51 protein-coding genes are annotated in these 56672 nt (G+C 66.3%); 19 read left to right on the plus strand and 32 right to left on the minus strand.

Features of this window, described 5'->3' with window-relative positions; all coding sequences use genetic code 11:
* The 3 genes from HOP59_RS10475 to HOP59_RS10485 form a co-directional block, all read right to left on the minus strand.
* A partial coding sequence (locus HOP59_RS10475) for a hypothetical protein (RefSeq protein WP_234253932.1) occupies nucleotides 1-181 on the minus strand: 181 nt, incomplete at its 3' end.
* Nucleotides 182-340: 159 nt separating this feature from the next.
* The gene (gene arsJ, locus HOP59_RS10480; RefSeq protein WP_234253933.1) at nucleotides 341-1558 is read right to left on the minus strand and encodes an organoarsenical effux MFS transporter ArsJ; all 1218 of its coding nucleotides are present in this window, start codon (nucleotides 1556-1558) and stop codon (nucleotides 341-343) included.
* Nucleotides 1555-2601: an ArsJ-associated glyceraldehyde-3-phosphate dehydrogenase gene (locus HOP59_RS10485; RefSeq protein ID WP_234253934.1), complete on the minus strand. Its 1047-nt coding sequence runs from the start codon at nucleotides 2599-2601 to the stop codon at nucleotides 1555-1557. Before HOP59_RS10485 ends, arsJ begins: the two co-directional genes overlap by 4 nt.
* A gap of 70 nt (nucleotides 2602-2671) precedes the next feature.
* Here HOP59_RS10485 and hrpB point away from each other — a divergent pair, with 70 nt between their 5' ends.
* Nucleotides 2672-5215 (plus strand): ATP-dependent helicase HrpB, encoded by a 2544-nt coding sequence (gene hrpB / locus HOP59_RS10490; protein ID WP_234253935.1) that lies wholly within the window; start codon nucleotides 2672-2674, stop codon nucleotides 5213-5215.
* Nucleotides 5216-5232: 17 nt separating this feature from the next.
* Here hrpB and HOP59_RS10495 read toward each other — a convergent pair whose 3' ends face one another.
* From HOP59_RS10495 to HOP59_RS10525, 7 genes are read right to left on the minus strand one after another with little or no spacing between them, the layout of a single operon-like run.
* A complete protein-coding gene (locus HOP59_RS10495; RefSeq protein WP_234253936.1) occupies nucleotides 5233-8139 on the minus strand; it encodes a proton-conducting transporter transmembrane domain-containing protein in 2907 nt (968 codons plus the stop codon).
* Nucleotides 8136-8414 (minus strand): NADH-quinone oxidoreductase subunit K, encoded by a 279-nt coding sequence (locus HOP59_RS10500; RefSeq protein ID WP_234253937.1) that lies wholly within the window; start codon nucleotides 8412-8414, stop codon nucleotides 8136-8138. Before HOP59_RS10500 ends, HOP59_RS10495 begins: the two co-directional genes overlap by 4 nt.
* The gene (locus tag HOP59_RS10505; RefSeq protein WP_234253938.1) at nucleotides 8411-9337 is read right to left on the minus strand and encodes a hydrogenase subunit MbhD domain-containing protein; all 927 of its coding nucleotides are present in this window, start codon (nucleotides 9335-9337) and stop codon (nucleotides 8411-8413) included. Before HOP59_RS10505 ends, HOP59_RS10500 begins: the two co-directional genes overlap by 4 nt.
* Complete coding sequence (gene mnhG, locus HOP59_RS10510; RefSeq protein ID WP_234253939.1) at nucleotides 9334-9678, minus strand: monovalent cation/H(+) antiporter subunit G; 345 nt, start codon at nucleotides 9676-9678, stop codon at nucleotides 9334-9336. Before mnhG ends, HOP59_RS10505 begins: the two co-directional genes overlap by 4 nt.
* Nucleotides 9671-9967, minus strand: coding sequence for an MrpF/PhaF family protein (locus HOP59_RS10515; RefSeq protein WP_234253940.1), 297 nt, complete (start codon nucleotides 9965-9967; stop codon nucleotides 9671-9673). Before HOP59_RS10515 ends, mnhG begins: the two co-directional genes overlap by 8 nt.
* On the minus strand, nucleotides 9964-10482 hold the full coding sequence (locus tag HOP59_RS10520; protein WP_234253941.1) for a Na+/H+ antiporter subunit E: 519 nt from the start codon (nucleotides 10480-10482) through the stop codon (nucleotides 9964-9966). The genes HOP59_RS10515 and HOP59_RS10520 overlap by 4 nt, the downstream gene beginning before the upstream one ends.
* On the minus strand, nucleotides 10454-13228 hold the full coding sequence (locus HOP59_RS10525) for a cation-translocating P-type ATPase (RefSeq protein ID WP_234253942.1): 2775 nt from the start codon (nucleotides 13226-13228) through the stop codon (nucleotides 10454-10456). The genes HOP59_RS10520 and HOP59_RS10525 overlap by 29 nt, the downstream gene beginning before the upstream one ends.
* Nucleotides 13229-13526: 298 nt before the next feature.
* Here HOP59_RS10525 and HOP59_RS10530 point away from each other — a divergent pair, with 298 nt between their 5' ends.
* A complete protein-coding gene (locus HOP59_RS10530) occupies nucleotides 13527-13985 on the plus strand; it encodes a YchJ family protein (RefSeq protein ID WP_234253943.1) in 459 nt (152 codons plus the stop codon).
* 40 nt (nucleotides 13986-14025) lie between these two features.
* Here the strand turns inward: HOP59_RS10530 and HOP59_RS10535 are convergent, their stop codons facing one another.
* From HOP59_RS10535 to hutI, 5 genes are all read right to left on the minus strand, one after another.
* Nucleotides 14026-15372 carry a Na+/H+ antiporter family protein gene (locus HOP59_RS10535; RefSeq protein ID WP_234253944.1) on the minus strand — a complete coding sequence of 449 codons (1347 nt, stop codon included), beginning with the start codon at nucleotides 15370-15372 and terminating at the stop codon, nucleotides 14026-14028.
* Nucleotides 15373-15479: 107 nt separating this feature from the next.
* Nucleotides 15480-17012, minus strand: coding sequence for a histidine ammonia-lyase (gene hutH, locus HOP59_RS10540; protein WP_234253945.1), 1533 nt, complete (start codon nucleotides 17010-17012; stop codon nucleotides 15480-15482).
* A 201-nt stretch (nucleotides 17013-17213) separates the two neighbouring features.
* Nucleotides 17214-18905, minus strand: coding sequence for a urocanate hydratase (gene hutU, locus HOP59_RS10545; protein ID WP_234253946.1), 1692 nt, complete (start codon nucleotides 18903-18905; stop codon nucleotides 17214-17216).
* Nucleotides 18906-18946: 41 nt separating this feature from the next.
* Nucleotides 18947-19924, minus strand: coding sequence for a formimidoylglutamase (gene hutG, locus HOP59_RS10550; protein WP_234253947.1), 978 nt, complete (start codon nucleotides 19922-19924; stop codon nucleotides 18947-18949).
* Nucleotides 19905-21137, minus strand: coding sequence for an imidazolonepropionase (gene hutI, locus HOP59_RS10555; RefSeq protein ID WP_234253948.1), 1233 nt, complete (start codon nucleotides 21135-21137; stop codon nucleotides 19905-19907). Before hutI ends, hutG begins: the two co-directional genes overlap by 20 nt.
* Nucleotides 21138-21437: 300 nt before the next feature.
* Between hutI and HOP59_RS10560 the strand changes: the two genes are divergently transcribed.
* On the plus strand, nucleotides 21438-22769 hold the full coding sequence (locus HOP59_RS10560; RefSeq protein ID WP_234253949.1) for a YjiH family protein: 1332 nt from the start codon (nucleotides 21438-21440) through the stop codon (nucleotides 22767-22769).
* Nucleotides 22770-22859: 90 nt separating this feature from the next.
* On the opposite strand, the gene hutC is transcribed toward HOP59_RS10560, so the two are convergent.
* A complete protein-coding gene (gene hutC / locus HOP59_RS10565) occupies nucleotides 22860-23576 on the minus strand; it encodes a histidine utilization repressor (protein WP_010628431.1) in 717 nt (238 codons plus the stop codon).
* A gap of 341 nt (nucleotides 23577-23917) precedes the next feature.
* On the opposite strand from hutC, the gene HOP59_RS10570 reads away from it, so the two are divergent.
* The 10 genes from HOP59_RS10570 (at nucleotide 23918) to HOP59_RS23605 (ending at nucleotide 34160) form a co-directional block, all read left to right on the plus strand.
* Nucleotides 23918-24454 (plus strand): hypothetical protein, encoded by a 537-nt coding sequence (locus HOP59_RS10570; RefSeq protein WP_010628432.1) that lies wholly within the window; start codon nucleotides 23918-23920, stop codon nucleotides 24452-24454.
* A 72-nt stretch (nucleotides 24455-24526) separates the two neighbouring features.
* A complete protein-coding gene (locus tag HOP59_RS10575; RefSeq protein WP_234253950.1) occupies nucleotides 24527-25930 on the plus strand; it encodes a c-type cytochrome in 1404 nt (467 codons plus the stop codon).
* Nucleotides 25931-25933: 3 nt separating this feature from the next.
* Nucleotides 25934-27739 (plus strand): cytochrome c oxidase subunit I, encoded by a 1806-nt coding sequence (locus HOP59_RS10580; protein WP_234253951.1) that lies wholly within the window; start codon nucleotides 25934-25936, stop codon nucleotides 27737-27739.
* Nucleotides 27736-28401, plus strand: coding sequence for a cytochrome c oxidase subunit 3 (locus HOP59_RS10585; RefSeq protein ID WP_234253952.1), 666 nt, complete (start codon nucleotides 27736-27738; stop codon nucleotides 28399-28401). Before HOP59_RS10580 ends, HOP59_RS10585 begins: the two co-directional genes overlap by 4 nt.
* Nucleotides 28402-28411: 10 nt before the next feature.
* Nucleotides 28412-29146 carry a cytochrome c oxidase subunit 3 gene (locus HOP59_RS10590; RefSeq protein WP_234253953.1) on the plus strand — a complete coding sequence of 245 codons (735 nt, stop codon included), beginning with the start codon at nucleotides 28412-28414 and terminating at the stop codon, nucleotides 29144-29146.
* A 10-nt stretch (nucleotides 29147-29156) separates the two neighbouring features.
* The gene (locus tag HOP59_RS10595) at nucleotides 29157-29474 is read left to right on the plus strand and encodes a cytochrome C oxidase subunit IV family protein (protein WP_010628437.1); all 318 of its coding nucleotides are present in this window, start codon (nucleotides 29157-29159) and stop codon (nucleotides 29472-29474) included.
* Between the two features lie 127 nt (nucleotides 29475-29601).
* Entirely contained in the window at nucleotides 29602-30255 is a 654-nt protein-coding gene (locus HOP59_RS10600) for a glutathione S-transferase family protein (RefSeq protein ID WP_234253954.1), read from the plus strand.
* An 89-nt stretch (nucleotides 30256-30344) separates the two neighbouring features.
* Nucleotides 30345-31376: a 23S rRNA pseudouridine(2604) synthase RluF gene (gene rluF, locus HOP59_RS10605; protein WP_234253955.1), complete on the plus strand. Its 1032-nt coding sequence runs from the start codon at nucleotides 30345-30347 to the stop codon at nucleotides 31374-31376.
* An 81-nt stretch (nucleotides 31377-31457) separates the two neighbouring features.
* Nucleotides 31458-32825, plus strand: a complete 1368-nt coding sequence (locus HOP59_RS10610) for an HTH domain-containing protein (RefSeq protein ID WP_234253956.1) — start codon at nucleotides 31458-31460, stop codon at nucleotides 32823-32825.
* 102 nt (nucleotides 32826-32927) lie between these two features.
* Nucleotides 32928-34160, plus strand: coding sequence for a DUF418 domain-containing protein (locus HOP59_RS23605; RefSeq protein ID WP_234253957.1), 1233 nt, complete (start codon nucleotides 32928-32930; stop codon nucleotides 34158-34160).
* Nucleotides 34161-34164: 4 nt separating this feature from the next.
* Here HOP59_RS23605 and HOP59_RS10620 read toward each other — a convergent pair whose 3' ends face one another.
* Nucleotides 34165-34416: a hypothetical protein gene (locus tag HOP59_RS10620; RefSeq protein ID WP_176342829.1), complete on the minus strand. Its 252-nt coding sequence runs from the start codon at nucleotides 34414-34416 to the stop codon at nucleotides 34165-34167.
* Nucleotides 34417-34578: 162 nt separating this feature from the next.
* Between HOP59_RS10620 and HOP59_RS10625 the strand changes: the two genes are divergently transcribed.
* Together HOP59_RS10625 and HOP59_RS10630 are read left to right on the plus strand one after the other, a co-directional pair.
* Complete coding sequence (locus HOP59_RS10625) at nucleotides 34579-34728, plus strand: hypothetical protein (RefSeq protein ID WP_234253958.1); 150 nt, start codon at nucleotides 34579-34581, stop codon at nucleotides 34726-34728.
* An 89-nt stretch (nucleotides 34729-34817) separates the two neighbouring features.
* Entirely contained in the window at nucleotides 34818-35405 is a 588-nt protein-coding gene (locus HOP59_RS10630) for a DUF938 domain-containing protein (protein WP_234253959.1), read from the plus strand.
* 10 nt (nucleotides 35406-35415) lie between these two features.
* On the opposite strand, the gene HOP59_RS10635 is transcribed toward HOP59_RS10630, so the two are convergent.
* From HOP59_RS10635 to speB, 9 genes are all read right to left on the minus strand, one after another.
* Nucleotides 35416-35622, minus strand: coding sequence for a hypothetical protein (locus HOP59_RS10635; RefSeq protein ID WP_010628444.1), 207 nt, complete (start codon nucleotides 35620-35622; stop codon nucleotides 35416-35418).
* Nucleotides 35623-35703: 81 nt separating this feature from the next.
* Complete coding sequence (locus HOP59_RS10640) at nucleotides 35704-36963, minus strand: TRAP transporter large permease (RefSeq protein ID WP_010628445.1); 1260 nt, start codon at nucleotides 36961-36963, stop codon at nucleotides 35704-35706.
* Nucleotides 36960-37502 (minus strand): TRAP transporter small permease, encoded by a 543-nt coding sequence (locus tag HOP59_RS10645; protein WP_010628446.1) that lies wholly within the window; start codon nucleotides 37500-37502, stop codon nucleotides 36960-36962. Before HOP59_RS10645 ends, HOP59_RS10640 begins: the two co-directional genes overlap by 4 nt.
* Nucleotides 37503-38498: a TRAP transporter substrate-binding protein gene (locus tag HOP59_RS10650; RefSeq protein ID WP_010628447.1), complete on the minus strand. Its 996-nt coding sequence runs from the start codon at nucleotides 38496-38498 to the stop codon at nucleotides 37503-37505.
* Between the two features lie 151 nt (nucleotides 38499-38649).
* The gene (locus tag HOP59_RS10655; RefSeq protein WP_010628448.1) at nucleotides 38650-39138 is read right to left on the minus strand and encodes a GNAT family N-acetyltransferase; all 489 of its coding nucleotides are present in this window, start codon (nucleotides 39136-39138) and stop codon (nucleotides 38650-38652) included.
* Between the two features lie 72 nt (nucleotides 39139-39210).
* Nucleotides 39211-40656, minus strand: a complete 1446-nt coding sequence (locus HOP59_RS10660; protein WP_234253960.1) for an aldehyde dehydrogenase family protein — start codon at nucleotides 40654-40656, stop codon at nucleotides 39211-39213.
* Nucleotides 40657-40683: 27 nt separating this feature from the next.
* A complete protein-coding gene (locus tag HOP59_RS10665) occupies nucleotides 40684-42318 on the minus strand; it encodes a 5-guanidino-2-oxopentanoate decarboxylase (RefSeq protein ID WP_422676317.1) in 1635 nt (544 codons plus the stop codon).
* A gap of 8 nt (nucleotides 42319-42326) precedes the next feature.
* The gene (locus HOP59_RS10670; RefSeq protein ID WP_010628451.1) at nucleotides 42327-43709 is read right to left on the minus strand and encodes a YjiH family protein; all 1383 of its coding nucleotides are present in this window, start codon (nucleotides 43707-43709) and stop codon (nucleotides 42327-42329) included.
* Nucleotides 43710-43790: 81 nt separating this feature from the next.
* Entirely contained in the window at nucleotides 43791-44741 is a 951-nt protein-coding gene (gene speB, locus HOP59_RS10675; RefSeq protein WP_010628452.1) for an agmatinase, read from the minus strand.
* Nucleotides 44742-44925: 184 nt separating this feature from the next.
* Between speB and HOP59_RS10680 the strand changes: the two genes are divergently transcribed.
* The 4 genes from HOP59_RS10680 to HOP59_RS10695 all read left to right on the plus strand — a co-directional run bounded on the left by HOP59_RS10680 (nucleotide 44926) and on the right by HOP59_RS10695 (nucleotide 49610).
* The gene (locus HOP59_RS10680) at nucleotides 44926-46347 is read left to right on the plus strand and encodes a sigma-54 interaction domain-containing protein (RefSeq protein WP_422676407.1); all 1422 of its coding nucleotides are present in this window, start codon (nucleotides 44926-44928) and stop codon (nucleotides 46345-46347) included.
* A gap of 91 nt (nucleotides 46348-46438) precedes the next feature.
* Nucleotides 46439-47530: a Bug family tripartite tricarboxylate transporter substrate binding protein gene (locus HOP59_RS10685; RefSeq protein ID WP_010628454.1), complete on the plus strand. Its 1092-nt coding sequence runs from the start codon at nucleotides 46439-46441 to the stop codon at nucleotides 47528-47530.
* Between the two features lie 74 nt (nucleotides 47531-47604).
* Nucleotides 47605-49131 (plus strand): tripartite tricarboxylate transporter permease, encoded by a 1527-nt coding sequence (locus HOP59_RS10690; protein WP_234253962.1) that lies wholly within the window; start codon nucleotides 47605-47607, stop codon nucleotides 49129-49131.
* Entirely contained in the window at nucleotides 49128-49610 is a 483-nt protein-coding gene (locus HOP59_RS10695) for a tripartite tricarboxylate transporter TctB family protein (RefSeq protein ID WP_234253963.1), read from the plus strand. The genes HOP59_RS10690 and HOP59_RS10695 overlap by 4 nt, the downstream gene beginning before the upstream one ends.
* Nucleotides 49611-49667: 57 nt before the next feature.
* Here the strand turns inward: HOP59_RS10695 and HOP59_RS10700 are convergent, their stop codons facing one another.
* From HOP59_RS10700 to HOP59_RS10725, 6 genes are read right to left on the minus strand one after another with little or no spacing between them, the layout of a single operon-like run.
* The gene (locus tag HOP59_RS10700; RefSeq protein ID WP_234253964.1) at nucleotides 49668-50777 is read right to left on the minus strand and encodes a pyridoxal phosphate-dependent aminotransferase; all 1110 of its coding nucleotides are present in this window, start codon (nucleotides 50775-50777) and stop codon (nucleotides 49668-49670) included.
* A gap of 54 nt (nucleotides 50778-50831) precedes the next feature.
* A complete protein-coding gene (locus HOP59_RS10705; protein WP_234253965.1) occupies nucleotides 50832-51758 on the minus strand; it encodes a DMT family transporter in 927 nt (308 codons plus the stop codon).
* Between the two features lie 7 nt (nucleotides 51759-51765).
* A complete protein-coding gene (locus HOP59_RS10710; protein ID WP_234254110.1) occupies nucleotides 51766-53157 on the minus strand; it encodes an FAD-binding oxidoreductase in 1392 nt (463 codons plus the stop codon).
* A 31-nt stretch (nucleotides 53158-53188) separates the two neighbouring features.
* Nucleotides 53189-54811, minus strand: a complete 1623-nt coding sequence (locus HOP59_RS10715; RefSeq protein WP_234253966.1) for an ABC transporter ATP-binding protein — start codon at nucleotides 54809-54811, stop codon at nucleotides 53189-53191.
* 9 nt (nucleotides 54812-54820) lie between these two features.
* Complete coding sequence (locus HOP59_RS10720) at nucleotides 54821-55657, minus strand: ABC transporter permease (RefSeq protein ID WP_010628461.1); 837 nt, start codon at nucleotides 55655-55657, stop codon at nucleotides 54821-54823.
* A complete protein-coding gene (locus HOP59_RS10725; protein WP_010628462.1) occupies nucleotides 55654-56631 on the minus strand; it encodes an ABC transporter permease in 978 nt (325 codons plus the stop codon). The genes HOP59_RS10720 and HOP59_RS10725 overlap by 4 nt, the downstream gene beginning before the upstream one ends.
* Nucleotides 56632-56672: the final 41 nt, after the last annotated feature.

Raw genomic sequence — 56672 nt, forward strand, 5'->3', positions numbered from 1 at the left:
GGCTCACCGGGCGGTCGAGCAGCTCGGTGGCGGAGAGGCTGCCGTCGCGGCTGGCGAAACGCACCTCGAGGTGGAAGGGCTGCGAGAGTGCCTCTTCCAGGGTGAAGTCGATCACCGCCAGCTCGGCGCTGTCGACCCCGGCGAGATCGAGGGTGAATTGCAATCCAGTTGCATCGGCCATACGCGCGTTCCTTTCACCAACCTGATGAAAAAGCAGGACAAGAAACGCAAGGTTACGCATGCGACACGAAGACACAAGGCGGTAGGTGCATGAAGCGACGATGGCTGACGTAAATTGTCGGCAATTTCTTACAAGTCCCGCCCGACGAATCGGCGGCGGTCAAGCCTCCCTCGGCAACGCCAGGCTGATCGCCACCGTTGCCATGAGCATGGCGCTCGACACCCACAGCGTGGCGCTGAGGCCGCCGGTCATGTAGAGCCAGCCGGAGAGCAGGGTGCCGATCAGCCGGCCCATGGCGTTGGCCATGTAGTAGAAGCCCACGTCCAGCGAGACCCCGTCCGAGCGCGCCATGCGCACGATCAGGAAGCTGTGCAGGCTGGAGTTCACCGCGAACACCGCGCCGAACAGCAACAGCCCGCCCAGCAGCACCACGTGCGGCAGCCACTCCAGACCTTGTACTTGAAGGCCAAGCGCGATCAGCGCCGGCAGGGCGGCCAGCGCCGCGGCCCAGGCGATGGCGGCGCTGCGTCCCGCCGTGCGCCCGGTGATGCGTGGTGCCACCGCCTGCACCGCCCCGTAGCCGATCACCCACAGCGCCAGGAAGCCGCCGACCCGCCAATGGTCCCAGCCGAACTGGGTGGCGAGGAACACCGGCAGCGCCACCACGAACCACACGTCGCGGGCGCCGAACAGGAACATGCGCGCCGCCGAGAGAATGTTGATCGCCCGGCTCTTGGAGAGAATCTCGCGGAACTTCGGCTTGGCCTTGGCGCGGCCCAGGTCGGCGTCGAGGCGCAGCAGCGAGAGGCCGAGCACGCCGACGAGCATCAGCGCCATGGCCAGTATCGCCCCCTGGAAGCCGATCAGCGTGAGCAGCAGCCCGCCGAGAAAGAACCCCACCCCCTTGAGCGCATTCTTCGAGCCGGTGAGCAGCGCCACCCAGCGGTAGAGCGAGGTGTGCCCCTCGTCGCCCGCCGGCACCAGGCTCTTGATCGCGCTCTTGGCGCTCATCTTGTTGAGGTCCTTGGCGATGCCCGAGAGTGCCTGAGCCGCCATCACCCAGGGCACCGCGAGCCAGGCCGTGGGCACCAGAAGCATGGCCAGGGCGACGATCTGCAAGCCCAGCCCCAGGTTCATGGTGCGGTTGAGCCCCAGCCGTGCGCCCAGCCAGCCACCCACCAGGTTGGTGACCACGCCGAAGAACTCGTAGAACAGGAACAGCAGCGCCACTTCCAGCGCCGAATAGCCGAGCTGGTGGAAGTAGAGCACCACCAGCATGCGCAGGGCGCCGTCGGTGAGCGTGAAGCCCCAGTAGTTGCCGGTCACCAGCAGATACTGGCGAACCTCGCGGGGCAGGGCGGCGACGCGCGCGATCATTCCTTGTTGCTCTCCACCCCGGCGGCGTTCCCCACCTTGGCGGCCAGCTCCGCGGTGCGACAGGCGTAGCCGTACTCGTTGTCGTACCAGGCGTACAGCTTCACCTGGGTGCCGGCCACCACCATGGTGGAGAGGGCGTCGACGATGGAGCTGCGCGGGTCGCTGCGATAGTCGATGGAGACCAGCGGGCGCTCCTCGTAGCCCAGGATGCCGGCCAGTTCGCCCTCGGCGGCCTGCTTCAACAGCGCGTTGACCTCCTCGACCGTGGTCTCGCGCGCTACCTCGAACACCATGTCGGTGAGCGAGGCGTTGGCCAGCGGCACGCGCACGGCGTGGCCGTTGAGCTTGCCGGTCAGCTCCGGGAAGATCGCGGTGATCGCCTTGGCCGAGCCGGTGGTGGTGGGGATCAGGCTCATGCCGCAGGCCCGTGAGCGGCGCAGGTCAGGCTTTTGTGGAGAGCTGGGGGCGTCGAGGATCACCTGGGTGTTGGTGATGTCGTGAATGGTGGTCATCGAGCCGTGGCGGATGCCGAGCCGCTCGTGGATCACCTTGACCACCGGCGCCAGGCAGTTGGTGGTGCAGCTCGCCGCGGTGACGATGCGGTGGCTGGCGGGATCGAAGAGGTGGTCGTTGACCCCCATCACCACGTTGAGCACGCCTTCTTCCTTCACCGGCGCGCTGACCACCACGCGCTTCACGCCCTGGTCCAGGTAGCCCTGGAGCTTGGCGCTCGTCTTCATCTTGCCCGAGCACTCGATCACCACGTCGCAGTCGGACCAGTCGGTATCGGCGATCTCGCGATTGGTGCTGAAGGCGATGCGCTTGCCGGCCACCTCGATGGCGTCCTCGGTCGACGTGATATCATCGCCGCCGCCGCTCCACTGGCCGTGTACCGAGTCGAACTGCAGCAGGTGGGCGAAGGTGGCGGCGTCGCCGCCCGGGTCGTTGATGCGCACGAACTCGAGGTCCGGGTTGGTCCAGCCGGCGCGCAGCGCCAGGCGACCGATGCGACCGAAACCGTTGATGCCGATGCGTAGGGTCATGTCGGGGCTCTCGTGTTTGTAGAGAAAGTCGTGAGTGAACGTCGGTGGCGAAACATATGGCAAATCGTATATGAAGCGAGATGACAATTCGATGACGCCCGGCGGCGAACTGCCCATCGATGCCCAACTGCCGGCGATCCGCCAGGCGCTGGCCGCGCATTCCCGCGTGCTGCTGGTCGCCGAGCCCGGGGCGGGCAAGACCACACGGGTGCCGCTGGCGCTGCTGAACGAGGCCTGGTGCCTGGGCGAGCGCGGCGCAGGCCGCCTGCTGCTGCTGGAGCCGCGGCGGGTGGCCGCCCGCCTGGCCGCCGGCTTCATGGCGGAAAGCCTGGGCGAAAGAGTCGGCAAGACCGTGGGCTACCGCATGCGCGGCGAGAGCCGGGTGGGGCCCAACACGCGGCTCGAGGTGGTCACCCAGGGGGTGCTGACGCGAATGCTGCAGGACGACCCGCTGCTCGAAGGGGTGAGCGGCATCGTCTTCGACGAGTTTCACGAGCGCAGCCTGGAGGCCGACCTGGGACTGGCCCTGGCGCTGGATGCCCAGTCGGTGCGTGACGACCTGCGCCTGTTGGTGATGTCGGCCACCCTCGACGTCGAGGCCCTGCTCGGCGTGCTCGGCGAAGCCACGCCGCTGCTCGAGAGCCAGGGGCGCAGCTTCCCGGTGGAGACCCGTTATCGTCCGCTCAGCTTTCGCTCCAACTCCAACTCCAGCTCTCGCGACGACGCCGCAAGCCAGCAGGCTATAGCGGTAGAGGAAGCCCTTGCCCTGAGCGAAGGCGATGCCCTGGTGTTCCTGCCCGGGGTGGCCGAGATCCGCCGCCTGGCGCGGGAGCTGGCCAGCCGTAGGCCCGAACTGGCGGTGCGCGAGCTGCACGGGCGGCTGCCGCTGGAGGAGCAGCGCCGCGCCTTGAAGCCCGAGCCCGACAGTCGGCGGCGCGTGGTGCTCTCCACCGCCATCGCCGAATCCAGCGTCACCGTGGATGGCGTACGCATCGTCATCGATGCCGGTCAGGAGCGGGTGCCGGTGTTCCAGCCGCGCAGCGGGCTCAGCCGGCTGGAGACCCGTCGCGTCAATCGCGCCAGCGCCGACCAGCGTCGCGGCCGGGCCGGGCGTCAGGGGCCGGGGCTTTGCCTGCGGCTGTGGGCCGAGGAGCAGCCGCTGCCGGCCCACGGCGAGCCCGAGATGCTGCAGGCCGATCTCGCTCCGCTGGCCTTTGAGCTGGCCCGCTGGGGGATCGTCGACCCGGCCGGGCTGGCCTGGATCACGCCGCCTCCCGCCGGGGCGCTGGCGGCCGGGCGCCGCCTGCTGCAGCGGCTCGGTTTGATGGACGAGGGCTTCCTGCTCACCGAGCTGGGCCGTGCCTGCGTACGCTGGCCCACCCATCCGCGCCTGGCGACGATGCTGGCGCGTGCCGGCGAGCTCGACGCCGTGCCGCTGGCCTGTGCCCTGGTGGCGACGCTGGAGGGGCGCGATCTCGACGGCGAACAGGACCTGGAGCGCACGCTGCAGGCCCGCCTGGCGCAGCCCGCCGCTCACCGTCAATGGCAGCGCGAGGCCCAGCGCCTGGCGCGGATTGGCGGCGTGGGCCTGGAGGTCACGAGCCTGGCGCCGCTGGGGGAGCTGCTGGCGCTGGCCTATCCGGACCGGGTGGCGCAGCGTATCCAGCACGACGCCGGGCCGGGTCGCTTCCGCCTGGCGTCGGGCGGGCTGGCGACCCTGCCCGAGCGGCATGCGCTGGCCCATGCCGAGCTGCTGGTGGCCGCCGAGCTGGACGGCCAGGCCAGCGGCGCACGAATCTTCCGCGGCGTGGCCATCGAGCGAGCGCGGCTCGAGGCGCTGTTTCCCGAAACGCGAGAGTGGCGGGCGAGCCTGGAGTGGTCGGAGGAGCAGGGGCGCCTGATCGGTGAGCAGGTGCGCGGCCTGGGGGCGGTGGTGCTCGAGCGCAAGGCGCTTTCGTCGCTGCCGCCGGAGGCGGTGCGTCAGGCGCTGCTCGACGCCCTGCGCCGGCGCGGCGAGCTGCCCTTCGACGACAGCGCCGAGCAGCTGCGCGGCAGGGTAGCGCTGCTGCGCCAGGCGTTGGGCTCTCGGGGGGATCAAGACTGTGAGGATGAGCAGGATTGGCCCGATTGGTCGCTGCCGGCGCTGCTCGATGATCTCGAAGCCTGGCTGGGGCCGCACCTCGACGGCGTCAGAAGCCTCGACGCGGTGGCGCGGCTGCCGCTGGGCCGCTTTCTACTCGACAGTCTCGACTGGTCGCTGCGTAGCCGGCTCGATGCGCTGGCGCCGGAGCGTCTCGAAGTGCCCAGCGGCTCGCAGATACGCCTCGACTACACGCCGTGCCTGGAGGGCCGGGCGCCGGTGCTGGCGGTGAAGCTGCAGGAAACCTTTGGCTGGCAGGCGTCGCCGCGAGTCGCCGAGGGGCGGGTGGCGGTGCTGTTGCACCTGCTCTCGCCGGCGCGGCGCCCGCTACAGGTCACCGCGGATCTCGCCAGCTTCTGGGCCAACGGCTACCCCGAAGTGCGTCGAGAGATGCGCGGCCGCTACCCCAAGCACCCCTGGCCCGAAGACCCCACCACCGCCGAGGCCACCGCCCGCACCAAGCGGCGCTCATGAGCCGGCGCCGATCGACTTCAACCGGGTAGCAGCGCTGCGACGCCCATGCCCAGCGACACGAACCCCAGCGCGATGCCGAAGGCGGGCCAGGGTTGAAGCCTGTTTTCGCTCCGCTTGAGCATCCAGGCCAGCCGTCGAAAGCCACGCTCTCCTCGCTGTTCCAGCGCCTGGCGCCATGCGAGGCGTGCCCGCCCCAGCTGCGGCAATCGAGGCTTGAGCAGAACCGCCATGGCCGCCAGCCCAAGGGCGAGGGATGGCTCCAGCAAGCCGGAGCGCAGGGTGGCGAACGGTGCTGCGACAAGCGGTGCGTACCACTGCCAGCCCCAGGCCACCAGCACCGGCAGGGCTGCCAGCGTGGCCCAGCCCAGCCACAGCCCGCCGGGTAGGTGCAGCGTCTGCCGGCTGGGTGGCGAGCGCCATAGCAGCCACAGCAGGCGCAGCATCAACAGGCCGGTGGCGATGCCCGAGAGGGAGAGCAGCCAGCCGGCCCCGTCGGCTTCCGTCAGCGCGCTCTCCATGGTGGACTTGACCAGCACGCCGCCCGTGGGCGGCACGCCCGCCAGCGCCAGGGCCGGCAGCAGCATGCCGAGCAGTACCCAGCGGTGCTCCCTGCCGTGCACCCGGTTGGCCATTCCCGCCCCCAGAAACAGGCTGGCCTTGGCCAGGGAGTGCGTTGTCGCCAGCAGCAGCAGGGCCGTCATGGCGGTGGCCGGTGAGCTGCTGTAGAGCACCAGGCCCAGCAGAGCGGTGAGCAGCCCCATCTGGCTCACGCTCGACCACGCCAGCACGACCTTGGCGTGATCGTGAACGATGCCGCGCAGTGCCGCATAGACGGCGGCGACCAACCCCACCATCACCATGACGGGGCCCCAGGCCACGGTGACATCGCTGAGCGGAAGCAGGCGCAGGGCACCCAGCAGGCCGAGCTTGATCATCAGCCCTGAGAGGACGGCGCTGGCCATGGGCGGTGCGACCGGATGTGCCAGCGGCAGCCAGGCATGCACGCCGATGACACCGGCCTTGATGGCCAGGCCAAACGCCATGCAGCCCAGGGCCAGGGGTGGCAGCTCGTGGTGAGTCAGGCTGGCGAAGCGCAGGTCGCCGCTGGCGTTGGCAATGAGCGCGAGGCCCGCCAGCATCGCCACTTCGGCCAGCAGCAGCATGACCAGGTAGCCCAAGCCGGCCAGGCGCGATGACTGATGCCCGTCGTGCTGAACCATGGCCCATCCCAGCAGGCTTAGCAGCGCGGCGCCGGTGTAGAAGGTCAGCAGGTCCGCGGCGAGCAGGGCGATCAGATGGATCGCCGCTGCCGACGCCAGCATGGCGAGCAGGCGGTTGGCGGCAGGGAAGGTGTCCCGCCAGCTGTAGGTAGCCCACAGCACCAGCGGCCAGATGCACAGCGCCGGCAGCAGGAAGGCCAGGCCGGTGGCATCCAGGGCGAGGCTGATAGTGAATTCCATGGGAAGCGGCGTAGACAGCGCCATGAAGGGACCCAGGCCCCAGGCCAGCGCGGCAAGCCCCAGTGCCAGCCAAGAGAGGCGTCGGGTGATGTCGCCGTGAGTGGGGCGAGATGCGATAACGGCTGCCCGGCGCGGCTCGGGGCGCAGGCCCAGGTCGAACAGACGCCACAGGCAGGCAGCGGTGAAGAAGGTGCCGAGCAGCACGACCGTAGCAATGAGGTAATGGTCTTGCGCCAGTGCCCCTTGCAGCAGCCACCACTTGCCGAAGAACCCGCCGGTCGGGGGAATGCCCAGCAGGCTGAGGCCGGCCAGCGCCATGGCCAGCCAGGCCAGCGGCAGGCGACCGGCGTCGCCGGCCAGCCGGCTGAGGCGGTCGTGGTCGTGGGCGACGACGATGGCACCGGCGGCAAGGAACAGCGCCCCCTTGGCCAACCCGTGGGCGAGCAGCAGCTGTAGGCCGCCCGGAAAAGCAGGGGCATGCGGTTCATCCGGGGTGAACCAGTTCATGTCGACATCGAGCCCGAGCAGCAGCAGCGCGTAGCCGCTGTGGCAGAGCGTGGACCAGGCGATCAGGAGCTTGAGTCGGGTCTGCAGCGCGGCCTGAACACCGCCCCAGCCCAGTGCCACCATTCCGATCACAACCAGCCAATCGAGCTGGGCGCTGTTGAGATTGGCCAGCGGGGCCAGCCACAGACGCCACAGCACGAACAGGGTCACCCCTACGACCACGGCCGAGAGCATGGCGCTGACCGGCGCCTGGGCCTTGGAGTGGGCGGCCGGCAGCCAGGTGTGCAGCGGCACCACGGCGGCCTTGATCAGCAGCCCCAGGGTAAGCAGGGCGGCCGCCAGGCGCATGGTGGCGCCATCCTCCAGGGAGTCGACCAGCAGGCCGAGGTCGAGCCGGCCGGTCTGGCCGTAGATCAGCGCCGTTCCCAGCAGGTAAAGCAGCGAAGCCAGCAGCGAGGCCATCAGATAGCGCAGGGCGGCCTCGCCGAAGCGATCGTGGGGCGAGCGGGCCACCAGGCCGACGCCGGCCAGGGTGACGAGCTCCAGCGTGACGTAGAGATTGAACAGATCCTGGGACAGCAGCAGAGCGTTGAGGCCGGCCCACATCATCCACCACAGCGGCCACAGATGCCGGTCGGCGGATGTCGACGGGTCCAGCAGCAGGGCCAGGCTGGCAGCGCCTGCCACGACGGCCGTCATGATCAGCATCGTGAGAGCGGGGAAATCGAGATGCCAGGCGATGCCCAGCGGTGGCGGCCAGTTGCCCAGGGCGATGCCGATCGACTCCCCGCCCAGCGTCGCCGGCAAGGAGAGTGCGAGGCTCATCAGCATGACGGGCAGCCCCAGCGCCACCTGACGCCCGGGGGAGAGGGCGCCGAGAAATGCCGCTATCGAGAGACCGAGCGGCAGGAAGATCATCGCTGGGAGCGTCCAGGCGGCCAGCCCCGATGCCGTCATTGCGACTCCTCATGACGACGTTCGTGGGCGCGGATCGTCAAGCCCAGTGCGGCGGCCGTCGTGCTTACCGCCACCACGATGCCCGTCAGCACCATCACATGGGGGACCGGATCGATCCCCGCCTCGGTGCGGGCGAGGGTGACCAGCAGCAGAAAGGTGGCGCTGGCCAGCACATTGAGCGCCACGATACGGCGCACCAGGTCGTCAGTGCGAAACAGGCCGATGAGGGCCATGCCGCAGAGCAGGGCAGACACGACAGCGTAGAAGAGACTCATCGGCCGGGCTCCCCGTACAGGTAGAGTGCCATCAGCATCAGCGCAATCGAGAGCGCCGTGGCGACTTCCACCGCCAGGATCGCCGGCTTGGCCAGCGCCTGGGGAATCGCCAGAAAGGTCCCGGTCAACAGCAGGCCGCCCAGGCCGACGGCGAGGAAGAGCGCCAGCCCGGCGACCAGCAGCAAGCGCAGCAGAGGCTTGAAGCGGGGCTGCTGCATCCAGCCGATACGCTCTACCAGCAGCAGTAGAATGCCGCCGGCCCCCAGCACCGCGCCGGCGGGAAAGGCGCCACCCGGCGCATGGGCGCCGCGCCACAGCAGATAGGTGGGAACGAGCAGGAACAGCGGATGCAGCAGGCGCGACAGGGCGGGCAGACCGGGCAGGGCGGTCGCCGGGGCGAAGGGGCGCAGCGCCGGACCCAGTGACCACACCAGCATCACGGCACCCAGCATCACCGCCACTTCGAGCAGTGTGTCCAACGCGCGGATGTTGAGCAGTACGGCGGTCACGGCATGGCTGACGCCGGTGGCGTCCAGCTCGGCCGTCACCTCGGCGGCCAGGCCGGGGCGCGGCAGGCGTTGAACGCCCCAGGCCAGCCAGCCCGCGCCGATGCACGCGGCGAAGACGGCCGGATAGCGCCAGTAGCGGTGCCAGCGCTGCGGATGGGAGCCGACAGCGGCCGTGCTGGGCAGGCGGCCTAGCGCCGTGAGCAGCAGTGCGCCGGTCACACCGGCGCCGATGGCGGCCTCCGCCAGGGCGATGTCCGGCGCCTCGAGGCGTACCCAGACCAGCGCCATGAGCAGGTTGAAGGCCATCAAGTGGACCACGGCGGCGAAGCGGCGGGTCAGAAACAGTGCCTGCCAGCCGAGCCAGATCAGGCCGGCGGCGAGCAGCAGATCGAAGCCCAGGGTCAGCGCCGTCATTCCTGCGGCTCCTGTTGCGCCTCCCGGCTTGCGCCTGTGCGGTTCTGCCAGGGACGAATGCCGCAGGCAGCTGCCGTCGATGCCACCAGCGTGGCGCCGATGCCCGAAGCCAGCAGCACCAGTAGCCATATCAGCATGATCTTGGCCGCCTCGGCCAGGCCGTCGGCCTGCAGCGCCAGGCCGGAACAGAGCAGCCCGAGCCCCAGGTTATCGGCCTTGGTCAGGGCGTGCAGTCGGGTGAAGACATCAGGAAAGCGGATGAAGCCCAGGCTGCCCGTGACGAAGAACAGCGTGCCGGCGACCACCAGCAAATGGCTGACCACTTCGAGCCACTCAGTCATGCCTGGCCTCCTCGCGTGCCTGACCGTCCTCTCTCAGCAGCGTCCAGGTGCGGGTGACGAAATTGGCCATGGCCACCGCGGCAAGCAGGGCGAACAGCAGCGCAACGTCGACGAGGGCCGGCTGCTCGACCAGCGCGCTCAGTATCAGCAGCACTGCCACGGTGGTAGTCGTCATCAGCTCTGCGGCCACCATGCGGTCGGCGCTGGTCGGCCCTTGCCAGATGCGCCAGGCAGCGACACCGGCATTGGCCAGCAGCAGGACGGCGGCGAACAGATAGATCGGCGTCATGGGGAGCCCTCGTTGCGAAGATGGCGGCCACCGAAAAGCGCATCGATTTGCCCCTCCAGGCGTTGCAGCCTCTCGGCGATACCGTCCCGATAGTGCAGCACGTGCACCTGGAGATGGTCGCTGTCGATACGAACGGTGAGGGTGCCGGGCAGCAGATTGATCAAGGTCGCCATGAACAAGCGGCCGGAGGCGTCGTCCAGCCGCTGCCAACGATGCTCGATGACTCGTGTGTCGAGCTGCATGCGCGGACGACAGGCGAGCCAGGCCACCTCGATACCGCCGCGCAGGCCGAGCCACAGGGCCAGCGGCAGCAGGCGCAACCAGGCCACTGGCCGCAGCGGCAGATCGGGAATCGGCATCACCAGGGCGGTGATGATGATGGCCGGCACTCCCCAGCGCCAGCTCTCCGCTTCGCCGCCGCCGAGCATCCACCACAGCAAGGCGAGCAGGGCCAGACGACCGGCCCAGCCGCGCCAGTCGCCGAACCTAGTTGGCAGAAGTCGTCGCCTCGTCATGTCGGCCCGAGTGGGTGGCATCCGATCCCTCACGCTTGCGCAGGATGAACTTCTCCAGCTCCACGACCAGGTACAGCACCACGCTGCCGGCCAGGATCACCAGCCAGTGAATCGGTGACAGCGCGGCGCTGCCGAATACCGTCTGCATGAAGGGGATGTAGGTCCAACCCAACTGCAGCAGTACCACCAGGCCGATGGCGATCCATACCGGGCGGCTGCCGAAGATGCCGTGCAGAGAGAGTGTGCTGTTGACCAGAAAGCGGCTGTTGATCAGGTAGGCCGCACTGCTCATGACCAGCATGTTGACGGCGCCGGAGCGCGCCAGCTCCTCGCTGCCGCCCTGGACCTGCAGGATCCAGCTGAACATGCCGAATACGCCGATCAGCAGCAGAATCGAGACGAACACCACCCGCCACAGCAGGAACAGGTCGAGCAGGGCCGCGGATGGATCGCGGGGCTCGCGCTGCATGATGTCCTCTTCGGCCTTCTCGAAGGCCAGTGCCAGGCCCAGGGTGACCGCCACCACCATGTTGACCCAGAGCGCCTGCAGCGGGGTGACCGGCAGCAGGGTGCCGGCCAGCACGGCCAGCATGATGGCCAGGCCCTGACCGCCGTTGGTGGGCAGAATGAAGGTCACGGTCTTGCGGATGTTGTCGTAGACCTTGCGCCCCTCCTCGATGGCGCCGACGATGGTGGCGAAGTTGTCGTCGGCCAGCACCATCTCGGCGGCCTCCTTGGCTGCCTCGGTACCCTGAATGCCCATGGCGACTCCGACGTCGGCCCGCTTGAGGGCGGGCCCGTCGTTGACCCCGTCGCCGGTCATGGCACAGATTCCACCTTTGGCCTGCATCGCCTTCACCAGACGCAGCTTGTGCTCCGGCGCCGCGCGGGCGAAGACGTCGATCTCGAGAATGCACTCTTCGAGCTGCTCGTCGGACATCTCCTCGATCTCGCGTCCGGTCAGGGCGCGGTCGGTGTGGGCGAAGCCGAGCTGTTCGGCGATGGCCTTGGCGGTCACGCCGTGGTCACCGGTGACCATCACCGGACGGATGCCCGCCTCGAGGCACTGCTTGACGGCCTCGATGGCGGCCTCCCGCGGCGGGTCGAGCAGCCCGACCAGGCCCAGCAACACCAGGCCCTGCTCAGCGTCCTCGTCGCTGAGCTCGCCGGAGATGTCGTCGGCCTCCTTTTCCGCCAGGGCCAGCACACGCAGGCCGCGGGAGGAGAGGTCGTGGATGCGCTCTTCCCACTCCTGCTGATCCAGCTCGCTGTCGCCGTCGGCGCCACGTACCTTGTGGCACATCTCCAACAGTCGGTCGGGAGCCCCCTTGACCAGCAGGCGCTTGCCCTCCAGCTCGTTGAGGGTGGCCATGTACTTGCGCTCGGACTCGAAGGGGATGGCATCCTGGCGTGGGTGCTCGTCGCGCAGTTCGCCGGTGTCGAAGCCGCCCTTGGCGCCGGCTACCACCAGCGCGCCCTCGGTGGGGTCGCCGTGAATCGTCCAGCGCTCGTCCTCTTCGGCGAGTTCGGAATCGTTGCACAGCACGCCGACCTTGAGGAAGTGCGCCAGCGCCGGGTAGTCGTCCAGCGAGATCTCCTCGCCGTACTCGTCGCTCTCTTTCTCTTCGGGGGCGGCGTGCAGCTTGCCTTCCGGGGCGAAGCCGATGCCCGAAAGGCGGAACTCGCCCTCGGGGAGCCAGATCGCCTGGGCGGTCATCTCGTTGCGGGTCAGGGTGCCGGTCTTGTCGGAGAAGATGGTGGAGATGGAGCCCAGGGTCTCGACCGCCGGCAGACGGCGGATTATGGCGTTGCGCTTGGCCATCACCTGCACGCCCAGCGCCAGGGTAATGGTGACGATGGCCGGCAGACCCTCTGGAATGGCGGCCACGGCCAGGCCCACCGCCGCCATGAACATGGCGCTGATGGGCTCGCCGTGGAGGACCACGCCGATGGCGGCGGTGAGGGCGGCGGCGCCCAGGATGAAGATCGCCAGCACGCGGCCGGCGCGGTCGAGCTGCTGCAGTAGCGGCGTCTTGAGCTGCTCGACGCCGCGCAGCATCTCCGAGATACGCCCGATCTCGGTGCGGGTGCCGGTTTCCACCACCACGCCCTGAGCGGTGCCCTGAACCACGATGGTGCTGGCATAGATCATGGCGCTGCGGTCGCCCAGCTCGGCGTCCTCCTCGACGGCGTCGGTCTGCTTGTCCACTGGGGTGGACTCACCGGTGAGGGCGGCCTCCTCCGTGCGCAGGCGTTTGGCCTCGAGCAGGCGCAGATCGGCGGGCACGCGATCGCCGCTCTCCAGCATGACGATGTCGCCAGGCACCAGATCCTCGGCGTCGATGGTCTTGCGCTTGCCACCGCGCAGCACCGACGCCTGTGGCGAGAGCATGTTGCGTATGCTCTCCAGGGCCTGTTCGGCCTTGCCCTCCTGGATGAAGCCGATCATCGCGATGATGATCACCACCCCGACGATGGCCGCGGCGTCCAGCATGTGGCCGAGGGCCAGGCTCGCCACCGCCGCCACCAGCAGGATGATCATCAGGATGTTGTTGAACTGTTCGAGCAGACGCCGCCACCAGGGCCGCCCCTCCTCCTGCTTGAGCTGGTTGGGGCCGTAGTGGTCGAGGCGCGACTTGGCTTCGTCATCGCTCAGGCCGTCGCGGTTGCCGTCGACCTTCTCCAGGGCTTCATCGGGGGGCAAGGCATGCCAGGCGGTGCGGGACTCGTCTTGGCGTTCGGGCATTTCCATATCTCCGAAGGCGGTGTGAATTAGCTCAGATGTAACATAGGCGCTGTCGCTGTGCCGTGACCCAGCGCAAGTTACGTGTCCCAACTCCTTGTCGGGCGGGTGTAGAGATACTGACACAAGCCGCCGTTGGGTCCGCGGCGATGCAGCGGTGACGGTGTGTACAGACTGCTTCCAGTGTAGGACAGCTGACTGAGAGCGAAACTGACGCTCTGTTTCGGTGGGTATCCGAATGGCACTCGGCAACGGCAGCGCTGGCTGCGCTAGAATGGCGGCTCAACGGAACGGAGAACCGATGACTTCGACGATCTCGCGCTGCCCCTGCGGCAGCGGACTGCCGCTGGATGCCTGCTGCGGCCGCTTTCATGCCGGCGAGGCGGCGCCGACCCCCGAGGCGCTGATGCGCTCCCGCTACAGTGCCTTTGCCCTGGGGCTCGAGGATTACCTGCTGGCGACCTGGCACGCCAGCACTTGCCCGGTGGACCTGAACCTGGACGATGCCACCAGTTGGATACGCCTCGAGGTGCTCGATCACGGCTCGGCGGGCGAGCGTGGCCACGTGCATTTTCGCGCCACCTTTCGCGAAGGCAGGCGCTGGGGCGTACTGGCGGAGAACTCGCGCTTCGTGCACGAGGCGGGCCGCTGGTTCTATGTCGACGGCGAGCCCAGCATGGAGCGCCTCAAGCCCGGCCGCAACGACCCTTGCCCCTGCGGCAGCGGGCGCAAGTTCAAGAGCTGCTGCGGCCTGGGCTGATCTTCCGCAAGAGCTCTCTCAAAGCGCCCTCGCAGCACCCTCACAGCACCATGGCGGCCAGCCAGCCGAAGGCGATCAGCGGCAGGTTGTAGTGCAGGAAGGTCGGCACCACGGTGTCCCAGATATGGTCGTGCTGGCCGTCGGCGTTGAGCCCAGCGGTGGGGCCCAGGGTCGAGTCGGAGGCCGGCGAGCCGGCATCGCCCAGCGCCGCGGCGGTACCCACCAGGGCGACGGTGGCCATGGGCGAGAAGCCGAAGCTGAGTGCCAGCGGCACGTAGAGCGAGGCGATGATCGGCACGGTGGAGAATGACGAGCCGATGCCCATGGTGATGAACAGGCCGACCAGCAGCATGATCAGCGCCGCCAGGCCCTTGTTGTCACCGATCAGCTCCGTTGAGCCCGCCACCAGAGCGGGTACCTCGCCGGTGGCCTGCATTACCCCGGCGAAGCCCGCCGCGCTGATCATGATGAAGCCCACCAGCGCCATCATGCGCATGCCTTCGGTGAAGATGTCGTCCTGTTCGTGCCAACGGAACACGCCGCTGACCGAGAGCAGGGCGAAGCCGAACAGCCCGCCCAGCACCATCGAACCCGAGAGCAGTTGGATCGTCACGGTGCCCACCAGCGCGGCGCCGAGCACTGCCATCTGCCAGGGCGCCAGGTGTTTGGCCGCCTCGGCGGGTGTCTCGTCGCCGTGAGCCAGGTCGCGATCCTCGTAGTGGCGCGGCCGGCGATAGCTGAACAGCACGGCGACAGCGAGCCCCAGCGCCATGCCGCCGATGGGCATCAGCATGGCCATGGGCACCATGCCGCGCGTCACCTCCAGGCCCAGCTCGGCGCCGCTCTCGTTGAGATTGGCCAGCAGGATGTCGTTGAGGAAGATCGCGCCGAAGCCTACCGGCAGCAGCATGTAGGGCGCGGTGATGCCGAAGGTGATGACGCAGGCCGCCACCCGGCGATCCAGGCGCAGGTGATTCATCAGCTTGAGCAGCGGCGGCACCAGCACCGGAATGAAGGCGATGTGCACCGGAATCAGGTTCTGCGAGCTCACCGCCGCGGCGAGCAGGGCGCCGATCAGGGTGAAGGCGACCCAGCGGCGGCTCGACGGCTGGTCGTCCAGGTGCAGGCCGCGAATCGCTCGCTCGGCGAGCAGCTCGGTAACGCCCGAACGCGACAGGGCCACGGCGAAGGCGCCCAGCACGGCGTAGGAGAGCGCGATGGTGGCGCCGTTGCCGAGCCCTTGGTTGAAGGCGTCCATGATGGCGCCGATGGGCATGCCGGCGACCAGCCCACCGACCAGGCTGGCGGCGATCAGGGCGAAGACGACGGAGACGCGGGCAAGACTGAGGGTGACCATGACCAGGATGGCCAGAACGATGGCATTCATGACGGCTCTCGAGCTGGAGGATCGGACCGAAGCGAAACGGATGGGTGAAAGAAAACCCCGGCCTGGTGGGCCGGGGCAGCGTATCTTACCTCAACGTGCAGGGCGGGTCAGTGGCTGGGCAGCAGCTCCACCGGCACCAGCTCGTTGAGCACCCGTGAGGCGAGCAAGCGGGTGGCGCTCTCGATGTCGGGGCCGAAGAAGCGGTCGCGGTCGTAGTAGTCGACCTGGCCGCGCAGTGCCTTCCTGGCCTGCTCTAATCTTTCGGTGGTGGTGAGCCCTTGGCGGAAATCGAGCCCTTGGCAGGCCGCCAGCCATTCGATGGCCAGGATGCCGCGCACGTTGTCGGCCATCTCCCACAGCCGCTTGCCGGCGGCCGGCGCCATGGAGACGTGGTCCTCCTGGTTGGCCGAGGTGGGCAGGCTGTCGACGCTGTGCGGATGGGCCAGGGCCTTGTTCTCGCTGGCCAGCGCCGCGGCGGTGACCTGGGCGATCATGAAACCGGAGTTGACTCCGCCGTTCTCCACCAGGAACGGCGGCAGCTGCGACATGTGGGTGTCCATCATCAGCGAGACCCGACGCTCGGTGAGCGAGCCGATCTCGGCCAGGGCCAGGGCCAGATTGTCGGCGGCCATGGCCACCGGCTCGGCGTGGAAGTTGCCGCCGGAGAGGATGTCGCCCTCGTCGCTGAATACCAGCGGGTTGTCCGATACCGCGTTGACCTCCACGGCCAGCACCTCGGCGGCCTGGCGGATCTGGGTCAGTACGGCGCCCATCACCTGGGGCTGGCAGCGCAGCGAGTAGGGGTCCTGCACCTTGTCGCAGTGGGCGTGGGAGTCGCTGATCTCGCTGCGCTCACCGAGCAGGTGACGATAGGCCGCAGCGGCGTCGATCTGGCCGCGCTGGCCGCGGGCGTCGTGGATGCGGGCATCGAAGGGCGAGCGTGAGCTGAGCGTGGCTTCCACCGTCAGCGCGCCGCACACCGTGGCGGCGGCGAACAGGTCTTCGGCCTCGAACAGCCCTTTCAAAGCGTAGGCGGTGGAGACCTGGGTGCCGTTGAGCAGCGCCAGGCCCTCCTTGGGGGCGAGCCGCAGCGGCTGGAGTCCGGCGATCTCGAGAGCCTGACGGGCCGGGATCCATTCGCCGCGATGGCGTGCCTTGCCTTCGCCGAGCAGTACCACGCTCATGTGGGCCAGCGGTGCCAGGTCGCCGGAGGCGCCGACGGAGCCCTTGAGCGGGATGTGCGGGTAGACTTCGGCGTTGACCAGGGCGAGCAGGGCGTCGAGCACTTCGCGGCGGATACCGGAGAAGCCGCGGGCCAGGCTGTTGACCTTGAGCACCATGATCAGGCGCACCAGGGCGTCTTCCATGGGCTCGCCCACGCCGGTGGCATGGGACAGCACCAGCGAGCGCTGCAGCTCTTCCAGGTTGTCGTGGTCGATGCGGGTCTGGGCCAGCAGGCCGAAACCTGTGTTGATGCCGTAGACGGTTCGGTCTTCGTCGACGACGCGATTGACGCAATCGACGGCGCGCTGAATGGCAGCGTCGGCGCTGTCGGGCAGCGTCACGTGCAGCGGCGCCTCGAACACCTGGCGCGCCTGGGCCAGGGTCATCTTGCCGGGTTGAATGTCGAGATGGTTCATATTGGATTCCTGTCGGCCTCTTGACCTTGATGCTTACCTCAGCGGGGCGGAGCTATGCCGCGGCAGGTCTGCGAGGAGGCGCTGTGAACCCATCCCTGGGCGCTACCGATTCCATCCCTGGAATCGGACCTCCTCTTCGACCTGCCCCGGCCGCTCCTTGCGCCACCGGGTAGCGTGGTTATGTCGTGATAACGGAGGCTCTTACTTGTCGAGCATCGGCAGATCCAACCCATTTTCCCGGGCGCACTGCTTGGCGATATCGTACCCGGCATCGGCGTGGCGCATCACCCCGGTACCCGGGTCGTTGCGCAGCACCCGGCCCAGGCGGGCGTGGGCGTCGTCGGTGCCGTCGGCGACGATCACCACCCCGGCGTGCTGGGAGAAGCCCATGCCCACGCCACCGCCATGGTGCAGCGAGACCCAGGTGGCGCCGCCGGCGGTGTTGAGCAGGGCGTTGAGCAGCGGCCAGTCGGAAACGGCGTCGGAGCCGTCCATCATGGCTTCGGTCTCACGGTTGGGGCTGGCCACCGAGCCGGAGTCCAGGTGGTCGCGACCGATGACCACGGGAGCCTTGAGCTCGCCGTTCTTGACCATCTCGTTGAAGGCCTGACCGAGGCGGGCGCGGTCCTTGAGGCCGACCCAGCAGATGCGCGCCGGCAGACCCTGGAAGCTGATGCGCTCGCGGGCCATGTCGAGCCAGCGGTGCAGATGCGGATCGTCGGGGATCAGCTCCTTGACCTTCTGATCGGTCTTGTAGATGTCCTCCGGATCGCCGGAGAGTGCGGCCCAGCGGAACGGGCCGATGCCCTGGCAGAACAGCGGACGGATGTATGCCGGTACGAAGCCGGGGAAGTCGAAGGCGTTGGCCACGCCCTCTTCCTTGGCCATCTGGCGGATGTTATTGCCGTAGTCGAAGGTGGGCACGCCCATCTTCTGAAAGTCGAGCATGGCCTGCACGTGCACCGCCATGGACTGCTTGGCGGCCTTGACCACTGCTTCGGCTTCGCTCTTGCCGCGTGCCACGTACTCGTCCCAGCTCCAGCCCGACGGCAGGTAGCCGTGCAGCGGGTCGTGGGCGCTGGTCTGGTCGGTGACCATGTCCGGCCGCACGCCGCGCTTGACCAGTTCCGGCAGCACGTCGGCGGCGTTGGCGCACAGGCCGATGGAGACCGCCTTGCCTTCGGCGGTGTAGCGCTCGAGGCGCGCCAGGGCGTCGTCGAGGTCGTCGGCCTGCTCGTCCAGGTAGCGGGTGCGCAGGCGGAAGTCGATGCGCGACTGCTGGCATTCGATGTTCAGCGAGCAGGCGCCGGCCAGGCTTGCCGCCAGCGGCTGGGCGCCGCCCATGCCGCCGAGCCCGGCGGTGAGGATCCAGCGGCCGGTGAGGTCGCCGCCGTAGTGCTGGCGCCCGGCCTCGACGAAGGTTTCATAGGTGCCCTGGACGATGCCCTGTGAGCCGATGTAGATCCACGAGCCGGCGGTCATCTGGCCGTACATCATCAGGCCCTTGCGGTCGAGCTCGTTGAAGTGCTCCCAGTTGGCCCAGGCCGGCACCAGGTTGGAGTTGGCCAGCAGCACCCGCGGGGCGTCCTTGTGAGTCTCGAACACGCCCACCGGCTTGCCTGACTGAATCAGCAGGGTCTGGTTGTCTTCCAGGCGCTTGAGTGTCGCGACGATGGTATCGAAGCACTGCCAGTCGCGGGCGGCGCGACCGATGCCGCCGTAGACCACCAGGTCTTCGGGGCGCTCGGCCACGTCGGGGTGAAGGTTGTTCATCAGCATGCGCAGCGGGGCTTCGGTGAGCCAGCTCTTGCAGCTGAGTTCGGAGCCGGTGGGCGCGGCGATACGGCGGCTGGCGTCGTGGCGGGGATCGGCAGGAGTGGTATGGCTGTTCATCGTCGTGTTCTCTCTGGTGTTGCAAATCGTTGTGTGTCGGTTCAGGTATCCAGCGTCAGCCGGTGGATCAGGCGTGCCGCGGCCTTGGCGGTGCGGCCGTCGATATCGAAGCTGGGGTTGAGCTCGGCGACGTCGATCAGGCGCAGCTTGCCGGTGTCGCGTACGGCCTCCAGCAACGGTTCGATCAGCGCAAGGGGCACGCCGCGGGCGGCGGGGGCGCTGACTCCCGGTGCCTCGGCCGCCGGCAGCACGTCCAGATCGATGCTGAGGTAGAGGTGGTCGCAGCGGGCCATGAAGCGCTGCAGGTCGCGCACGATGGCTTCGAGGCGCAGGGCGTCGATCTCGTGGTCCTCACGTACCAGCACGTTCAGCTCCCTGGCCCGGGTGAACAGGGCGCGGGTATTGCTGGCCCGGCTCACGCCCAGGCAGGCGTAGCGGAACGGCCAGTCACGGGCGTGGCATTCGGCGGCGATCTGGGCGAAGGGCGTGCCGGAGGAGCGCACGTGGCTCGGATCGCGCAGATCGAAGTGGGCATCGAGGTTGACGATGCCGACCCGCGGGCGGGCCTCGCCCTGGGCCTCGAAGTGGCGTGCCAGGCCCGACCAGCTGCCGAAGGCCACCTCGTGGCCGCCGCCCAGCACCAATGGCAGGTGGCCGTGGGCCATCAGGGCGGCGACCCGTTCGGCGAGGCGCTGCTGGGCCGCTTCCAGGTCGTCGTTGCCGTGGCAGCTCACGTCGCCGGCATCGAACACCGGCGCGCTGCGATGCCAGGCCAGCGGTGCCAGCGCCTTGCGCAGTGCCCGCGGGCCTTCGGTGGCCCCCACGCGGCCCTGGTTGCGGGCCACGCCGGCATCCGAGGCGAAGCCGATCAGGGCGGCGCCGGGGGCGCTGTCCGACTTCACCGGAGTGATGACCTGATGCCAGCGCAGGCTGTCGGGTTCCGGGTCTTCGCGCCCGGCCCATACGGACATGTCGATGGCCGGATCGGCCAGGTGCAGATCAGTGCTGTTCTTGGACATGGGTCGTTTCCCCTCCATAAATGCGCTGACGCAGGCGACCGGGCTGCACGGCGTAGGCCAGCTCGGCGGGTGAGCCGACGTCCCACAGGCACAGGTCCGCTGGTGCGCCCGGGACGATGCGGCCCAATTGCTGTGCGTGCAGGCCCAGCGCCCGGGCGCCGTGGACGGTCATGCCGGCCAGGGCTTCGCGTGGCGTCAGGCGGAACAGGGTGCAGGCGAAGTTCAGCATCAGCGTGGGCATGAACAGCGGCGAGCTGCCGGGGTTGGCGTCGGTGGCGATGGCCATGGGCACATCGGCCTCGCGTAGCGCGGCGATGGGCGGCAGCTGCGTCTCACGCAGGGTATGGAAGGCGCCGGGCAACAGCACCGCGACGCTGCCGGCCTGGTGCAAGGCGTTGACGCCTTGCTCGTCGAGATATTCGATGTGATCGGCGGAGAGCGCGCCATGCCGGGCCGCCATCGCGCTGCCGCCCAGGTTCGAGAGCTGCTCGGCATGGGCCTTGATCGGCAGGCCGTGGGCTTCGGCAGCCTCGAAGACGCGCTCGCACTGAGCCACCGAGAAGGCGATCTTCTCGCAGAATACGTCCACTGCATCGGCCAGCCCTTCGGCGGCCGCGGCGGGGATCATCTCGCGGCACACCAGGTCGATGTAGCCGTCGCTGTCGTCCTTGTACTCCGGTGGCAGGGCATGGGCGCCCAGCAGGGTAGTCACCACCCGCACCGGCAGCTCCTCGCCGAGGCGGCGCGCTACGCGCAGCATCTTAAGTTCGTCGGCCACGCTCAGGCCGTAGCCGGACTTGATCTCTACCGTGGTCACGCCATCACGCAACAGCGCTTCCAGCCGCGGCCTGGCCAGGCTGAACAGCTGCTCTTCGCTGGCTTCGCGGGTGGCACGCACGGTGCTGAGGATGCCACCGCCGCGGCGGGCGATCTCTTCGTAGCTGGCGCCCTCGAGACGGAGTTCGAACTCGTCGGCCCGGGAGCCGCCGAATACCAGGTGGGTATGGCAGTCGACCAGCCCCGGCGTCATCACGCCACCCTGGCCGAGGATCTGACAGTCGGCGCTCTCGCTAGGGTCGAGCTGATGCATGGGCACGACACGCTCGATGGTGTCGCCCGCCACGATCACCGCCATCGGTTGGGGCAGGGTGTCGTGACCGTCGAAGAGCGTGACGTCATGCCAGACGAGGCGCTGTTTGGAGTTGGCAGGCATAGGGGCTCCTGATGGCTGACGGTTTAATGTATATACATTTAAATCGTCATCGGCCGGAGGTCAAGGGCAAGCTGCGAATAGTTTGTCCTAGATTCCCGGCTGCACGCTTCGAATGCGGGCTAACTGCTTATTTCTTCGAAGGATGACTTCCGCATAGGCGGTGAGGTTAGGCGTTGCCGCATATTCCGTGTTTAGACTAAAGATGTAGGTGCTTGCGTCGCTTCGGCATGGCGCCTTTGTCGAACGTATTGTATATACAATAAGGCGCCACGCATCAATCACAAGACGAGGACGACACCCATGGCGATTCCGGACCCGGTCACCCGGGGCGTAAGCGGTTTCAATTGGCTCACCGTGGCCAAACTGTTCGTACCCAGTGCGCTGGGGATTCTGATCTTCTTCATTCCCGTCACCCTGGGTGGCAGGAACACCATCCTGCTGGACCACATGGTGACCGCGGCGCGGGAGCTTCTGGGCGGTGCTGCAGGTCTCTATGCGCTGACGCTGATCGTGGCGGGCGCGGCTTACCCGCTGTGGAAGGGCACTTGGCGGCGCAGTCTCACCGACCGCATCTTCACCGTGCTGAAGCTGGCCGGCGTCGCCGTGGCCATCATGGCGATGACCGGCTGGGGGCCGGGGTTGCTGCACGAGCCGGACATGCTGCCGTTCCTGTTCAATCGGCTGGTGATACCGGTAGGACTGATCGTGCCCATCGGTGCGGTGTTCCTGGCCCTGCTGATCAGCTACGGCCTGCTGGAGCTGATCGGCGTGCTGCTGCAGCCGGTCATGCGGCCCATCTGGCGCACGCCGGGGCGTAGTGCCATCGATGCCGTGGCCTCGTTCGTGGGCAGTTACTCCATCGGCTTGCTGATCACCAACCGCGTCTATCAGGCGGGGCAGTATTCGGCACGGGAGGCGGCGATCATCGCCACCGGCTTCTCCACGGTGTCGGCCACCTTCATGATCATCGTGGCGCGCACGCTGGATCTGATGAGCGTGTGGAACCTCTATTTCTGGCTGACGCTGGCGATCACCTTTGCCGTCACTGCCGTGACCGTTCGCTTGCCGCCGCTGTCGCAGATGAACAATGAGCGCAGCGATGGCGAGCCCGAGGCGGTACCCGGCAAGCGGCTGAACACGGCATGGAAAGCCGGCCTGGAGGTGGCGGCTCAGGCGCCGGGGCTGCATCGCAGCGTGGCGCTCAACGTACGCGAAGGGCTGCTGATGGCGATCAGCATCCTGCCGTCGATCATGTCGGTGGGGCTGCTGGGTCTGCTGGCTGCCAAGTACACGCCGCTGTTCGAGTGGCTGGGGCTGCTGTTCTATCCCTTCGTGGCGATCTGGGGGCTGGAAGATGGCATGGCGCTGGCCCAGGCTTCCGCCGCCGGGCTGGCCGAGATGTTCCTGCCGGCGCTGCTGATGGCCGAGGCCGAGTTCGTCGCTCGCTTTGCGGCCGGGGTGGTATCGGTCTCGGCGGTGCTGTTCTTCTCCGCTTCCATCCCCTGCATCCTGGCCACCAGCATTCCGCTCTCGGTAGGGCGCATCGTGGTGGTGTGGTTCATCCGCGTGGCACTCAGCCTGATGCTGGCCGTGCCGGCAGGCTTCCTGGCTCAGGCGCTGAGCGGGGCCTGAGGTTCCCACCGCGCAATAGCGCTTGCCACCGCTGAGCGAGGCCGGCTACACCGGCCTCGCTCAGCGTCATCGAAGCGTCACGATCCGGGCTCAGCTGGCGCGGCGAGAGAGCGCCGAGCGCAGTTTGTAGCGGTCGCCGGGATGGATCAGGCGGGCGTAGCTGATCAGATGCTCGCCCGACCAGGTGCGGCGTATCATGCTCAGGCAGGGCTGTGTGGCATCCATTTCGAGGCGTTCGGCGGTGGTGGTGTCGACCTGTACCGCCTCGACCACGTGCTCCACGTCGGTGATCGGACAGGCTGCCACCAGCACTTCGTTGGGGGTGTGGCGATGGAAGTCGGTTTCCAGATAGTCCGGCACCCAGCGCGGATTGACGAAGCGATCCTCGAGCTGGATGGGCACTCCATTCTCTCGGTGGACGATACGCGTGTGGAACACCCGCGTGCCCAGGCGCACGCCCAGTCGCAGCGCCACCTCGTCGTCGGCGGCGATGGCCTCGGCCAGCAGCACGTCACACTCGTAACGATGGCCACGGCCGCGAACCTCCTCGGCGATGTTGTGCACGTCGACCAATGACGATTCCGCCTTGCGGTCGGTGACGAAGGTGCCGAGCCCGGGCTGGCGGGTCAGGTAACCCTGCTGCACGAGATCGCGGATCGCCTTGTTGGCGGTCATGCGGCTGACACCGAAGTCACGGGCCAGCTGCTCTTCGGGGGGAATCTGATGGTGTGCCGGCCAGGTGCCGCTCCGTATTTTTTCCAGCAGATGCTGCTGAATCTGCAGATAAAGTGGAATCGTGCTGCCCATGCTGAGCTGAGTCCTTTCTGGCGAGGTAATTGTCTATACACGCAGTCTACCCGGATGTCGGGCCCAAGGCACCTGCCGGGAGATGGCCGCGAGAGCGCTGCCAGGCGGTCCGCTTGTGTCATGAAACATGCGCCGTCAAAAGGAACTTGCCCAGAGAGGCGATTTGGACAACTTTAATAAAGGAAATACCCAACGGATCGGGTCAACTAAAGACGCCGTGATGTTTTAGGGAATAATTAATTAAGGAAGAACGTTACACACTGGAAGTGTGCCGCACAATTGAGTGTGGCCCCCAATCGCGCTGCGTCTCCCCTGACATTAATAATAGAGGAGGGCATGCCATGCAGCGCCTCTACTTCCTAACCCCTGATCTGGCTACTACCGTCAACGTCGCCCATGAGCTCACCGATCTGGGCCTGACTGACAAGGAAGTTCACGTCACTGGCCGTGACTGGCTGAAACTCAAGGAGCACGGCATCAACTGCGCCACGCTGCTGCAGACTTCGGACGTGGCACACGCCGCCGTGCGCGGCCTGCTGTTCGGCATTCCTCTGGGATGCGTGCTCGGGGTGGTGGTCTATTACTTCCTGGGCGAAGGCTTCACCAGCGCCGGCATAGCCACCACGATCATCGGCATGGGCATCTTTGGCGGTTTGTTCGGTATCTGGACCAGCACCATGGTCGGAGTGTCGGTACACGACGTGAAGGTCGACAAGTACGAAGATGAGATCGAACACGGGGCTTATCTGATGATGGTGGATGTCCCCAACGAGCGCGAGTCGATGATCTATTCGGCGATACATCGGCATCATCCCGAGGTCGTCATCGACAAGGTCACAGCGGAAGAGCGCCGGCATCATTGCGGGACCGGTATCTAGACCTGTGCGTCGCTGTCGTCGATCCTGCTCTTTGCCAGGATCCTGCTCTTTGCCTGGAGGAAGGAGAGAGCCATGGCTATTGCGGTTGCGGTCATCGTGCTGGCAGTGGGGTCAGTGCTGTTCTTCTTCCTCAGCCCCTGGTATCTCACCCCGTTGGCTTCCAACTGGGGAACGATCGACGACACCATCACGATCACCCTCTGGGTGACCGGGGCGGTCTTCCTGGCCGTCAATCTGTTCCTGGCCTATGTGGTCGTCCGCTACCGGTTCAACAAGCGCCGGCGTTCCCAGTACGACCCCGAGAACAAGTCGCTCGAGCTGTGGCTGACCGGGGTCACCACACTGGGGATCGCCGGCCTGCTGGCGCCTGGGCTGCTCGTCTGGGGCGCTTTCGTTTCGCCGCCTGAAGATGCCCACCAGGTCGAGGTGGTGGGGCAGCAATGGCACTGGAGCTTTCGCTTTCCCGGTGAGGATGGGCGATTCGGAGCCGCACACAATCGCTTCATCGACGAGCGCAACCCTTTCGGCATGGTCGACGACCCCGCCGGCCAGGACGACATCCTTATCACGTCGCCGCATCTGATGCTGCCAGTGGATCGTCCGGTGAAGATGGTGCTGCGCTCCAAGGACGTGCTGCACAACGTCAAGGTGGCCAACTTCCGGGCCAAGATGGACATGGTGCCGGGACAGACCTCCTATTTCTGGTTCACGCCCACGGTGGTGGGTGAGTACGAGATCGTCTGCGCCCAGCTGTGCGGCATCGCCCATTTCGCCATGCGTGGGCGTATCGAAGTGGTCGAGCAGGAGGTTTTCGATGCCTGGCTCGGGGAACAGCCCACCTTTGCCGAACTTGCCCAATTGGCGCCGGGCAACCCTGCGGCTGGGGCGGGGCTCTATGTCACCTGCGCCGCCTGCCATGGGGCCGAGGGGCAGGGCAACCAGGCTCTCAACGCGCCGAAACTTGCCGGGTTGGATGCCTGGTATCTCGAGCGCCAGCTCGGGCTGTTTCGCTCCGGTGCCCGCGGCAGCCACGAAGACGACATCTATGGCCAGCAGATGCGGCCGTTCGCCACCTTGCTGGCCGACCGTCAGGCGATTGCCGACGTATCGGCCTTCATCGAGACCCTGCCCGACCAACCCGCCCAGGCCAGACTTGTCGGCGGCGATCCCGAACGGGGCGCGCGGCGCTATCGTACCTGTGCCAACTGCCATGGGCAGCAGGGGGAGGGTATACGTGCCACCAATGGGCCGCGTCTGGCGGGACTGCCGGATTGGTATCTGGAGCGGCAACTGCAGAATTTCCGCCACGGGGTGCGTGGGCGGCATCGCGATGACCCGTATGGCAACCAGATGATCGAGATGGCCCAGGTGCTGGTCGACGACCGGGCGGTTCAAGACGTGGTGGCGTATATCACGACCCTGCCGCAGCCCAGGGTGGACATGGCGGCGGTAAACCCAGGCGGTGTGGAGGAGTGAGTCATGGCGGAACCTGGACATCACGGAGTGCCTCATGCCCAGGCGGGCGAGTTCGACAATGCGGAGCTGGTTCACCCCAAGTCCTTCATCGGCAAGTACGTGTGGAGCCAGGATGCCAAGGTGATCGCCATCCAGTACGGCCTGACTGCCATTGCCATCGGGCTGGTGGCACTGGTGCTGTCGATCCTGATGCGCTTGCAGTTGGGCTTTCCCAACACCTTCGCGCTGATCGATCCCTCGAGCTACCTGCAGTACGTCACCATGCACGGCATGATCATGGTGGTCTATCTGCTCACCGCACTCTTCCTGGGCGCCTTCGGCAACTACCTGATCCCCTTGATGTGCGGGGCGCGGGACATGGCCTTTCCTTATCTCAACATGCTGAGCTACTGGTTCTATCTGGCGGCGGTGCTGATCCTGGTGGCGAGCTTCTTCGTGCCCGGCGGAGCCACGGGGGCGGGCTGGACGTTGTATCCGCCCCAGGCGATCAGTCCCGGCACTCCGGGGATCGACGGCGGCATTCTGCTGATGCTGGCGTCGCTGGGGGTGTTCATCGCCGGCTTCACCATGGGCGGGCTCAACTACGTGGTCACGGTGCTGCAGGCGCGCACCCGCGGCATGACGCTGATGCGCCTGCCGCTGACCATCTGGGGCATCTTCATGGCCACGGTGATGGCGCTGCTGGCCTTTCCGGCACTGCTGGTGGCGATCCTGATGATGCTCTGCGACATGCTGCTGGGCACCAGCTTCTTCATGCCGGAGATGCTCAACCTCGGCGAGCAGTCCACCCACGCCGGTGGCAGCCCCTTGCTCTATCAGCATCTGTTCTGGTTCTTCGGCCATCCGGAAGTCTATATCGTTGCGCTGCCGGCCTTTGGTATCGTCTCCGACATCCTCGCCACTCACGCGCGCAAGAACATCTTCGGCTACCGCATGATGGTCTGGGCGATCATCATCATCGGTGTGCTCAGCTTCGTGGTCTGGGCTCATCACATGTTCATCAGCGGCATGAATCCCTACTTCGGCTTCCTGTTCGCCACCACCACGCTGATCATCGCGGTGCCCACGGCGATCAAGGTCTACAACTGGGTGCTCACGCTGTGGCGCGGCAACATTCGCATGACGGTACCGATGCTGTTCGCCATCGGTTTCATCTTCACTTTCGTCAACGGTGGGCTCAGCGGGCTGTTCCTGGGCAACGTCACCGTCGACGTGCCGCTAGCGGATACCTACTTCGTGGTCGGCCATTTCCACATGGTGATGGCGGTGGCGCCGGTGCTGGTGGTGTTCGGCGCGATGTACCACTGGTACCCCAAGATCACCGGGCGCATGCTCGACGACACCCTGGGCAAGATCCACTTCTGGGTCACCTTCCTGGGCACTTACGCGATCTTCTATCCGATGCACTTCATGGGTTTTGCCGGCGTGCCGCGCCGCTACTACGGCTACGGCGAGACCGCCTACATTCCTGATTCGATTCAGACCCTCAATGCCTTCATGAGCGTGGCGGCAATCATCGTCGCGCTGGTGCAGCTGGTGTTCTTCTACAACCTGATACGCAGCTATTTCCGCGGCCGCGAAGCGGGGCCCAATCCCTGGCAGGCGACTACCCTCGAGTGGCAGACGGAGCACACCCCGCCACGCCACGGCAATTTCGGCGCCGAGCTGCCGGTGGTCTATCGCTGGGCCTACGATTACGGCGTGCCTGGCGCCAAGCATGACTTCATTCCCCAGAACATGCCGCCCGATGAGGTCGAAAAGGTCGATCCGATGAGCCAGGAGGCGGCACAAGGGAGGCTGCCGACATGACGGTGACGCTGGTGTTTCTGGCCGTGATGATGGCGCTGTTCGGCGGCTGGCTGTTCAGTCATTCGATCAACGTGCGCCCTTGGGAGGCACAGGGCGCCAGTACTCAGCGCAGCCAACTGCCCCCTGCGATGACCGCTCCGCGCGTCGGCCTGGCGGTGTTTCTGGCGGTGGCCACGTCGCTGTTCGCCTTGACCATCAGCGCCTACCTGATGCGACAGGAGATGGGCCACGACTGGCGCCCACTGGCAGTGCCCGGTCTGCTGTGGTGGAACAGTGCCTGCCTGGTGCTCGGCAGCGTGGCGCTGCAGTCCGCCTGGCAGGCCGCACGACGTGACAATGCAGCGCGGTTGCGGCGAGGCCTGCTGGTGGGCGGGGGGTTCACCATCGCCTTCATTTTGGGCCAGGCGCTGGCCTGGTGGCAGCTGCAGGCCAGAGGAATCTACCTGGCCGCCAACCCAGCCAACGCCTTCTTCTTCCTGCTCACGGCGCTGCACGTCCTGCATCTATTGGGCGGGTTGTTCGCCTGGTCGCGCAGCCTGTTCCGCCTGCAGCGGGGGGCCACACCGCGGGAGATGCTGCCCAGCGTCGAACTGTGTGCGCTGTACTGGCATTTCCTGCTGCTGGTATGGGGGATTCTCTTCGTGCTGCTGCTGACTACATGAGGACAGGATCATGGCCACTCCGCATCCCGGCAGTCCGCTGTCGCCAGACGAGATAAGACGTCCGACGCCTCAGGAGGGTATGGCCGGCCTGGTCAACGACTGGGCGGCAGAGCGCCGTGTGTTCGACATGCCCTGGGGCAAGACGATGATGTGGCTGTTCATCCTCAGCGATGTGTTCATCTTCGCCTGTTTCCTGGTCGGCTACATGGTGTTGCGCATATCGACCGTTGAGCCCTGGCCGGATGCCAGTGAAGTGTTCGCCCTCACCGTGGGCGGCCAGTCGATCCCGCTGCTGCTGATCGCCATCATGACCTTCATCCTGATCTCGAGCAGCGGCACCATGGCGCTGGCGGTGAAGTACGGCTATGCCAAGGACCGCCGCAAGACGGCCGCGCTATTGCTCGTTACTGCGCTGCTCGGGGCGGTCTTCGTCGGTATGCAGGCCTTCGAGTGGAGCATTCTCATCGGCGAGGGAGTTCGTCCCTGGGAGAACCCCTGGGGAGCGGCGCAGTTCGGTGCGGTGTTCTTCCTGATCACCGGTTTTCACGGCACCCATGTCACCATCGGCGTCATCTTCATCGTGATCATGGCGGTCAAGGTCATGCGCGGTTCCCTGGAAGGGAGCCGTCCCGGCTTCCTCACCGGCCGCAAGGGCAACTACGGGATGATCGAAAGCCTGGGGCTCTACTGGCATTTCGTCGACCTGGTTTGGGTCTTCATCTTCGCGTTCTTCTATCTGTGGTAGGGGGGACACCATGGACCAAGGCAGCCATCAACAGCCCGCACTGCGCGTCTATCTGCGCGTATGGATCTGGCTGTTCGTGCTCAGCGTGTTCTCGTATCTGGTGGATCTCTCAGGGCTCGAAGGCCTGCCCAAATGGGGGTTGATCACCCTGTTCATGCTGCTCAAGGCCGGGCTGATCGTGGCCTTCTTCATGCATATGGCCTGGGAGCGTCTGTCGATCGTCTATACGGTGCTGGTGCCTCCGGCGGTGCTGCTGTTCCTGGCGGCCCTGATGGCGCTGGAAGCCGACTATACGCTGAGTTCACGCCTGGGTATCTTGTTCAACTGATGCGGCAGGAGCACGCCTTTCGAGCGTAACGCGCTGCGCTCGGGGGCGCCGTTTGCCTGTGCCCGGCTGGACGCCATGCGGCAGCCATTGCACAGTAGGGGCCTGACATGACGCATTGGGAGGCCGCGTGAAGCTCGTCATCGGTAACAAGAACTACTCTTCATGGTCGCTCAGGCCCTGGTTGTTGCTGCGCATGCACGGCTTGGCGTTCGAGGAAATCCACATCCCCCTGTCGCAGGACACGACTCGGGAGGCGCTGGCCGCTCACACTCAGGCGGGCAAGGTGCCGGTACTGCACGATGGCGAGCTGACCGTTTGGGACTCGCTGGCGATCTGCGAGTACCTTTCCGAGTGTTACCTGTCGGGGGCCGGCTGGCCGGCGTCGCGGCATGAGCGAGCCGAAGCGCGCGCGCTCAGCGCCGAGATGCATGCCGGCTTCGTCGAGCTGCGAACCTGCATGCCGATGAACTGCCGCGCCAGCGGCCGACGGGTATCGATCAGCGAGACCCTCGAAGCAGAGATCAGGCGGATCGAGCAGATCTGGACCCAGGGCAGCGAGCGCTACGGGCACCGCGGTCCCTGGCTCTTCGGCGAGTTCTCCATCGCCGACTGCATGTTCGCACCGGTGGCGTTTCGTTTTGCCAGCTACGGCGTGAAGCTCTCACCGTCTGCCGAAGCCTACCGCCAGACGCTGCTGCGCTCGGCGCCGATGCAGGAGTGGGCCGAGCAGGCCAGGGCGGAGCCCGAAGTGATCGAAAGCGCCGAAGTCGGCGCAGCTTGACCCGAGGCGTTCCGACAGGGGCTTTCGCCGGCACGGCGTAGCATGCTTGAATGCCGTACCGTTTCCCGCATCCCTCTGGAAAGAGCGTCATGGCCTTCGGTTCTTCTACACGTATCAACAAATACATCAGTGAAAGCGGTTTGTGCTCCAGGCGCGAAGCCGACCGCTATGTCGAACAGGGCAACGTGTGGCTCAACGGCAAGCGTGCCAAGACGGGAGACCAGGTCTTTCCCGGCGATGAGGTCAAGGTCAACGGTCAGCTCATCGAACCCCAGGAAGCCGAAGATCTCGTGTTCATTGCCCTGAACAAGCCTGTGGGCATCGTCAGTACCACCGAGCCGAGCGAGAAGGACAACATCGTCGACTTCGTCAAGCATGGGGTACGTATCTTTCCCATCGGCCGGTTGGACAAGGATTCCCAAGGGCTGATTTTCCTTACCAACAACGGTGATCTGGTCAACAAGATCCTGCGAGCCAGCAACAATCATGAAAAGGAGTATCGGGTCACCGTCGACAAGCCGATTACCGATCAATTCGTCGAGGGGATGGCTTCCGGTGTCCGCATCCTCGGAGAGGTGACCAAGCGCTGCAAGGTCGTCAAGGAGTCGACTTTCGTTTTCAACATAACGCTGGTGCAGGGGTTGAATCGTCAGATCCGGCGGATGTGCGAAAAATTCGGTTACGAAGTCACCAGGCTCGAACGCATACGCATCATGAACGTGTCGCTCAAGGGGCTGGCATTGGGAGACTGGCGCGACCTGACCGCGAAGGAGGTCGACACCATCATTGCCTTGACCGAGAGTTCCAGTTCAGATGCCTCGCCCAAGAGCAGGAAACCATCGCCTACCAGGGTAGCCAACAAGGGCAAGACGGGGCAGGCCGCGAAGGGAGCGGCGGCCACGGCGAGGCGGGACGCCAAGGGCAGGTCGTCTGCGAGCGGTCGCGCGAAGGGTAAGACCGCTGCGGGAAAAGCGGCAAAAGCTGGAGCCGCCGGCAAGGGAGGCGGCGCGAAGCCGGCAGCCAATGCCAGAAACAAGAAGTCGCTGCACGGGAAACCCAAGCCGGCCGGTGGTCAGAGCGGAAAGGGGGGCAAACCCCGCCGCACGAAGCCGGGCCGCTGAGTCCACCGATCCTACGTTGCCAACCGACCTTACGTTGCCAACCGACCCTGTATTGCCAACCGACGCGAGTAAGACTCCACCATGTCCCGCACGACGCGCCTTCTCGACCTGCTGCAGATACTGCGGCGTCACCGCTGCCCGGTGAGTGGTACCGCGCTGGCGCAGGAACTGGGGGTCTCGTTGCGCACCCTGTACCGCGACATCGCTTCGCTGCGTGCCATCGGCGCCGAGATCGAAGGCGAGCCGGGTATGGGCTATCGACTCGAGCCGGGCTTGATGCTGCCGCCGCTGATGTTTTCCGAGGAAGAGATCGAGGCGCTCACGCTGGGGTTGCGTTGGGTGCAGCGGCGAGCCGACGACGGCCTCGCGAACGCAGCGGGCGATGCGCTGGCCAAGGTGGCGGCAGTGCTGCCCGGCGAGCACAGGCATCGAATGCAGGACTCTGCGCTGCTGGTGGGACCAGGTTGGGAGAGACGCCAACACGTCGATCTCGAGGAGCTGCGCCGGGCCATTCGTCATCAGTCCAAGCTGCGCATTCTTTACTCGGACCAGCATGGCAGGCGTTCGGAGCGAGTCATCTGGCCCTTCGTGATCGCCTTCTTCGAATCGGCGCGTATCGTCGCCGCCTGGTGTGAGCTCAGGCAGGCGTTTCGCAACTTCCGTGCCGACCGTATCGAGGCCGCCACTGCCACGGGGGAGCGTTACGCCCGGCCGCGGGCGGTACTCGAGCGCGAGTGGTTGAGCACCCTGCTGCCAGAATCTGTCAGCGATGGGGCCTATCCTGCCTGTGACACACACCACAAGAGGGAGCGGAACATGCAGGAAGAGATCGTCTTTTACACCAACCCCTGGTCCCGGGGTGGCATCGTGCACTGGATGCTGGAAGAGCTGGGGCAGCCCTATCGCATGGAGGTGATCGAGTACGGTCCGCCGATGAAATCGCCCGAGTATCTTGCCATCAATCCCATGGGCAAGGTGCCGGCCATACGCCATGGCAACACCGTCGTCACCGAGGCGGCCGCCATCTGCGCCTATCTGGCTGAGGCGTTCCCTGAGGCCGGTCTGTTGCCGACGCCCGAAGGTCGAGGCGACTACTACCGCTGGCTGTTCTTCACAGCCGGGCCGCTGGAGATGGCGATATCTCTGAAGTCCGCCAATTTCACCTTGAGCTCGGAGCAGCAGATGCAGTTCGGCTGCGGCAGCTGCGAGACGGCGGTCGACACCCTGGCCAAGGCGGTAGCGGGACGGCGTTACATTGCCGGCGACAGCTTCACCGCCGCCGACATCTATGTCGGCTCCCACATCGGCTGGGGCATGCAGTTCGGCACGCTGGACAGGCGCCCGGAGTTCGAAGCCTACTGGAATGGCCTCAAGGATCGGCCCGCTCATCGTCGCACGGAAGAGGCCATTGCCAAGGCCATGCCTGCCGAACCGACTCCGAGCGGCTAGTCGGCATTCATGACTCGGCAATACAGGAGTTCAGTTGAGTTTGCCAGGCGTACTCATGCATGACGGTGATCCCACCGCCCGACTGAGTCGGGAGGGTGGCGGGTGAGCCGGACCCGGCAAGCGTGCCGTCGTGCCGATCAGGGCGCGACGGCACGCATCGAGGCACTCGACGTGCTGCGCGGCGTGGCGCTGCTCGGCATTCTGGTGATGAACGTTCAGGCGTTCGCGATGCCTCAGGCTGCCTATCTGAACCCGACCGCCTGGGGGCGGCTCGAAGGCATCGATCTGGCGGTCTGGCTCACTGGGCACGTGCTGGCCGATCAGAAGATGATGGCGCTGTTCGCCATGCTGTTCGGGGCCGGTATCGTGCTCTCCGCCGAGCGGACCGAGGCGGCTGGCAAGCGGGCCTGGCCGCTGCACAGTCGGCGCTACGCCTGGCTGATACTGTTCGGTATCGCCCACGCCTATCTCCTCTGGTACGGCGACATTCTCTTCACCTTTGCCGTCTGTGCGCTGGTGCTCTTTCCCCTCCGTCACCTTGCTCCGTCGCGGCAGCTGGCGCTGGGCGTCGTGCTGCTGGCAGTGACCTCGCTGCTGTTTCTGGCCTTCGATGCGACGGTGCCGGCATGGTCGGAAGCGGACCGCCAGACGTTCATGGCCGAATGGCAGCCATCCGCAACGCAGCTGGCGGGCGAAGTCGAGCGTTACCGCAGCGGCTGGTGGCAGCAGCTTCCCCAGCGAGCCGAAATGGCCTTCGAGATGCAGACTTTTACCCTGCTTATCTGGGGTCTGTGGCGAAGCGCGGGATTGATGCTGATCGGTATGGCGCTGTTCCGGTGGGGTATCCTGACCGGCCGGGCCAGCCGCAGGACCTATCTCTCGCTGTTGGCTGTCGCCTTGCTGCTGGGCGTGCCCACGATCCTCTACGGTGTGCATTGGAACTTTGCCAACGCCTGGGGCCCGCGTTCGATGTTCGTGGGCACCCAGTTCAACTACTGGGGCAGCGTGCTGGTTGCCTTCGGCTGGGTGAGCGTCGTGATGCTGTTGCTGCGAGCCAATGCCATAGGGCGCCTGCGGCTACGGCTGGCAGCAGTGGGGAGGACCGCCCTCAGCCAGTACATCCTGCAGAGCGTGATCTGCAGCCTGATCTTTTATGGCCACGGTCTGGGCATGTTCGGGCACGTCGAGCGCAGCGGCCAGATGCTGATGGTGATGGGCATCTGGCTGCTGCAGCTATGGCTGGCGCCGCTGTGGCTGCGCCATTTCCGCTATGGGCCGCTCGAGTGGCTGTGGCGCTCGCTGACCCGGGGCCAGCGACAGCCCTGGCGGCATTGAGCGATCAGGGCAGCTCCTTGCCGCCTTGGGGATCGGAGGCGTCGTAGTCCTGAGTGTCGTCGGGCGGCGAGCCGGGCTCGAGCGAGGTCTCGTGTTCGTAGTCGCGGGCGGCGCGGATGGCTTCGGGCTCGCTGTCGTGGCGGGATATCTCCTGTGGCTGGTCGGGGTCGGTCACGTCGACCACCCGCCAGCCGCTGACCAATATCGCCTCCTGGGTCTCCCGCTGTATCGGCTCGACTTTTGCGGTACGCGTCATGGCATCCTCCATGCTGGTGAGTCCATTCACTACCCACCATGGCAGAGGAAACGCCGAATGGCTAACGGGGGCCGTGAACCTCGCCGTTTACGCTTGACCGGCACCCTGGCGGCGTCCATACAGGAAGAGGGCAAGGGCAGTTATCCAAGACAGGAGGTCGTGATGAGAAAACTGTTAGGACTCGCGGTTGCCTGGTGGTTGCGCAAACCGGAGAATCGCGCGAGGCTGAAGCGCAAGGGCAAGGAAATGCTCACTGGCTTTCGCCGCCGTGGCGGCTCGTCCGCCCGGCGTGAGCAACGCCGTCACCCTTGAGGTCTTTCATCGCTGCCCCGGCTTCACCCGAAGCCGGGGCACAGTCCAATTTTTGCCGTTGGTCATGAGGTCGAAACATGAGCCGCCGCATGAAGAGCCCTGCAGCGGCTCGCAATCGCCAGCCGATCCTCGACGTGCTGAGCAGGATCCTGCCCGAGCGGGCGACTATTCTCGAAGTCGCCAGCGGCAGTGGCGAACATGGCGTGCACTGCGCCGAGGCCAGGCCGGGCTGGACTTGGCAGCCCAGCGACCCCAATGCCGAGGCGCGGGGCTCCATCAGCGCCTGGCGCGAGAGCGCCGGGCTCGACAATCTTCATGAACCGCTGCTGCTGGACGTCACCGGGATCTGGCCCGCAGGCCCTTACGATGCGGTGGTGGCGATCAACCTCATCCACATCTCGCCATGGGAAGTGTGCGAGGCGCTGATGGCGCGCTCCGCAGAGCGGCTGCGTCAGGGGGGCGTGCTATACCTCTACGGACCCTATCGGCGCGATGGGCGCCATACTGCGCCCAGCAACGAGGCCTTCGATGCCGACCTCAAGGCGCGCGATCCGCGCTGGGGCGTGCGTGATCTGGAGCAGGTGGTCGGCGAGGCGCAGCAACACGGCTTCGTACTGGAGCAGGTCGTCGAGATGCCGGCCAACAATCTCAGCGTGGTGCTGCGCCTGCATCCTTGAGCTGCATCTCTCAATCCTCTCTTCTGTTCTCTTCGATCTGGCCCGGTACCCGATAGCGCACGCCTTCGGCCTGGCGATCGTCTTCATAGCGCCGGGTTTCCTCTTCGGCGGGAATGCCCCAGAGGGTCTGGCGGCTGCCGTCGTCGTAGGTATAGGTCGTGCAACCTGCAAGCACAACGAGGCCAGAAAGCGTGGCGATACGCAGAATGGATGACACGTGGCGTCCCTTCGATGGGTGGTAGGTGGATATGCGGCCAGCCTGAGGCCAGGCCGCACGGTCGTCAAGAGGCAAACGGCTTCATCCCGACCACCCCAGCATGATCGGCACGTAGACCACCAGCAGGAGCACGCCGATCAGCCCCAGCATATAGGGCAGGATGGCCCGCGTGATGCGCTCCAGCGGCAGTTGGGTCACGGACGAGGCGACGTACAGGTTGATCGCCACCGGCGGCGTGATCATGCCGATGGCCAGCCCCATCACGATGATGATGCCGAAATGGATCGGGTCGATGCCGAGCTGCAGCACCAGCGGCAGCAGTACCGGGGTGAGGATGATCAGGGCACTGGCGGTTTCGATGAACACGCCGGTGAGCAGGATCACCGCCACGATCAGCAGCATGATCACGTAGGGGTTGGTGGATAGCGACAGCACGGCTTGGGCGATGGCGCCCGGCACCTGCCAGCTGGAGAGGGTCCAGCTCAGCACCGCTGAGGTGGCGATGACCAGCATGATCACCGCGGTGGTGATCGCTGAACGGATCAGGATGCGGTAGACGTCGCCGAGCGAGAGATCGCGATAGACGAACAGCGAGACCAGCAGGGCGTAGTTGACCGCCACCACTGCCGCTTCGCTCGGCGTGAAGATGCCCGAGAAAATGCCGCCCAGGATGATCACCGGGGTCATCAGGCCCCAGCTTGCACTCTTGAAGGTACGCCAGATGGTCGTAAGCGACAGCGCGGTGCCGCGTGGGTAGTTGCGCCGGTAGGCCTGGGTGATGGCGATGGCCGCCAGCCCGATGCCCATCAGGATGCCCGGTACGATGCCGTTGAGGAACAGCTTCGACACCGACTGCTGGGCGACTACGGCGTAGATGATCATCGGCACCGAAGGCGGGATCACCACGCCGATGGTGCCGCTGGCGGCGATCAGGCTGGCCGCCGAAGCGGGATCGTAACCCTTGCGCTTGAGTTCCGGCACCAGACTCGAGCCCACCGCCGCGGTGGTGGCGGCACCTGAGCCGGAAATGGCGGCGAAGAACATGCCGGCTCCCACCGATACCAGCGAAAGCCCGCCCTTGAGGAAGCCGAACAACGAGTCGGCGAAATCCACCAGCTTTTCGCTGACCTTGCCCTGGGCCATCAGATCGCCGGCGAGGATGAACATGGGTACCGCCACCAGGGCGAAGGAGTTGATGCCCTGGAACATCTGCTGCGTCACCACCATCAGCGGGACGCCCTGAGCGTTGAGTGCCAGCAGCGTGCTGGCGCCGATGGCCAGGGCAATCGGCACGCCGAGCAGCATGAAGGCGAAGAACAGTACGAACAGTAGCGCCGTCATGGCGGTGGCTCCTCGGCCGTGCTGCTGCCGGTGTCGGCCGCCTGAGGCCCCTTGACGATGAGCTCGATCGCGTCGATCAGGGCGTACCAGGCCATGATGGCGGCCGAAATGGGGATCACGGCATACACGTAGGTCATCGACAGCCGCAGCGAGGCGGAGCGCTGGAAGCTCTGCACCTGCATGTAGCGGTAGCCGATCACCACCAGGGCGAGCATGAAGCCCAGCGCCACCAGCACCGCGGCGATGCGCGCCAGCTGTGCCAGGCGAGCGGGCAGGGCGTCGACGACGAAGGTCACGGCGATATGGCGACCGCGCTGGAAGGCCAGCGTGGATGCCAGGAAGGTGATCCACACCAGCAGGAAGCGGGCGACCTCTTCGGTCCAGCCGACGGCGGTGAAGAGGGTGCGCGAGACGATCTGCAGCGTGATCACGCCGATCAACGCCGCCATGCCCAGAAACACGATGGGCTGGATGACGGCGTCGAGGGCGCGTTCGCTACGCTGCAGCAGGCCCGTGAGGGCGTGCAGCGGTGAACTCACTTATTCCAGTGCCTCCAGGATGCGCGGCAGGTAGTCGCCGAACTGATCGCCGTACTTCTCGTAGACCGGACGCACGGCAGCCTGGAACGCCTCGAGATCGGCATCGTCGATGATCTGCATGCCGGCGGCACGCAGTTCGTCGAGCTGGCCGGCTTCCATCTCGGCATTCACACGGCGCTCATGCTCGGCAGCCTCCTGGGCGGCTTGTACCAGCACTTCCTGGGCGGCTTCGGGCAGCTGATTCCAGGCCGGCATGCCCATGACGAAGATGGCAGGCGCGTAGGTGTGGCGCGACAGCGTCATGTGGTCCTGGGTTTCTTGCAGCTTGAACGAGTGAATGACGTTGACCGGATTCTCCTGGCCGTCGATGGTGCCCTGCTGCATGGCCGTGAGGGCTTCGGTCCAGGCCATGGGAATGGCATTGGCGCCGAGTTCACGGAAGGTGTCGGTGTAGACGGGGTTTTCCATCACACGGATGCGCAGGCCGTTGAGGTCTTCTGGCGAGCGGACCGGGCGTTCGCTGTTGGTCAGGTTGCGGAAGCCGCGTTCGGCATAGGCCAGGCCCTTGAGGTTGACCTCGGCCAGTTTGTCGAGCAGCTCCTGGCCGATGGGGCCGTCGAGCACTTCGTAGGCGGCTTCCGGCGAGGGGAACAGGAAGGGCAGTTCGAAGACCGCCATCTCCTCGACGAAGTTGGCTACCGGGCCGTTGGTGATCACGCCCATGTCGACGGTGCCGATCTGCATGCCCTCGAGCAGGGTGCGCTCGTCGCCCAGCGAGGCATTGGGGTAGATGTCGACGGAAACGGCGCCTTCGGTGCGCTCGGCGACCAGCTCCTGGAACTTCACCGCGGCAATGTGGAAACCATCCTGCTCGTTGACCACGTGGGCCAGACGCAGGGTGACGGGATCCATGTCGGCGAATTCGGAGGCCTGGGCGGTGGAAACCAGCGCAAGAGAGATGCCGAGTGCCAGCGTGCTGCGTGCAAAGATCTTCATTTTTTAATTTTCCTTTGTCGGTTCGATCCGCTCAGGAGCATGCCCCAGCCAACTCGACAGGGTCAATCGTAACGCTGACATTGCGTAACAGAGTTGTCGTCAAGGTTGGGGCGAGGGCGCGGACCGGTCCGCGCCTGCATTTCGAGGCAGTTCACAGCAGACGGTACATGACGTAGGCGTCGATCAGCCCCTGGGTGGGGTGGCGAAAGGCGCAGGGCAGGGTACCGACGATCTCGAAGCCGTGTTTCTGCCATTGGCGAATGGCGATCTCGTTGGTCGATACCACCATGTTGAACTGCATGGCGGTGAAGCCCAACTCACGCGCCACCCGCAGGGAATCCTCGCACAGCTTGTTGGCGATACCCTGACCCCGGGCGTGCTCGGCCACAAGATAGCCGCAGTTGCACACGTGGTCGCCGGGGCCGGGTTGGTTGGGCTTGAGATAATAGGTGCCGAGCAGGTTGCCGGCACTGTCTTCGGCCACTCGAACCGCACGCGGCAACTCCACCCACATGCGGTAGGCGTCGGGCTCGCTGATCCGACTCGGCACGGCATAGGTGTCGCCGGCGTGGAGCACCGGAGCGATGAAGTCCCACATGGCGGCCCAGTCGCCGGACTGATAAGGGCGAATGCGGATCATGGTCTCCTCCTTGATACCTGGCATCGGCCCCGATTTTACGTCATGTCAGCGTGGAAAGATCGCTCATGCGCTTCATATCGGACCAACGAGATGCTTCACCGCCAGATAGGCTGAAAGCCCCCAGGGTCCCAGCTCGCGGCCGATGCCGCTGCGCTTGAAGCCGCCCCAGCCGGTTTCGGGCAGTACCAGCTGTTCACCGTTGAGCCATACACTGCCAGCCTGAAGTTGCCTGCCGATGCGCACGGCCCGCTGCCGGTCGGCGCACACCACGGTTGCCGCCAGACCGAAGTCGCTGGCATTGGCCAGTTCGATTGCCTCCGCTTCGCTGGCCACGCTGCGGGCGCATAGCACCGGGCCGAAGATCTCCTCCTGCCACAGGCGGCTCGTGGTCGGTACGTCACGCAGCAGCGTCGGGGCGACGAAATATCCTTTGGCGGGTAGCTGCCGGTGGCTGGCGTCGCGTACTGCCCGGAGCCCCTCCCGTTCGGCGACGGCGAGATAGGCCAGCACGTTCTCGCGCTGGCGGGCGCTGGTCAGCGGCCCCATGTCGGTGCCCTCGGTCTGGGGATCGCCCAGCGTCAGTGCGTCGATACGTGAGGCAAGCGCGGCATAGAGCGGTTCGGCGATGGCTTCGTGAACCAGCAGGCGCGAGGTGGCCGAGCAGATCTGGCCGGCATTGAAGTAGATGCCGGCCATGACCCAGTCGGCGGCCTGCTCGGGATCGGCGTCCTCCATCACCAGGATCGGGGATTTGCCACCTAGCTCCAGTGAGACGTCGGCGGTGCGTTCGGCGGCGGCGTGCATCACCGCTTCGCCGACCCGATTGCTGCCGGTGAAGGAGACCTTGTCGATGCCTGGGTGAGCGGCCAGCGGTGCGCCGATCCCGACGCCATCCCCAAACAGCAGATTGAGCACGCCGGTCGGTAGCCCGATCTCCAGGGCGATCTCCGCCAGCGCACGTTCGGGCAGCGGGGTCACCTCGGACGGCTTGAGCACCGCGGTACAGCCCGCGGCAAGCGCCGGAGCGAGCTTCCAGGCGCTGGTCACCAGAGGAAAGTTCCACGGCGTGATCAGCCCCACCACGCCTACCGGATCGTGGTAACAGCGCGCCTCGACGCCTGCCATTTCGAGCTCCACCAGCCGGCCCTGGCGTTGGTCGAGCTCCCGTGCCTGACCGGCGTAGTAGCGATAGCAGGCGATGGCGTCGTCGAGGTCGATGCCGGCCTCGGCTAGCACCTTGCCGTTGTTGGACGAGGAGAGTCGTACCAGCTCGTCGCGACGGCGAGCCAGGGCATCGGCGAAGCGTTCCAGATAGTCGGCTCGCTCGGCACCGCTGAGCGCGCGCCAGGCCGGCAGGGCACGCTGCGCCGCGGCCACGGCATCGTCTACATCGTCCGGATGGCCGGCGCTGACTTCGGCGATGACCACCTCGCGATAGGGATCCATCACCGGCAGGCAGCGCTCGCCACGGGAGGGCGTCCAGCGGTTGTCGATGAACTGTTGATCCAGCTGTTGCATGGCGCTTCTCTCTGTCAGTGGAGATCGTCAGTGGAGATCGTCAGTCGAGGTCGCAGCCTGCTGCCAGGCGTCGGCATTCACTTCGACAAGCAGGGGCGCGTCGAGCGGTCGCGAAGCGAGTGCCTGGGCCAGGCCGGCCGGATCGCCCACCCGCACCGCCTGGCAGCCGAAGCCGGCGGCGACCACCTGAAAATCCGGCGCCTGGATGTCGACGCCGCAACGCGTGACGCCCTGGGCGTCCATGTAGCGACGGATCTCCTCGTAGCCCTGGTTGTGCCACAGTACGATCACGACCGGTAGGCACTCTTCCACGGCGGTAGCAAGTTCGCTGAGGGTGAACATCACGCCGCCGTCGCCGACCAGGGCCACCACGGGAAGCGTCGGCTGCCCAAGCTGGGCACCCAGCGCGGCCGGCAGGCCGTAGCCCAGGGTGCCGTAGCCAGTGGAGGCGTTGAAGAAGCGCCGTGGCGCGGGTTGCGAGACCAGGTGATTGCCGGCATAGACCGGTGCGGTGGAGTCGCCGACCAGGAGTGCCTGGGGCAGAACCTCCTGCAGCGTGGCGTAGAGCGGCACGAAGGGAGCGAGGGCCGGATCGTTGTTCAGATCGAGCGCGGCCAGGGCGTCCGCAGTGCGCTGGGTGCCGCCGCGTGACAGCGGCTCAGGGAAGTTCTCCGCCAGCAGCGCCAGCGTGCGCCCGGCATCGGCCACCAGGCCCAGCGAGACCTGCTGGTTGCGCACCAGTTGCTGGGCATCGAGGTCGATGCGGATCAGCCGACCGCGCAGTTCGAAGCCGTCGTCGAACACCACGTCGTAGTCGGTCTCGCCCAGCTCGGTACCGACGGCGAGAATCACGTCGGCTTCACGGGCCAGCTCGCGCACGGCGGGCAGCGCCGCATTGGCGCCCAGGTCGAGAGGGTGGGCGCGACCCAGCACGCCCTTGGCGTTGATGGTGGTCGCCGTGGGCGCATCGAGGCGCTCGACCAGGGCTCTGGCAGCAGCGGGGTCATCGACACAGCCGCCGCCCAGCAGCACCAGCGGGCGTTTCGCTGCGCGCAGCCAGTCGGCGGCCAGGGCCAGCCCTTCGGGGTCCGGTGCCGGGCGGAACAGGCGCGCCGGTGGCGGCAGTTCCGCCAATGCCACTGGAGCATCGAACAGATCGATGGGAATCTCGAGATGCACCGGCCCAGGCCGCTGGCCCTCGAACACGGCGAAGGCCCGGGCCAGCACCTCCGGCAGGGCGCTCGGGTCGAGCAGGGTATGGCTGAAGCGCGACACCCCCGCCATCAGCTGCTGTTGGCTCGGCAGCTCGTGCAGCCTGCCCTGGCCGCGGCCCAGGGTGTCGCGGCGGCTGACGCTGGAGATCACCAGCATCGGGATGGAGTCGGCCAGGGCCTGGCCCATGGCGGTGGCGATGTTGGTCATGCCGGGGCCGGTGATAATCAGGCATACGCCGGGCCTGCCGGTGGCGCGGGCATAGCCGTCGGCCATGAAGCCGGCACCCTGCTCGTGACGCGGCGTGACATGACGCATGCCGCTGCCCTCGAGGCCGCGGTAGAGCGCCACGGTATGCACACCGGGGATGCCGAACACGGTATCGACAGCGTAGCGTTCGCGTAGCAGCGTCAGCAGCAGTTGGGCACAGGTCATCGTTTGTCGGGTCATCGCGAACCTCAGAAGAAGAAGGTGTGGGCCATGAAGGCGATGATCGGCAGCGTGATGGCCGTGCGCAGCAGGAAGATCACGATCAGCTCCCACAGCTTGAGCGGAATCTTCGACTTGAGGATCAGGGCGCCGATCTCCGACATGTAGATGAGCTGCGTCAGCGACAGGCAGGCGATCACGAAGCGGGTCAGTTCGCTCTCGATGTTGGTTGCCAGCACCGCCGGCAGGAACATGTCGGCGAAGCCCACCAGGGTGGCCGGGGCCGCCGCCTGGGCCTCGGGAATGCGCAGCAGCTCGAGTACCGGCACCATGGGGTAGGAGAGCCAGGTGAACAGCGGGGTGAACTCGGCCAGTATCAGCGCCACGGTGCCGATGGCGAATACCAGCGGCAGCAGGGCGAGGAAGATGTCGGCGACGTTGAACAGTGCGTTGCGGGCGAGTTCTCTGGGGCCCGGAGCGCGCTCGGCGCGGCGCACCGCCTGGGTCAGGCTGTAGCGCAGCAGGCCCATCTCCTCGGTGCGCTTCTCGGCCAGCTGGCAGCCCACCGGCTCGTAGTAGGTATCGGGCTTGCGCGACAGCGGCGGCAGGCGCGGCACGATCACCGCCGCGATCAGGCCGGCCACCACCACGGTGAAGTAGAACTGGATGAACATGTGGTTGAGGTCGACGAAGCTGGTGATCAGCAGGCTGAAGGCGATCGAGACGATGGAGAAGTTGGTGGCGATCACCGAGGCTTCACGGCGGTTGTAGAAACCCTTCTCGTACTGCTGGGTGGTGATCAGCACGCCCACGGTGCCGGAGCCCATCCACGAGGCGGTGGCATCAATGGCACTGCGGCCGGGCAGGTTGAAGATCACCCGGAACGGCTTGCGTACCAGGCTGCCGATGAACTCCATGAAACCGAATTCGACCAGGAACGGCAGCAGCAGGGCGGCGAAGAAGAAGAAGGTCAGCAGCACCGGCGCCAGGTCGTTGAGCATCACGCCGCCGGTGAACGAGGCAGTGACGAACTCCGGCCCGAACTGGAAGAACGTCATCAGGGCGAAGGCCGCCCCCAGGATGCGCATGCCGAACCACACCGGGCCGACATGGAACATATCGCGCATCACACCTTTCTCGGCCCAGCGTGGATGGGTGAGCTTGATCCAGGTGGTGGCCAGCACGGAGAGCACCAGCACGATGACGGCAATGGCCGGCAGGGCGCCGTCGAGCAGCGCCTTGAGGCCGTCCGCCATGAAGCCCATGCCGATGTTGATGGTGTCGCCGATCTGGAAGGGGATCAGAAACAGACCGACCCCAAGCGCTGAGGGAATCAGGAATTTGAGCAGATTGTTGCGCTCGAAGGGGGTTTCCTCGGTGCGGGTTCGGTGTGTCGTGTCGGTAGAGGACATACGGGTATCCCTATGTTTGTCGTTGTGTGGGTTGTCGTTGTAGGCGTCGGTCGTTGTTGGGTCAGTCTCGACGCTCTTGTATCAGTCGCGACGCTTCACGCCGGGCAGTACGCACAGCATTTCGTAGAGCAGGGTGGCGCCCATCAGCGCCGTGTTGCCGCTGGGGTCGTAGGGCGGTGAGACCTCGACCAGATCGCCACCGACGATGTTGAGTCCGGTCGCGCCGCGCACGATCTCCAGCCCCTGGGCCGAGGTCAGGCCGCCCATCTCGACGGTGCCGGTGCCGGGGGCGACCGAAGGGTCGAGGCCGTCGATGTCGAAAGTGACGTAGACCGGGGTATCGCCCATCTGCCTGCGAACCTCTTCCATCAGCGGCGCCAGCGAGCGGTACCAGCACTCTTCGGCGGTGACCACGCGGAAGCCCTGCTGGCGACACCAGTCGAAGTCCTCGGCGGCGTAGCCGGTGCCGCGCAGGCCGATCTGCACCACCTTGCCGTGGGCCAGCAGGCCCTCTTCCTGGGCGCGGCGAAACGGCGTGCCGTGGGCGATGGGCTCGCCGAACATGTGCTCGTTGACGTCGGCGTGGGCGTCGATGTGGATCAGCCCCACCGGGCCGTGCTTCTTGGCGATGGCGCGCAGGATCGGCAGGGTGATGAGATGATCGCCGCCCAGGGTCAGCGGGATGCAGCCGTGGGAGAGCACCTCGTCATAGAAGGCGCTGATGATGTCCACGGTCTTGGGCAGGTGAAAGGTGTTGATCGGCACGTCGCCGATGTCGGCCACCTGCAGGCTGTCGAAGGGCGCGGCACGGGTGGCCATGTTGTAGGGACGCAGCATGCGCGACTCGTCGCGGATCTGGCGCGGCCCCAAACGCGTGCCGGGGCGATTCGAGGTGGCGATGTCCAGCGGTACGCCGATGAAGGCGACGTCCAGCCCTGCGGCACTGGGCTGGGTGGGCAGGCGCATCATGGTGGCGGGGCCGCCGAAGCGGGGCATCTCGTTGCCGCCAAGCGGCTGGTTGAAATCGGCCATGCTGGGCTCCTGATGGTTGGAAGTGTCATCCCTCACTCATCAGGTCTAGCAGGTTTCGTGCCAGCCGGAGCTCGCGCTGTCACGGGGCCTGTCAGGGCATGTGATGCAAATTCGAATCGTCAGTGGCGCTGCGGTGATGCAATAATGCATCCTTGATTCATTCATGCATCGGCTGGGTATCCTGATGAGCGACATCGACCGCGCGGTGGTGAGTACCATCGTCGAGACGGCCAACGACCACTTCTTCATCGTCGACGGCGACGGGCGGGTACTCGACGTCAGCCCTGGCGCGGCGGCGGTTTACGGCCTGCCGCGGGAGCAACTGGTCGGCAGCACGGTGCAGCAGCTGGAGGCGCAGGGCGTACTCCGGCCCTCCATCAGCCTGGAGGTGATCCGCACCGGCAGGCCGGTACAGCTGATGCAGGTGACGGGAACCGGCCGGCGAGTGATCGCCGAGGCGCACCCGGTGCATGTCGATGGCAGGCTCGAGCGCATCGTCAGCCGCTCCCGGGACCTGACCGATCTGCAGCTGCTGCAGGACGAATATGCGCTACTGCAGAAGCGTTTCAGCGAACACCTCAAGCGCAGTGGGGCCGGTGCTGGTCACGAGGATGGCCAACTGGACGAGGCGATGGGCAGCCTGGAGGTGCGCAGCGACGTGATGCGGGAGCTGGCGCTGCTGCTCAAGCGCGTGGCGCCTTCGGATGCCACGGTGCTGCTGCTCGGCGAATCGGGGGTCGGCAAGAGCGCCTTTGCCAAGCAGCTGCATCGCTGGAGCCGGCGGCGGCAGGGGCCGTTCATCGAGGTCAACTGCGGGGCGATTCCCGAGAACCTGTTCGAGTCGGAGATGTTCGGCTATCAGCCCGGCGCCTTCAGCGGGGCGGCGCGCCAGGGCAAGGCGGGGCTGTTGGAGCAGGCCGAGGGCGGTACCCTGTTCCTCGACGAAATCGGCGAGCTGCCGCTGCCCATGCAGACCAAGCTGCTCAAGGTGATCCAGGACGGCAGCGTGCTGCGCCTGGGCGATACCCGGCCGCGGCGGGTCGATTTTCGTCTGGTGGTGGCGACCAATCAGGATCTGGCCAGGCGCGTGGAAAGCGGTGGCTTTCGCCTCGACCTCTACTATCGCGTCAACGTCATTCCGGTCACCATCCCGCCGCTGCGTGAGCGCCGCGAAGACATCCCGGCGCTGGCCGAGGCATGTCTCGAACGCCTCAATCAGCGCTATGGCCAGCGTAAGCTGCTGCACGGCAGCGTGTGGCCGGAGCTGATGGGGGGCGACTGGCCGGGCAACGTCAGAGAGCTGGAAAACTGGCTTGAGCGCGCCTGGCTGTCGAGCCCGGACGATTCGATCCATTCGCCGACACGGGGCTACGTTTCATCCGTGACGCCGACGTCTTCACACGCAGAGACGACGCAGCCGGCCGAGCTGACCGAGAACGAAGGACTCTCCGCTTACCTGGCCCGGGTCGAACGCGAAGTGCTCCAGTCGCTGTGTCGGTCGCTCTCCAGCACCTATGCCATCGCCGAGCGGCTGGGGATCAGCCAGCCCAGCGTGGTGCGCAAGCTCAAGCGGCATGGGCTCAGGATCGAGCGCCGGGCCGATTGAGCTCGATGTCACGAGGTCGTGACGGGGAACACTGTCTATAGTGGTTTGGGTGAGTAACGCCTTCCGTTCCGTTTCGACCTTGGAGCTACCCATGCCCCGCACAACCTATAACAAGATCGCCGCCATCGCGACCGGCCTGGTCCTTGGCGCCAGCGTCATGCTTCCTGCCGCCCACGCCGACGACTACTACGCCGGTCAGACCATTCGCATGATCATTCCTTTCTCGCCGGGTGGCGGGACGGATACCTTCGGCCGGCTGATCAGTCAGCATCTGGGCCGTCATATCCCCGGCAGCCCCACCATCGTATCCGAGAACGTCACCGGTGCCGGCGGTCTGCTGGGCAGTAACGAATTCGCCGAGCGGGTCGACCATGACGGTCTCACTCTGATGACCGCCTCGGGCCACCTGAACCTGCGCGCCTTCCTCGGCTTACAGGGGCTCAGGCTCGACCTCGACGCGCTGGAGCCGGTGGTAGCCGCGCCCATGGGGCACGTGACGGCCATCTCCACCCAGGCAGGCATCGACGACCCGGCCGACCTGCTCGAGGCGCAAGGCCGGCTGACCAAGGGCATCACCGATCCCGTGGGTCTGCTCGAGTCGCTGGTAGCGCTGGAGATGTTCGAGCTGAATTACCGCGCGGTACCCGGCTACGGCGGCCGCGGCGATACGCGCATTGCCTTCGAGCGTGGCGAACTGATGATCAACACTCAGAGCACGCCGGCCTATCTCAACAGCGTACAGCCGCTGGTGGACGAGGGGATGGCCATGCCGCTCTACGCCATCGGCTTCATCGATGGCGAGGGCAATCCGCAGCGCGACCCTGCCGTACCGGACATGATCACCGCCCCTGAGCTCTACGAGCAAATCCACGGCGAGATGCCTTCCGGCACCATCTGGGAGGCCTTCAAGGTCACCGTGCCGCTGGTGCAGAACACCCGCGGTACCGTCTGGGTACATGGCGATATCCCCGACGAGGCGATGGCGGCCCTGCAGGCGGGGGTCGAGGCCATGGTCAACGACCCGGAGTTCCAGGAGGCCAGTGCCAACATCCTCGAGGGCTACGAGATCATGTGGGGTGACGACCTGGGGCAGATCAAGGCTTCGATGGATGCCGCCTCACCGGAAGTTCTCGACTACCTGCGCGACATGCTGAACGAGCGCTTCGGCACCGAGTTCAACTGAGATGCCTGCATGCGACGAGCCGCCCGGGGTTTCGGGCGGCTCGTCGCGTGCACGGGCTTTGACATGAGGTGCTCATGCTGGATGCGTTCGTCAATGCGTTCTGGATTCTGCTCGACCCCTTTCGCCTGTTGATGCTCTTTTCCGGGGTGGCGATCGGTATTGCCGTGGGAATTCTGCCCGGACTGGGTGGGCTGATGGGGATGGCGCTGGTACTGCCGTTCCTGTTCGGCATGGATGCCTACGCCGGGGTGGCCCTGCTCATCGGTATTGCGGCGGCGGTGCCCAGCGCCGATACGTTTCCCTCGGTGCTGATGGGCATTCCCGGCTCTTCCGGCTCTCAGGCCACCATCATGGACGGCTATCCGATGGCCCGCCGAGGCGAGGCCGCCAGGGCGCTGGGGGCGGCCTTCACGGCGTCGCTGATCGGCGGCCTGATCGGGGCGCTGGCGCTCTCCGCCGTGGTGCCCTTCGCGCGCCCGCTGATTCTCGCCTTCGGCTCACCCGAGCTGTTCATGCTGACCCTGCTGGGGCTCTCCATCATAGGGGTGCTGTCGGGCAATCGACCGCTCAAGGGCATGCTGGCGGCAGTCGCGGGGCTGGCCATCGGCACCGTCGGCGGCGCGCCGGTGGCGGCGGAATATCGCTTCGCGGGGGACTTTCTCTACCTCTACGACGGACTGTCGCTGGTCATCGTGGCGCTGGGGCTGTTCGCGCTGCCGGAGATCGTTGACCTGCTGGCCCGTGGCGGTGCCATTGCCGAGCGGGCTCGCGGCCTCGGCCACGGCTGGATGGATGGGGTACGCGACACGCTGAGGCACAAGTGGCTGGTGATTCGTCATAGCGTGATCGGCGTGGTTATCGGTGCCATTCCCGGCATGGGTTCATCGATCATCGATTGGGTCAACTACGGCATCGTGGCCCAGACCAGCAAGGATCGCAGTCGTTTCGGCAAGGGCGACGTGCGCGGCGTGATCGCCCCCGAGAGTGCCAACAACGCCAAGGAAGGCGGTGTGCTGATGCCGACCCTGCTGTTCGGCGTACCGGGCTCCTCGGCCATGGCGATGCTGCTGGGGGCGCTGATGATCTTCGGCGTTCAGCCCGGCCCGCAGATGCTGACCCGCGATCTCGACCTGGTGTTCGTCATCATCTGGTCGCTGGCGCTGGCCAACGTCTTCGGTACCTTCATCTGCCTGTTGCTGTCGCGGCCCATCGCACGGCTGACCTTCGTGCCGTTTCATTACATTGCCCCGGTCATCATCGTCATCGTGATCGTTGGCGCCTGGCAGGAGACCCGACACTGGGCCGACCTGGCCTTCCTGCTCGGCTTCGGGCTGCTGGGCTGGTTGATGAAGCGCAGCGGCATGCCACGTCCGCCGCTGCTGATCGGCTTCATTCTCAGCGGCCTGGCCGAGCGCTATCTGTGGATGTCCTACAACCTCTACGACTGGGAATGGCTGACGCGTCCCGGCGTGCTGACGATCGGCGCGCTGGCGGTGGCGCTGATAGTGGCCAGCGTCAGGCTCAAGCGCAACACCAGCCAGCGGGCCGAGGCGATACAGGCAGCCGAGAGACCCGAGATCGACAAGGAGAGCCGCCCATGAAAGCCCGCTTGATCGGCATCTTCACCCGCCATCTGCAGACGCCATTCGTGCTTTTCGTGCTGGTGGGGTTGGTGGCCGTGCTGACGATCAGCCAGTCGTTCTCGCTCGGAGCGAGGCTGTTTCCCACCGTGGTGGCCGCGCTGGGCATCCTGCTGGCGCTGCTGGAGCTGGGGCGACAGTGGCTGCGGCGGGGGGCGCGGGAGGCCAGCGATTACACCGACCTGGGCGACGAGGACGACAGCCCGCTGTTCTTCGCCAAGGGGCTGCTGTTCTTCGCCTGGATGCTCGCCTTCGTGGTGCTGTTTCTTGGCATCGGTGCTTTGCCGGCAGCCGGGCTGTTCGTGCTGGCCTTGCTCAAGCTTCAGTTTCGCAGCCCCTGGCTGCCTAGCCTGGGGCTTGCCGCCGGTATCGTCATCCTGCTGTGGGGTCTGGGCAAGGTGCTGCAGCTGCGCTGGCCGGCGCCATGGTTGGGCTTTTGAGCGCCGCTGGGCTTATGAGTGTCGCTGGGCTTATGAGCGCCGCTGGGCGGGCCGGCGTCATGCACCCGACGCCAGCGCCCGCTCCAGAATGTCGAAGCGACCCGGTACCAGGGCATCCTCGACGGCGGTGATACGCAGCACGTGGCCGAGGTCCGGGTGCGCGGGGCGGGCGATCAGGCGGCCGGCCTCGAGCAGCTCCTGGTTCAGCCGTCCGGCCAGTTCCGCACTCGAGAAGCGCAGGGCGATGAAGTTGGTGGCGCTCGGCAGCACCTCGGCGCCCAGTTGGTGAAAATGCTGGGCGAGGCGTTCCCGGCGCGCCTTCACTTCACGAATGTGCGCCTCCACTTCGGCGTGGCGGTCGAGCACGGTTTCGGCGATGACCTGGGTGAGGCTGGATACCGCATAGTGGATCCGCACTTTCATCATCATTGCCAGGGTTTCCGGCTCGGCGATGGCGTAGCCGATGCGCATTCCGGCAAGCCCGTGGGCCTTGGACAGCGTACGCAGACGGATCACGCCGGGCAGTGCTTCGCGGCTGAACGGCGAGTCGGCATCGTCGCGGAAGTCGTGGTAGGCCTCGTCGAGCAGCAGCCAGCAATCCTCGGGCAGCTCAGCGCGCAGGCGGCGGATCTCGTCGTCGCCGTGCAGATGCCCGCTGGGGTTGTCCGGGTTGGCGACGTAGACCAGTCGGGCCCGGTGCTCATGGGCCGCAGCCAGCAGCGCCTCGAGGTCGGGGGTGAGCAGGCCGGGCGCCTCGCGATAGGGCCGCTCCACCAGATGACAGTTCTGTCCGCGAGCGAAATAGCCGAAGGTGGGGTAGGTACCGCTGGCGCTGACCACCGGGCAACCGGGTTCCGCTACGGTGCGCAGGGCCAGGGCGATCAGACTGTCGGCGCCGGCATCGACCAGGGTGTGTTCCAGCGGCAGCCCGTAGAGCGAGGCGAGCCGCTGGCGTACGCCCAGCGCTTCCGCGTCGCCGTAGCAGTAAACATGCTCCGTCATGGCATCGCCGAAGCGTTCGCGCAGCGCCCGATGGGGCATGTCGAGGCCCTCGTTGGAGCCCAGGCGGTGGGGGATCTCGCGGCCAATACGCCGTTCCAGCACCTTGATGCCGGGAAAGGGGTTGCTGGGGCCGGAGCCTTTGAGGTGATCGGGAAAGCGGGGCATGCTGCACTCCATATACGCGTTGACGAAAGATCGTTGCAGAAGCCTGGGGCTGGCTCAAGTCGCGGGCCAGCGTGGGGTCATGACACTGGCTACGGCCGCAAGTATCAGGCCAAGCGCCACCAGAAGCCTCGGTGTGAGTGCCTCGCCGAGCAGCATCACGGCACTGAGGACGCCGACCACCGGGATGAGCAACGTGCTGATGGTGGACTGCGCCACGCTGAGACGGTTGACGTTGCGAAACCACAGCATCTGGGCCAGGCAAATGGCGAAGACCAAGTGGTAGCCCAGTCCGAACCAAGTCGAAACCTGCCAGGCGGCCGGCGTGCCCGGTGACTCGAACAGCGACGCCAGCACGATCATGGGTAGGGCGCAGAGAGCGAATTGCCAGCCGGTGATGACCACTGCATGGCCCTGCCAGGTGCCGCGGCGCTTGGTCAGCACGGTGCCGAGTGCCCACGACAGCGCGGCGCCCAGCACGAATGCCGGCCCGGCAAGGCCTGCCAGGCCGGCGTGCCAGGCAGCCGGTCCGAGCAGTACCAGCAGTCCGGTCTGGCCAAGCCCGAGTCCCAGCCATTGGCGCGGCGATACCCGCTCGCCGAGCAGGCCGATAGCCAGCAGCAGGGCCCAGCACGGCATGGTGAAGGCAATGATGGCCGCCTGGGACGTGGGCATGTGCAGCTGACCGAAGGCAGTCCCGACGTTGAATCCCAGGATGGTGAAGCCGCCGGTCACGGCCAGCCACAGTCGCTCGCCTGGCGCGATGGCCAGCGGCCAGCCTTTCAGCCATGCCCAGCCCAGCAGCATCACGGCGCCGGTGACGAAGCCGATGGCGCGCAGAGTGAAGGGCGGGATGTCCATCAGGCTGAAGCGCACGGCCGGCCAGTTGCCGCCCCAGAACAGACCGATGGCCAGGATCAACAGCAGGGTCGTACCGGTGTGGTGCAGCGGCACGCTTGCCTGCTGACTGGGCTGAGAGGGCATGACCCGCTCACTCCTCGGGTGCCAGGATCTTGTGACGATTGAGCAATCCCTTCGGGTCCAGCGCCTGCTTCAGCGTGCGCATCAGGGCAATCTCACCGGGGTTGCGGGAGAGCGGCAGGTAGTCGCGTTTCTCCAGACCGATACCGTGCTCGGCGGAGATCGAGCCGCCCAGCTCGGCCAGCGGGCCGTAGACGATCTGCTCCACCTCGCGGCGGGTCTGGGGATCGCCGCTGCCGGCCCCCACCGACACGTGCAGGTTGCCGTCGCCGAGATGGCCGAATATCACCATGCGCCCCTTGGGCCAGCGTTCGCTGATCCTGCGCTCGAGCGTATCGGCGTAGTCGGCCATGTCGGGAATGGGCAGGCTGACGTCGAAGGTGAACAGCGGGGAGAGGTGGTCGATCAGCCCCTCGATGTCCTCGCGGATATCCCAGATGCCCTGGCGCTGGGCGTCGGATTGGGCGAGCACGGCGTCCTCGATCAGGCCGGCTTCGAGGGCCGACTCCAGTGCCGCGCTGAACTGCGCGATATTGGCCGCGTCGTCGCTGCCCAGCGACTCGACGATGGCATAGAAGGGCCAGCGTGCCGGCAGGGGCGGCGTGTTGCGGCCGCTCTCCTCGGTGAGCAGCGCGTAGTGGTTGCGCCACATCACCTCGAAAGTGCTCAGGCTGCCGCCCAGGGCGCGCCCCAGGTGCCTGAGCAGACCGGTCACGCCCTCGAAGTCGGGGCAGGCCACCAGCGCGGTACGCTCGCTGGTCATTCTCGGCTGCAGCCGTAGCACGGAGCGGGTGACGATACCCAAGGTGCCCTCGCTGCCGATGAACAGCTGCTTGAGGTCGTAGCCGGCGTTGTTCTTCAGCATGCGATTCATCGAGCTGACCACGCTGCCGTCGGCCAGCACCGCTTCGAGCCCCAGCACCTGCTGGCGCATCATGCCGTAGCGAATGACCCGTACGCCGCCGGCATTGGTGGCGATGTTGCCGCCAATGGTGCAGGAGCCCCGCGCGCCGAGGTCGAGTGCGAACTGCAGGTCGTGCTCGGCGGCGGCCTCCTGCACGGTTTGAAGCGCGATACCGGCCTGAACCGTCATGCTGCCGCCGATGGGGTCGATCGCCTCGATGGCGGTCATGCGCTCCAGCGAAATGGCAAGCTCGTCCGGGCTCGCCTCGCCGCCATGTACCAGGCCGGTGAGGCCGCCATGGGTCACCACCGGTTGAGCGACGGCGTGGCACAGGCGCATCACCTGGGCCAGCTCGTCGGTGTTGGCCGGCCGGACGATGGCGCCGGCGCGACAGCTCGCCCCGCTCATCCAGTCGACCCGGCGCTGGGCGACGTCTTCGCCGGTCAGCACGTTGCCCTCGCCAACGATGGCGACGATTCTCTCCAACAGCGACTGCATCTGCTTCATCCTTCTCGATCGTTGCGGGGCATCAGGCCATGGCGGCTTCGTGCGCACGGCCGGGTATGGCGTCCAGCAGCTGCCTGGTATAGGCCTCCCGTGGCCTGAGGAGCACCTCCTGGGCGGTACCTTGCTCGACGATGCGGCCGTGCTGCATGACGATGATGGAGTCGCAGATCTGTGCTGCCACCCGCAGGTCATGGGTGATGAACAGCAGCGAGAGCGACAGCTTCTGCTTGAGCTCCTCCAGCAGTTCGAGCACCTGGGCTTGGATCGACACGTCGAGTGCCGACACCGCCTCGTCGGCCACGATCAGCTCCGGGTTGAGCGCCAGGGCACGGGCGATACCGATGCGCTGGCGCTGGCCACCGGAGAACTCGTGGGGGTAGCGATCCACCGCCACGGCGCCGAGGCCGACCAGCTCCAGCAGCTCCTCGGCTTGCTGCATCGCCTGTCGGCGCGCTACGCCATTGGCCATGGGGCCCTGGGCGATGGCGTAGCCGACCCGGTGGCGCGGATTGAGCGAGGCGTAGGGATCCTGGAAGATCATCTGTACCCGGCGCCGCTCCCGGCGCAGTTCGTCTCCCTTCAAGGCAGAGAAATCGGTTCCGCTGAGGCTCAGCGAGCCGCTGTCGGGCCGTTCCAGGCGCACCACGCAGCGGCCCAGGGTCGACTTGCCCGAACCGGACTCGCCGACGATTCCGACTGTCTCACCCGGTGCCAGGGTGAAGGAGACGTCGTCCAGGGCGCGTACCTCGCGGGCCGGCTTGAACAGGCCGCCGCGTGAGCGGAACACCTTGTTGAGGTTGCGTACCTCCAGCAGCGGCGCGGGCCGCTCCTGAGCGACGGCGTCCGGAATGATGTTGCTGGGAATCGCCTCGAGCAGGGCGCGAGTATACTCGTGGCGAGGATTTTCGAGCACCTCCTGGGCCGTGCCGAGCTCGACGACCCGACCGTAGCGCATCACGCAGACACGGGTGGCCACCTCGGCCACCACGCCGAAGTCGTGGGTGATGAACATTACCGCCATGCCGCGGCGCTGCTGCAGGTCACGGATCAGTTCCAGGATCTGCGCCTGGGTGGTGACGTCCAGCGCGGTGGTTGGCTCGTCGGCGATCAGCAACTCCGGCTCCAGCGCCAGTGCCATGGCGATCATCACCCGCTGGCGCTGCCCGCCGGAGAGCTGGAACGGGTAGGCGCGGATTGCCTTGTCCGGTTCGGGGATGCCGACCTCCTCGAGCAGCGCCAGTGCTCTCTGCTGGCGCTCCTTCGAAGTGAACTTGCCATGCGCTTCGAACACCTCGGCGATCTGGGCGCCGACCCGCATCAGCGGGTTCAGTGCGGTCATCGGTTCCTGAAAGATCATGCCGATGCGCAGTCCGCGCAGTTTGCGATGCTGCTTTTCCGTCAGTGCCAGCAGGTCCTGACCGTCGAACAGGACCTCACCGGCGGTGGCGCGAACGCCCTTGGGCAACAAGCCCATCACCGCATTGGCCGCCATCGACTTGCCTGAGCCGGACTCGCCGACCACGCACATGATCTCGCCGCGGGCCACGTCGTAGCTGACCTCCTCCACCGCGTAGTCGCGATCGGCGCCCTTGGGCAGGGCGAGGGTCAGGCCGCGAATGCTCAATACCGGAGCGTTGTCGTTCATGTCGTTCTCCTAGGAGCGTTCGCGGGCGAGCTTGGGGTTCAAGGCATCATCCAGCCCCTCGCCGACCAGGTTGAGCGCCAGCACCGTAAGCAGGATCGCCAGGCCGGGGAAGAAACTCAGCCACCAGGCCTGGCGGATCACCGTACGGGCGGCACCGATCATGTAGCCCCAGGACATCACGTTGGGGTCACCCAGGCCGAGGAAGGAGAGGGCCGACTCCAGCAGGATGGCGGTGGCTACCATCAGCGAGGCCAGCACGATGATCGGCGACAGGGTGTTGGGCAGGATCTGACGCAGGATGATGGTGCGGTTGGTCTGGCCGACCAGGCGAGCGGCCTCCACGTATTCGCGGTGGCGCAGCGACATGAACTCGGCGCGCACCAGGCGTGCCACCGGCGGCCAGCTGACGATGGCGATGGCCAGTACGATGGAGGTCACGCTGGGCTGCATGATCGCCACCAGCACGATGGCCAGGGCGAAGTTGGGGATGGTCTGGAAGAACTCGGTGAAGCGCATCAGGGCGTCGTCGATCAAGCCGCCGTAATAGCCGGCGATGGCGCCCAGCGGCACACCGATGAGCAGCGCTACCGAGGTCGAGACCAGGCCGATCAGCAGCGAGACCCAGGCGCCGTGCATCAGTCCGGCGGCCACATCGCGGCCCATGGTGTCGGTACCGAGCCAGAAGCCATCCACCTCCATGGGGGCGAGGAAGGGTCGCTGCACCATACGCCAGGGCGACTCGGGATAGAGGAAGGGGGCCAGCATCGCCATCGCAATGATGGCCAGCAGGATGAACAGGCCGACCAGAGCGCCGCGGTTCTGGGCAAAGCGGGCGAAGAAGCTCATGAGGCCTCCTTGATGCGCGGATCCGCCAGGCGATAGACCAGATCGGTGATGATGTTGAAGACGATGACCAGTGCGGCGGAGAAGAAGAAGATGCCCAGCAGCAGGTTGTAGTCGCGCTGCTGCAGCGCCTCGAACATCAGCCGGCCGATGCCGGGCCAGGCGAACACCGTCTCGGTCAGGATGGCGCCGCCCACCATCTGGCCCGCCTGCAGGCCGGCCAGGGTGATGATCGGCAGCAGGGCGTTGCGCAGGATGTGGCGTCGCTGGATCACGCCCGGGGCGAGCCCCTTGGCGCGGGCAGTCTTGACGTAGTCCTGCTGGCTTGCCTCGAGCATCGAGGCGCGGGTCATGCGGGTGTAGATGGCCATGAAGAACAGCGCCAGGGTGGTGGCGGGCAGGATCAGATGCTTGGCCACGTCAAGCACCAGGGCAAAGCCGGTGTGTCCAGCGCCCACCGTGTACATGCCGTAGGCCGGCAGCCAGCCGAGGAAGACCGAGAACAGCACCACTGCCATCAGTGCCACCCAGAACAGCGGCGTGGCGTAGAACAGCAGGGCCAGGGCCATGATGATGGAGCCGGAAGGCTTCTTGACCCGGGCCGCGGCCATGGAGCCGGCCACGATGCCCAGCGCCAGCGACAGTACGAAGGCGGTGCCGGTGAGCAGCAGGGTGGCCGGCAGGCGGGCGAGAATCAGGTCGAGCACCGGCATGCCCTGGCGATACGACCAGCCGAAATCGAGCATGGCGATACCCGAGACGTAGCGCCACAGCTGGACGTAGATCGGCTGATCGAGGCCGAAGCGTTCACGCAGCTGACGCAGGAACTCCTCGTCGGTGGCGCCAGCCTCGCCGGCCAGGATGGCGGCGGGGTCGCCCGGTGCCATCTGAATCAGGAAGAAATTGAAGATCACGATCAGGAACAGGACGACGACGGCCTTGAGCAGCCGCATCACGATCAGTCGAGCGTAGAGCATACAACCGGCCTCTTGCGTGACGGTGGTAAGGGGCGGCTACA

The sequence above is a fragment of the Billgrantia aerodenitrificans genome, assembly GCF_021404405.1.
GTDB classification, from domain to species: Bacteria; Pseudomonadota; Gammaproteobacteria; order Pseudomonadales; family Halomonadaceae; genus Halomonas; species Halomonas aerodenitrificans.

Bases quoted from the DNA above. Each gene is read 5' to 3' on its own strand.
- HOP59_RS10695 (WP_234253963.1), top strand. From the start codon at position 49,128: ATGAAAGCCCGCTTGATCGGCATCTTCACCCGCCATCTGCAGACGCCA.
- HOP59_RS10665 (WP_422676317.1), bottom strand. From the start codon at position 42,318: ATGACCCGACAAACGATGACCTGTGCCCAACTGCTGCTGACGCTGCTA.
- HOP59_RS10625 (WP_234253958.1), top strand. From the start codon at position 34,579: ATGAGAAAACTGTTAGGACTCGCGGTTGCCTGGTGGTTGCGCAAACCG.
- HOP59_RS10630 (WP_234253959.1), top strand. From the start codon at position 34,818: ATGAAGAGCCCTGCAGCGGCTCGCAATCGCCAGCCGATCCTCGACGTG.
- HOP59_RS10690 (WP_234253962.1), top strand. From the start codon at position 47,605: ATGCTGGATGCGTTCGTCAATGCGTTCTGGATTCTGCTCGACCCCTTT.
- HOP59_RS10720 (WP_010628461.1), bottom strand. From the start codon at position 55,657: ATGAGCTTCTTCGCCCGCTTTGCCCAGAACCGCGGCGCTCTGGTCGGC.
- HOP59_RS10575 (WP_234253950.1), top strand. From the start codon at position 24,527: ATGGCTATTGCGGTTGCGGTCATCGTGCTGGCAGTGGGGTCAGTGCTG.
- hutH (WP_234253945.1), bottom strand. From the start codon at position 17,012: ATGAACCATCTCGACATTCAACCCGGCAAGATGACCCTGGCCCAGGCG.
- HOP59_RS10655 (WP_010628448.1), bottom strand. From the start codon at position 39,138: ATGATCCGCATTCGCCCTTATCAGTCCGGCGACTGGGCCGCCATGTGG.
- mnhG (WP_234253939.1), bottom strand. From the start codon at position 9,678: ATGACTGAGTGGCTCGAAGTGGTCAGCCATTTGCTGGTGGTCGCCGGC.
- HOP59_RS10495 (WP_234253936.1), bottom strand. From the start codon at position 8,139: ATGACGGCATCGGGGCTGGCCGCCTGGACGCTCCCAGCGATGATCTTC.
- HOP59_RS10535 (WP_234253944.1), bottom strand. From the start codon at position 15,372: ATGAATGCCATCGTTCTGGCCATCCTGGTCATGGTCACCCTCAGTCTT.
- HOP59_RS10680 (WP_422676407.1), top strand. From the start codon at position 44,926: ATGAGCGACATCGACCGCGCGGTGGTGAGTACCATCGTCGAGACGGCC.
- HOP59_RS10485 (WP_234253934.1), bottom strand. From the start codon at position 2,601: ATGACCCTACGCATCGGCATCAACGGTTTCGGTCGCATCGGTCGCCTG.
- HOP59_RS10670 (WP_010628451.1), bottom strand. From the start codon at position 43,709: ATGTCCTCTACCGACACGACACACCGAACCCGCACCGAGGAAACCCCC.
- HOP59_RS10715 (WP_234253966.1), bottom strand. From the start codon at position 54,811: ATGAACGACAACGCTCCGGTATTGAGCATTCGCGGCCTGACCCTCGCC.
- HOP59_RS10525 (WP_234253942.1), bottom strand. From the start codon at position 13,228: ATGCCCGAACGCCAAGACGAGTCCCGCACCGCCTGGCATGCCTTGCCC.
- hutC (WP_010628431.1), bottom strand. From the start codon at position 23,576: ATGGGCAGCACGATTCCACTTTATCTGCAGATTCAGCAGCATCTGCTG.
- arsJ (WP_234253933.1), bottom strand. From the start codon at position 1,558: ATGATCGCGCGCGTCGCCGCCCTGCCCCGCGAGGTTCGCCAGTATCTG.
- HOP59_RS10580 (WP_234253951.1), top strand. From the start codon at position 25,934: ATGGCGGAACCTGGACATCACGGAGTGCCTCATGCCCAGGCGGGCGAG.
- HOP59_RS10610 (WP_234253956.1), top strand. From the start codon at position 31,458: ATGTCCCGCACGACGCGCCTTCTCGACCTGCTGCAGATACTGCGGCGT.
- hutG (WP_234253947.1), bottom strand. From the start codon at position 19,924: ATGTCCAAGAACAGCACTGATCTGCACCTGGCCGATCCGGCCATCGAC.
- HOP59_RS10570 (WP_010628432.1), top strand. From the start codon at position 23,918: ATGCAGCGCCTCTACTTCCTAACCCCTGATCTGGCTACTACCGTCAAC.
- HOP59_RS10515 (WP_234253940.1), bottom strand. From the start codon at position 9,967: ATGACGCCGATCTATCTGTTCGCCGCCGTCCTGCTGCTGGCCAATGCC.
- hutI (WP_234253948.1), bottom strand. From the start codon at position 21,137: ATGCCTGCCAACTCCAAACAGCGCCTCGTCTGGCATGACGTCACGCTC.
- HOP59_RS10560 (WP_234253949.1), top strand. From the start codon at position 21,438: ATGGCGATTCCGGACCCGGTCACCCGGGGCGTAAGCGGTTTCAATTGG.
- HOP59_RS10660 (WP_234253960.1), bottom strand. From the start codon at position 40,656: ATGCAACAGCTGGATCAACAGTTCATCGACAACCGCTGGACGCCCTCC.
- HOP59_RS10520 (WP_234253941.1), bottom strand. From the start codon at position 10,482: ATGACGAGGCGACGACTTCTGCCAACTAGGTTCGGCGACTGGCGCGGC.
- HOP59_RS10725 (WP_010628462.1), bottom strand. From the start codon at position 56,631: ATGCTCTACGCTCGACTGATCGTGATGCGGCTGCTCAAGGCCGTCGTC.
- HOP59_RS10710 (WP_234254110.1), bottom strand. From the start codon at position 53,157: ATGCAGTCGCTGTTGGAGAGAATCGTCGCCATCGTTGGCGAGGGCAAC.
- HOP59_RS10505 (WP_234253938.1), bottom strand. From the start codon at position 9,337: ATGACGGCGCTGACCCTGGGCTTCGATCTGCTGCTCGCCGCCGGCCTG.
- speB (WP_010628452.1), bottom strand. From the start codon at position 44,741: ATGGCCGATTTCAACCAGCCGCTTGGCGGCAACGAGATGCCCCGCTTC.
- HOP59_RS10650 (WP_010628447.1), bottom strand. From the start codon at position 38,498: ATGAAGATCTTTGCACGCAGCACGCTGGCACTCGGCATCTCTCTTGCG.
- hrpB (WP_234253935.1), top strand. From the start codon at position 2,672: ATGAAGCGAGATGACAATTCGATGACGCCCGGCGGCGAACTGCCCATC.
- HOP59_RS10595 (WP_010628437.1), top strand. From the start codon at position 29,157: ATGGACCAAGGCAGCCATCAACAGCCCGCACTGCGCGTCTATCTGCGC.
- hutU (WP_234253946.1), bottom strand. From the start codon at position 18,905: ATGAACAGCCATACCACTCCTGCCGATCCCCGCCACGACGCCAGCCGC.
- HOP59_RS10585 (WP_234253952.1), top strand. From the start codon at position 27,736: ATGACGGTGACGCTGGTGTTTCTGGCCGTGATGATGGCGCTGTTCGGC.
- HOP59_RS10590 (WP_234253953.1), top strand. From the start codon at position 28,412: ATGGCCACTCCGCATCCCGGCAGTCCGCTGTCGCCAGACGAGATAAGA.
- HOP59_RS10620 (WP_176342829.1), bottom strand. From the start codon at position 34,416: ATGACGCGTACCGCAAAAGTCGAGCCGATACAGCGGGAGACCCAGGAG.
- rluF (WP_234253955.1), top strand. From the start codon at position 30,345: ATGGCCTTCGGTTCTTCTACACGTATCAACAAATACATCAGTGAAAGC.
- HOP59_RS10700 (WP_234253964.1), bottom strand. From the start codon at position 50,777: ATGCCCCGCTTTCCCGATCACCTCAAAGGCTCCGGCCCCAGCAACCCC.
- HOP59_RS10640 (WP_010628445.1), bottom strand. From the start codon at position 36,963: ATGACGGCGCTACTGTTCGTACTGTTCTTCGCCTTCATGCTGCTCGGC.
- HOP59_RS10530 (WP_234253943.1), top strand. From the start codon at position 13,527: ATGACTTCGACGATCTCGCGCTGCCCCTGCGGCAGCGGACTGCCGCTG.
- HOP59_RS10500 (WP_234253937.1), bottom strand. From the start codon at position 8,414: ATGAGTCTCTTCTACGCTGTCGTGTCTGCCCTGCTCTGCGGCATGGCC.
- HOP59_RS10685 (WP_010628454.1), top strand. From the start codon at position 46,439: ATGCCCCGCACAACCTATAACAAGATCGCCGCCATCGCGACCGGCCTG.
- HOP59_RS10705 (WP_234253965.1), bottom strand. From the start codon at position 51,758: ATGCCCTCTCAGCCCAGTCAGCAGGCAAGCGTGCCGCTGCACCACACC.